General features: G+C 70.5%; 49 protein-coding genes. 29 read left to right on the forward strand and 20 right to left on the reverse strand.

Features of this window, described 5'->3' with window-relative positions:
* Positions 1–142: 142 nt before the first annotated feature.
* The 4 genes from ACIBHX_RS51345 to ACIBHX_RS51360 all read right to left on the reverse strand — a co-directional run bounded on the left by ACIBHX_RS51345 (position 143) and on the right by ACIBHX_RS51360 (position 9,651).
* Entirely contained in the window at positions 143–5,602 is a 5,460-nt protein-coding gene (locus ACIBHX_RS51345; RefSeq protein ID WP_397076233.1) for a carboxyl transferase domain-containing protein, read from the reverse strand.
* A 166-nt stretch (positions 5,603–5,768) separates the two neighbouring features.
* A complete protein-coding gene (locus ACIBHX_RS51350; protein WP_397076235.1) occupies positions 5,769–7,175 on the reverse strand; it encodes a serine/threonine-protein kinase in 1,407 nt (468 codons plus the stop codon).
* A 739-nt stretch (positions 7,176–7,914) separates the two neighbouring features.
* A complete protein-coding gene (locus tag ACIBHX_RS51355; RefSeq protein WP_397076237.1) occupies positions 7,915–8,895 on the reverse strand; it encodes an RNA polymerase subunit sigma-70 in 981 nt (326 codons plus the stop codon).
* Positions 8,896–8,910: 15 nt separating this feature from the next.
* Complete coding sequence (locus tag ACIBHX_RS51360; RefSeq protein ID WP_397076238.1) at positions 8,911–9,651, reverse strand: SDR family oxidoreductase; 741 nt, start codon at positions 9,649–9,651, stop codon at positions 8,911–8,913.
* 137 nt (positions 9,652–9,788) lie between these two features.
* Here ACIBHX_RS51360 and ACIBHX_RS51365 point away from each other — a divergent pair, with 137 nt between their 5' ends.
* Positions 9,789–10,454: a YdcF family protein gene (locus tag ACIBHX_RS51365; RefSeq protein WP_397076239.1), complete on the forward strand. Its 666-nt coding sequence runs from the start codon at positions 9,789–9,791 to the stop codon at positions 10,452–10,454.
* Here ACIBHX_RS51365 and ACIBHX_RS51370 read toward each other — a convergent pair.
* Together ACIBHX_RS51370 and ACIBHX_RS51375 are read right to left on the reverse strand one after the other, a co-directional pair.
* Positions 10,444–11,301: a haloalkane dehalogenase gene (locus ACIBHX_RS51370; protein WP_397076241.1), complete on the reverse strand. Its 858-nt coding sequence runs from the start codon at positions 11,299–11,301 to the stop codon at positions 10,444–10,446. The two genes, ACIBHX_RS51365 and ACIBHX_RS51370, sit on opposite strands and share 11 nt — an antisense overlap.
* A 34-nt stretch (positions 11,302–11,335) precedes the next feature.
* A complete protein-coding gene (locus ACIBHX_RS51375; protein WP_397076242.1) occupies positions 11,336–12,148 on the reverse strand; it encodes an SDR family oxidoreductase in 813 nt (270 codons plus the stop codon).
* Between the two features lie 76 nt (positions 12,149–12,224).
* Between ACIBHX_RS51375 and ACIBHX_RS51380 the strand changes: the two genes are divergently transcribed.
* Complete coding sequence (locus ACIBHX_RS51380; RefSeq protein WP_397076243.1) at positions 12,225–12,812, forward strand: TetR/AcrR family transcriptional regulator; 588 nt, start codon at positions 12,225–12,227, stop codon at positions 12,810–12,812.
* Positions 12,813–12,824: 12 nt separating this feature from the next.
* On the opposite strand, the gene ACIBHX_RS51385 is transcribed toward ACIBHX_RS51380, so the two are convergent.
* On the reverse strand, positions 12,825–14,138 hold the full coding sequence (locus tag ACIBHX_RS51385; protein ID WP_397076245.1) for an MATE family efflux transporter: 1,314 nt from the start codon (positions 14,136–14,138) through the stop codon (positions 12,825–12,827).
* Positions 14,139–14,202: 64 nt separating this feature from the next.
* A complete protein-coding gene (locus tag ACIBHX_RS51390; RefSeq protein ID WP_397076247.1) occupies positions 14,203–14,742 on the reverse strand; it encodes a GNAT family N-acetyltransferase in 540 nt (179 codons plus the stop codon).
* A 132-nt stretch (positions 14,743–14,874) separates the two neighbouring features.
* Here ACIBHX_RS51390 and ACIBHX_RS51395 point away from each other — a divergent pair, with 132 nt between their 5' ends.
* Positions 14,875–15,234 carry a DUF4440 domain-containing protein gene (locus ACIBHX_RS51395; RefSeq protein WP_397076249.1) on the forward strand — a complete coding sequence of 120 codons (360 nt, stop codon included), beginning with the start codon at positions 14,875–14,877 and terminating at the stop codon, positions 15,232–15,234.
* Positions 15,235–15,238: 4 nt separating this feature from the next.
* Here ACIBHX_RS51395 and ACIBHX_RS51400 read toward each other — a convergent pair whose 3' ends face one another.
* Positions 15,239–16,723 (reverse strand): PLP-dependent aminotransferase family protein, encoded by a 1,485-nt coding sequence (locus tag ACIBHX_RS51400; protein ID WP_397076250.1) that lies wholly within the window; start codon positions 16,721–16,723, stop codon positions 15,239–15,241.
* 51 nt (positions 16,724–16,774) lie between these two features.
* On the opposite strand from ACIBHX_RS51400, the gene ACIBHX_RS51405 reads away from it, so the two are divergent.
* Complete coding sequence (locus ACIBHX_RS51405) at positions 16,775–17,389, forward strand: LysE family translocator (protein ID WP_397076252.1); 615 nt, start codon at positions 16,775–16,777, stop codon at positions 17,387–17,389.
* Positions 17,390–17,407: 18 nt separating this feature from the next.
* Here ACIBHX_RS51405 and ACIBHX_RS51410 read toward each other — a convergent pair whose 3' ends face one another.
* Entirely contained in the window at positions 17,408–17,965 is a 558-nt protein-coding gene (locus ACIBHX_RS51410) for a dihydrofolate reductase family protein (protein WP_397076254.1), read from the reverse strand.
* 81 nt (positions 17,966–18,046) lie between these two features.
* Positions 18,047–18,715, reverse strand: a complete 669-nt coding sequence (locus ACIBHX_RS51415) for a hypothetical protein (protein ID WP_397076256.1) — start codon at positions 18,713–18,715, stop codon at positions 18,047–18,049.
* 153 nt (positions 18,716–18,868) lie between these two features.
* Here ACIBHX_RS51415 and ACIBHX_RS51420 point away from each other — a divergent pair, with 153 nt between their 5' ends.
* Both ACIBHX_RS51420 and ACIBHX_RS51425 read left to right on the forward strand, forming a co-directional pair.
* Entirely contained in the window at positions 18,869–19,885 is a 1,017-nt protein-coding gene (locus ACIBHX_RS51420; RefSeq protein ID WP_397076258.1) for a type III polyketide synthase, read from the forward strand.
* Entirely contained in the window at positions 19,882–20,409 is a 528-nt protein-coding gene (locus ACIBHX_RS51425; protein ID WP_397076260.1) for an isoprenylcysteine carboxyl methyltransferase family protein, read from the forward strand. Before ACIBHX_RS51420 ends, ACIBHX_RS51425 begins: the two co-directional genes overlap by 4 nt.
* Positions 20,410–20,450: 41 nt before the next feature.
* Here the strand turns inward: ACIBHX_RS51425 and ACIBHX_RS51430 are convergent, their stop codons facing one another.
* Positions 20,451–21,128: a response regulator gene (locus ACIBHX_RS51430; RefSeq protein WP_397076261.1), complete on the reverse strand. Its 678-nt coding sequence runs from the start codon at positions 21,126–21,128 to the stop codon at positions 20,451–20,453.
* A complete protein-coding gene (locus ACIBHX_RS51435) occupies positions 21,125–22,267 on the reverse strand; it encodes a sensor histidine kinase (protein WP_397076263.1) in 1,143 nt (380 codons plus the stop codon). Before ACIBHX_RS51435 ends, ACIBHX_RS51430 begins: the two co-directional genes overlap by 4 nt.
* 123 nt (positions 22,268–22,390) lie before the next feature.
* Between ACIBHX_RS51435 and ACIBHX_RS51440 the strand changes: the two genes are divergently transcribed.
* The 5 genes from ACIBHX_RS51440 (at position 22,391) to ACIBHX_RS51460 (ending at position 25,797) form a co-directional block, all read left to right on the forward strand.
* Positions 22,391–23,557 carry an alpha/beta hydrolase family protein gene (locus ACIBHX_RS51440; protein WP_397076265.1) on the forward strand — a complete coding sequence of 389 codons (1,167 nt, stop codon included), beginning with the start codon at positions 22,391–22,393 and terminating at the stop codon, positions 23,555–23,557.
* Positions 23,558–23,654: 97 nt separating this feature from the next.
* Positions 23,655–24,356: a hypothetical protein gene (locus ACIBHX_RS51445; RefSeq protein ID WP_397076267.1), complete on the forward strand. Its 702-nt coding sequence runs from the start codon at positions 23,655–23,657 to the stop codon at positions 24,354–24,356.
* A gap of 124 nt (positions 24,357–24,480) precedes the next feature.
* Positions 24,481–25,335, forward strand: coding sequence for a universal stress protein (locus tag ACIBHX_RS51450; protein ID WP_397076269.1), 855 nt, complete (start codon positions 24,481–24,483; stop codon positions 25,333–25,335).
* A 61-nt stretch (positions 25,336–25,396) separates the two neighbouring features.
* Positions 25,397–25,573 carry a CsbD family protein gene (locus ACIBHX_RS51455; RefSeq protein WP_397076270.1) on the forward strand — a complete coding sequence of 59 codons (177 nt, stop codon included), beginning with the start codon at positions 25,397–25,399 and terminating at the stop codon, positions 25,571–25,573.
* A gap of 11 nt (positions 25,574–25,584) precedes the next feature.
* Positions 25,585–25,797: an HAD family hydrolase gene (locus tag ACIBHX_RS51460; protein WP_397076271.1), complete on the forward strand. Its 213-nt coding sequence runs from the start codon at positions 25,585–25,587 to the stop codon at positions 25,795–25,797.
* A 340-nt stretch (positions 25,798–26,137) separates the two neighbouring features.
* Here the strand turns inward: ACIBHX_RS51460 and ACIBHX_RS51465 are convergent, their stop codons facing one another.
* The gene (locus tag ACIBHX_RS51465) at positions 26,138–27,433 is read right to left on the reverse strand and encodes an APC family permease (RefSeq protein WP_397076273.1); all 1,296 of its coding nucleotides are present in this window, start codon (positions 27,431–27,433) and stop codon (positions 26,138–26,140) included.
* A 236-nt stretch (positions 27,434–27,669) separates the two neighbouring features.
* On the opposite strand from ACIBHX_RS51465, the gene ACIBHX_RS51470 reads away from it, so the two are divergent.
* The 4 genes from ACIBHX_RS51470 (at position 27,670) to ACIBHX_RS51485 (ending at position 30,692) form a co-directional block, all read left to right on the forward strand.
* Positions 27,670–28,572, forward strand: coding sequence for an alpha/beta fold hydrolase (locus ACIBHX_RS51470; RefSeq protein ID WP_397076308.1), 903 nt, complete (start codon positions 27,670–27,672; stop codon positions 28,570–28,572).
* A gap of 108 nt (positions 28,573–28,680) precedes the next feature.
* Positions 28,681–29,133, forward strand: a complete 453-nt coding sequence (locus tag ACIBHX_RS51475) for a MarR family winged helix-turn-helix transcriptional regulator (RefSeq protein ID WP_397076274.1) — start codon at positions 28,681–28,683, stop codon at positions 29,131–29,133.
* Complete coding sequence (locus tag ACIBHX_RS51480) at positions 29,123–29,926, forward strand: ABC transporter ATP-binding protein (protein ID WP_397076275.1); 804 nt, start codon at positions 29,123–29,125, stop codon at positions 29,924–29,926. Before ACIBHX_RS51475 ends, ACIBHX_RS51480 begins: the two co-directional genes overlap by 11 nt.
* The gene (locus tag ACIBHX_RS51485; RefSeq protein WP_397076277.1) at positions 29,886–30,692 is read left to right on the forward strand and encodes an ABC transporter permease; all 807 of its coding nucleotides are present in this window, start codon (positions 29,886–29,888) and stop codon (positions 30,690–30,692) included. The genes ACIBHX_RS51480 and ACIBHX_RS51485 overlap by 41 nt, the downstream gene beginning before the upstream one ends.
* Here the strand turns inward: ACIBHX_RS51485 and ACIBHX_RS51490 are convergent.
* On the reverse strand, positions 30,652–31,311 hold the full coding sequence (locus tag ACIBHX_RS51490) for a TetR/AcrR family transcriptional regulator (protein ID WP_397076279.1): 660 nt from the start codon (positions 31,309–31,311) through the stop codon (positions 30,652–30,654). The two genes, ACIBHX_RS51485 and ACIBHX_RS51490, sit on opposite strands and share 41 nt — an antisense overlap.
* A gap of 49 nt (positions 31,312–31,360) precedes the next feature.
* On the opposite strand from ACIBHX_RS51490, the gene ACIBHX_RS51495 reads away from it, so the two are divergent.
* Positions 31,361–31,969: a VC0807 family protein gene (locus ACIBHX_RS51495; protein ID WP_397076280.1), complete on the forward strand. Its 609-nt coding sequence runs from the start codon at positions 31,361–31,363 to the stop codon at positions 31,967–31,969.
* A gap of 6 nt (positions 31,970–31,975) precedes the next feature.
* Here ACIBHX_RS51495 and ACIBHX_RS51500 read toward each other — a convergent pair whose 3' ends face one another.
* On the reverse strand, positions 31,976–32,908 hold the full coding sequence (locus ACIBHX_RS51500) for an MBL fold metallo-hydrolase (RefSeq protein WP_397076282.1): 933 nt from the start codon (positions 32,906–32,908) through the stop codon (positions 31,976–31,978).
* 250 nt (positions 32,909–33,158) lie between these two features.
* Here ACIBHX_RS51500 and ACIBHX_RS51505 point away from each other — a divergent pair, with 250 nt between their 5' ends.
* The 11 genes from ACIBHX_RS51505 (at position 33,159) to ACIBHX_RS51555 (ending at position 46,477) form a co-directional block, all read left to right on the forward strand.
* The gene (locus ACIBHX_RS51505) at positions 33,159–33,362 is read left to right on the forward strand and encodes an enolase C-terminal domain-like protein (protein ID WP_397076284.1); all 204 of its coding nucleotides are present in this window, start codon (positions 33,159–33,161) and stop codon (positions 33,360–33,362) included.
* An 82-nt stretch (positions 33,363–33,444) separates the two neighbouring features.
* The gene (locus ACIBHX_RS51510; protein WP_397076285.1) at positions 33,445–33,879 is read left to right on the forward strand and encodes a hypothetical protein; all 435 of its coding nucleotides are present in this window, start codon (positions 33,445–33,447) and stop codon (positions 33,877–33,879) included.
* A gap of 102 nt (positions 33,880–33,981) precedes the next feature.
* Positions 33,982–35,028, forward strand: a complete 1,047-nt coding sequence (locus tag ACIBHX_RS51515; RefSeq protein WP_397076287.1) for a hypothetical protein — start codon at positions 33,982–33,984, stop codon at positions 35,026–35,028.
* A gap of 18 nt (positions 35,029–35,046) precedes the next feature.
* Entirely contained in the window at positions 35,047–35,991 is a 945-nt protein-coding gene (locus ACIBHX_RS51520) for a sigma-70 family RNA polymerase sigma factor (protein ID WP_397076288.1), read from the forward strand.
* 76 nt (positions 35,992–36,067) lie between these two features.
* On the forward strand, positions 36,068–37,021 hold the full coding sequence (locus tag ACIBHX_RS51525) for an NAD-dependent epimerase/dehydratase family protein (protein ID WP_397076289.1): 954 nt from the start codon (positions 36,068–36,070) through the stop codon (positions 37,019–37,021).
* A gap of 150 nt (positions 37,022–37,171) precedes the next feature.
* On the forward strand, positions 37,172–38,185 hold the full coding sequence (locus ACIBHX_RS51530) for a LacI family DNA-binding transcriptional regulator (RefSeq protein WP_397076290.1): 1,014 nt from the start codon (positions 37,172–37,174) through the stop codon (positions 38,183–38,185).
* Positions 38,186–38,484: 299 nt separating this feature from the next.
* Entirely contained in the window at positions 38,485–39,906 is a 1,422-nt protein-coding gene (locus ACIBHX_RS51535; RefSeq protein ID WP_397076291.1) for an ABC transporter substrate-binding protein, read from the forward strand.
* Between the two features lie 26 nt (positions 39,907–39,932).
* Entirely contained in the window at positions 39,933–40,862 is a 930-nt protein-coding gene (locus ACIBHX_RS51540; protein ID WP_397076292.1) for a carbohydrate ABC transporter permease, read from the forward strand.
* The gene (locus ACIBHX_RS51545) at positions 40,862–41,692 is read left to right on the forward strand and encodes a carbohydrate ABC transporter permease (RefSeq protein ID WP_397076294.1); all 831 of its coding nucleotides are present in this window, start codon (positions 40,862–40,864) and stop codon (positions 41,690–41,692) included. Before ACIBHX_RS51540 ends, ACIBHX_RS51545 begins: the two co-directional genes overlap by 1 nt.
* The gene (locus ACIBHX_RS51550; protein WP_397076295.1) at positions 41,689–43,308 is read left to right on the forward strand and encodes a DUF5107 domain-containing protein; all 1,620 of its coding nucleotides are present in this window, start codon (positions 41,689–41,691) and stop codon (positions 43,306–43,308) included. Before ACIBHX_RS51545 ends, ACIBHX_RS51550 begins: the two co-directional genes overlap by 4 nt.
* Before the next feature lie 19 nt (positions 43,309–43,327).
* The gene (locus ACIBHX_RS51555) at positions 43,328–46,477 is read left to right on the forward strand and encodes a discoidin domain-containing protein (protein WP_397076296.1); all 3,150 of its coding nucleotides are present in this window, start codon (positions 43,328–43,330) and stop codon (positions 46,475–46,477) included.
* Between the two features lie 43 nt (positions 46,478–46,520).
* On the opposite strand, the gene ACIBHX_RS51560 is transcribed toward ACIBHX_RS51555, so the two are convergent.
* The gene (locus ACIBHX_RS51560; protein ID WP_397076298.1) at positions 46,521–47,846 is read right to left on the reverse strand and encodes an MFS transporter; all 1,326 of its coding nucleotides are present in this window, start codon (positions 47,844–47,846) and stop codon (positions 46,521–46,523) included.
* 47 nt (positions 47,847–47,893) lie between these two features.
* Between ACIBHX_RS51560 and ACIBHX_RS51565 the strand changes: the two genes are divergently transcribed.
* Positions 47,894–48,679, forward strand: coding sequence for an SAM-dependent methyltransferase (locus ACIBHX_RS51565; RefSeq protein WP_397076300.1), 786 nt, complete (start codon positions 47,894–47,896; stop codon positions 48,677–48,679).
* A 17-nt stretch (positions 48,680–48,696) separates the two neighbouring features.
* Here the strand turns inward: ACIBHX_RS51565 and ACIBHX_RS51570 are convergent, their stop codons facing one another.
* Complete coding sequence (locus tag ACIBHX_RS51570) at positions 48,697–49,452, reverse strand: hypothetical protein (protein ID WP_397076301.1); 756 nt, start codon at positions 49,450–49,452, stop codon at positions 48,697–48,699.
* Positions 49,453–49,594: 142 nt separating this feature from the next.
* Here ACIBHX_RS51570 and ACIBHX_RS51575 point away from each other — a divergent pair, with 142 nt between their 5' ends.
* The gene (locus tag ACIBHX_RS51575; RefSeq protein WP_397076303.1) at positions 49,595–50,134 is read left to right on the forward strand and encodes a TetR/AcrR family transcriptional regulator; all 540 of its coding nucleotides are present in this window, start codon (positions 49,595–49,597) and stop codon (positions 50,132–50,134) included.
* Here the strand turns inward: ACIBHX_RS51575 and ACIBHX_RS51580 are convergent, their stop codons facing one another.
* Positions 50,135–52,099: a phosphocholine-specific phospholipase C gene (locus ACIBHX_RS51580; RefSeq protein WP_397076304.1), complete on the reverse strand. Its 1,965-nt coding sequence runs from the start codon at positions 52,097–52,099 to the stop codon at positions 50,135–50,137.
* 66 nt (positions 52,100–52,165) lie between these two features.
* The gene (locus ACIBHX_RS51585) at positions 52,166–52,747 is read right to left on the reverse strand and encodes a GNAT family N-acetyltransferase (protein ID WP_397076306.1); all 582 of its coding nucleotides are present in this window, start codon (positions 52,745–52,747) and stop codon (positions 52,166–52,168) included.
* Between the last annotated feature and the right edge of the window lie 141 nt (positions 52,748–52,888).

A 52,888-nucleotide genomic window follows, 5' to 3' on the forward strand; every position in this document is an offset into this window, starting at 1 on the left:
GATCACCCGGCCCCCCTCCGCGCGTTGCGGTTCCCCCCCCTCCCCCCCGCCCCCCCCCGGGGTTGGGCACCGGGCCGGGCGCCCCGGGGGGGCCCGCGCGGGGGGGCGGCCTCCGGTGCTCCGGAGGCCGCCGGGGGTGTGATCAGCGCAGGCGGGACTCGATGGCCTCGATGATGCGCGGGCGGAGTTCGGCGGCGCGGATGACGGCGTCGACGGAGCCGACCTCGACCGCGCGCTGGATGTTGTGCACGCGGTCGAACTCCGCGGCCACCTCGCCGAGCTTCTCCGCGCGGACCGACGAGCGGAGCTCGTCCAGCTCCGCGGTCAACGCGGCCTTGTCGGCGCCGGGGGCGGCCGCGACGCGGGCCTCCAGGTCCCGTACGCGCGGGTCGGCCGCGGTGCGGGCGTTGACGTCGCCGGAGAACACCACCGCGGCGGCGGGGGCGCCGCCGAGCACCGAGGCGAACGAGCCTTCCAGCGCGAGCACGGTCATGTTGGGGTTCAGCGCCTTCGAGAACACCACGAACGCACCGCCGTGGTAGCGCGAGATGACGCAGAACACGATGGGCCCGCGGAAGTTCACGATCGCGCGGCCGATCTCGGCGCCGTACTCCAGCTGCAGCTTCCGCATCGACTCGGGCGAGCCGTCGAACCCCGACAGGTTCGCCAGCACCACCAGGGGGCGATTGCCGCTGGCGGCGTTGATCGCTCGCGCGGCCTTCTTCGACGACCGCGGGAACAGCGTGCCCGCGGTGTAGGTGTCAGGGCCGTCGGTGGGCGGGAAGCCACGCCGCGGCACCGCCCGCGACTCGATGCCGAGCAGGCACACCGGCATGCCGCCGAGATGAACGTCCTGCACCACCGCGGTCTCCGCGTCGGCCATGCCCGCCCAGCGTTCCAGCACCGGGTGGTCCTGGTCGGAGACCGCGCGCATCACGGTCCGGATGTCGAACGGCTTCTTGCGGTCCGGGTTGGCCTCGGCGGAGAAGATCTCGCCGACGCGGGTGAAGTCACTGCCCTCCACGGCATGCGGGAAGTCGGAGATGTCGCGGTCGACGGGGTCGGTCGTGGTCGCCCGCCGCGGCGCCTGCTCGCCGGGCGCGACGTAGGTGTGGTCGTAGTGCGACATCAGCACGTCGCGGGCGGCGGCCAGGTTCGGCGCCCAGTACTGCGCCTGCCCGTTCGGGCCCATCACCCGGTCGTAGCCGCCGATGCCGAAGTTGTCCTCGGCCGACACGCCGCCGGAGAAGTCGAGCGACTGCTTGCCGGTGAGCACCATCGCCGAGTCCGGCGTCATCACCAGGATGCCCTTGGTGTGCATGAGCATCGTCGCCTCGGCGTTCCAGTACGGCTGCGCGCCGACGTTGATGCCCGCGACCACGATGTTGATCTCGCCGCCGTCCTGGGTGAACTCGACGATCCGCTTGAGCGCCGCGGCCACCCAGTCCATGTTCTCGGTGCCCGACTTCATGGAGATCCGGGCGCCGGCCGACAGCGCGTACCACTCCAGCGGCACCCGCATCCGCTCGGCCAGGTCCAGCGCGGCGATCACGCGGCGGCACTCGGGCTCCGACAGCGCGCCGAGCGCCTTCGTCGGGTCGCCGAGCAGCACGACCCTGGTGATGCCCTGCGGGTGGCGCGGGGTCGAGGTGGTGACCACGCCCGCGACGATCGCCGCGCTGTTGCGCCCCTTCGGCCGGTCGACCGGCACCAGCGAGTGGTCGTCGTCGAGGTCGTGCTCGACGAAGTCACCGAGCATGCCGGTCAGCTCGTACGGGTACACCGTGTTGCGGCTGCTCGCGCGCAGCACCTTCTGCCGGTAGTCGTCGAGGGGCTCGATCGGCTCGTCAGACGGCTCGCCGATGGTGAGCTCGGTGGCGCCGGTGGCGTCGAGCGAGATCCGTACGGCGATCTTGGTCAGCTCGCCGGTCTCCGGGTCGCGCTGCCGCGCGATGAACAGCGTCTCCTCCAGCCCGGCGCCCGCGGTCGTCGGCAGCACGCGCCGGACGATCAGCTCCAGCTCCTCGCGGGTGATGCCGCTGGGCGGCCAGACGTAGATCACGATCCGGTTGGTGTTGAGGCGTTTGTTCGACGGCCGCCGCGACCTAGCGCGGCGGATCGCGTCGACGCAGGCGGCGACGGTGTCCTCGGCCGTGGGCAGCGCGACCAGCCTGCCGTCGTGCTCGCGTAGCTCGGTCAGGTCGCGCACCTGCGCGAAGGCGACGAGGCGCTCGTCAGACGGGTTCTCCTTCGCCACGCACTGGAAGAGGTAGACCTCCTCATCCGATGACGGCAGCCGGGTGAGGTCGAACTTGCTCAGCCGCTCCATCTGCATCCGCTGCGCGATGTACGGATGCAGGCCGCGGATCAGCCGCTCCTCGGTCATCCCGGTGTCCGACGGGCGGAAGGTGAAGTGGTGGTGCATCACCGCGCCGTGGCTGCCCGCGACGGTGGTGGTCAGCCTGCGGACCTGGCTCGGCAGCGGGTGCGCGCTGACGACCTCGTGCAGCGCGGCCGCCATCGCGCCGGAGTCCTCCGGCTGCTCCTCCCACACCAGGTAGATGTCGGCGTCGATGGCCTCCTCGCCGCTCGCCAGCTCCGCGAGCCCGCGCAGTGCGCTGCCCAGCGTCTCGAAGCTCACCGCGGAGGAGACCACGCTCGAGCCCACGCGCTCGGCGACCACGAACGTGCAGCCCGCGACCTCGCTGGTGCGGACGCCGGTGATCGCCTTGTTGCCGTAGTACCGCCGGGTCAGCACCTCCAGCATGATCGCGTTGTCCAGGTCGTCGCGGATCAGCCGCTGGCCGAGCAGCCGCACCAGCGGCTCGGTGCTGCGCACCAGCTCGGCGACGCGCTCGGCGCGGTCCGGCGCGTCCGGGTGCGCGTCCAGGTGGCGCAGGTGCTTGCGGACGTTGGCGTAGACGCGGGCGCGGTTGCGGCGCAGCAGCGGCCGGCCGAACCAGGCGAACACCACGCCACGCGCGAGGTCGGAGACCACGGGGAAGCGGACCTGCGTCGCGCCCAGCAGCCGTTCCAACGCGAGACCGGCGGGCTCGCGCAGCGTCTCGTCCGGCGGCGGCTCCCGCAGCCACGCGCGCAGCAACGTCGCGATGGCCGCGGCGTCGGCGGACGCGCGCTGCTGGGCGAGGAAGATCCGGAACACCGCGGCTTCGAGCTCGGGGGAGCGCTCGAGCTCGGTGACGCCGTAGTGCCCGAGCGCCTTGGCGAGCTTGACCTGGAACGCCTCAGGCAACCCGGCCCGCTCCACGTCGAGGCTCTGCAGGTAGGTGTGGAAGTACTCGCGGGCGCTGTGCACGTGCTCGTCACCGCCGCCTTCCTCGCCCGCCGGCCGGTTGCGGCTCAGCTCGGTCAGGTCGGCGAACACGTCGAGGAGCTCGAGCTCCTCGGCCAGCGGCCGGTGGCCGTCCTCGATGACCGTACGGCGCGCGGTGAGGTAGTCGTGGTGCACCCTGCGGACGTCGTGCGGGTCGAGGTCGAAGCCGAGCAGCAGGCTGCGCAGGTCCTCCAGACCGCGCGCGGTGCGCTCGCGCGCCAGGATCGTCCGGGGTACGGCGGGCAGATCCAGCTCGACGGTCCCGGCGGCCGAGGTGTCCTCGACCTCGACGTCGGCGAGCGGCTCCAGCCGCAGCAACGGTGCGCCGGTCTCGACCTGGCTGCCCACCGATACGACGCATTCCTTCAGGCGTGCCTTGAACGGCGCCCGCAGCACCGTCTCCATCTTCATGCTCTCCAGCACCAGCATCGGCGCGCCCGCCTCGACCTCGGCGCCGACCTCCAGCGGCGTGGCGACGACCAGCGCGGGCGCGGGCGAGCGGACGACGCCGCCCTCGTCGCGGCCGACCCGGTGCGTCACGCCGTCCACCTCGACCAGATGGATCGGCCCGTGCGTGGCGGTGAGCAGGTGGTACCGGGTGCCGTTGACGATGATCTGCCCGGTGTGCTGGTCGAAGCGGTCGAGCTCGACGTCGGCGGTGTGGACGTCGTCACCGGCCTCGACGCCGACGCGGAACCGGTGCGGGCCGACCCGCGCGACGCGCACGCGGTAGCCGGCGCCACGCAGCTTGAGGTCCAGGGGCCGGCCGCTCTTGTGCCGCACCTGCGGGCGTCCGCCGAACGCCGTCGAGAGCAGACGCTGCCGCTCGACGCGCTCCTCCTCCTCGTACGCTTCGATCGCGGCGGCCGCCAGCGCGACGCCGGAGTGCCGGTGCGAGACGAGCCTGCCCTCGCCGCGGACGCGGTCGATCCAGCCGGTGTCCGCGCTGGCGTCGATCACCTCGGGCTGGTCGAGCAGGTCGAGGACGAAGCTCTTGTTGGTCGCGCCGCCCTCGATGATCACCGTGGTCTGCGCCATCGCCCGGCGCAGCCTGCCGAGCGCCTCGTCGCGGTCGCGGCCGTAGGCGATGATCTTCGCGATCATCGAGTCGAAGTCGGCGGGGATGGTGTCGCCCTCGCTGACGCCGGTGTCCACGCGGATGCCCGGCCCGGCGGGCAGGTCCAGCCGCGCGATCCGGCCGGGGGAGGGCGCGAAGTCGCGGTCGGGGTCTTCGGCGTTCAGCCGGGCCTCGATGGCGTGCCCGCGCTCGACCGGCGGCTCGCCTTCGAGCCTGCCGCCGGATGCCACCCGCAGCTGTGCCTTGACCAGGTCGAACCCGGTGGTGGACTCGGTGATCGGGTGCTCGACCTGCAGGCGGGTGTTGACCTCGAGGAACGCGAACAGCTTGTCGCCGGGGTGGTAGAGGAACTCGACGGTGGCCGCGCCGCGGTAACCGACCGCGACGGCCAGCCGTTCGGCCGACGTCTTGAGCTCGGCTGCCTGGGCGGGGCTGAGCACCGGCGACGCCGACTCCTCGATGACCTTCTGGTTGCGCCGCTGCACCGAGCAGTCGCGGACGCCGAGCGCCCACGCGGTTCCCTCGCCGTCCGCGATCACCTGGACCTCGACGTGCCGGGCACCGGTGACCAGGCGCTCCAGGAACACGACGCCGCTGCCGAACGCCCGCGCGGCCTCCTGGCTGGTGCGCTCGTAGGCGTCGGCGAGCTCGTCACCGTTCGTGATCACGCGGATGCCGCGCCCGCCGCCGCCCGCGGTCGCCTTCAGCATCAGCGGGTAGCCGATCTCGGCCGCCGCCGCCAGCGCGGCGTCCAGGGTCTCGACCGCGCCACGGCTCCACGGCGCGACCGGCACGCCGACCTCCTCGGCGATCAGCTTCGCGCCGATCTTGTCGCCGAGCTTGCGCATGGCCTCCGGACTCGGTCCGACGAAGGTGACTCCGACCTTCTCGCACAGCTCCGCGAACGCCGGGTCCTCCGCGACGAACCCCCAGCCGACCCACGCGGCGTCGGCCCCGGTCTCCACCAGCGCGCGCTCCAGCACCTTCAGATCGAGGTACGGCCGCGCGGAAGCGGGACCGAGATCGTAGGCGATGTCGGCCTCGCGCACGAACGTGGCGGTGCGGTCCACGTCGGTGTACAGGGCGACGGTCTCGATCGGTGTCCCGGTCTCCGCGGCCAACTCCCTGACGGCATGGATGAGCCGCATCGCGGCCTCACCCCGGTTGACGATGGCGACACGACTGAACACCCGACCGAGCCTTCCTGTAGACAACGATGTGCGCGCCGCGACATTGCGGCCCCCCGCACTGTTCACCCTTCCGTCAACCGGCGGGCAGTGCCATGTCGCAGACAGCGCACGTTACCCGGCTCCAGTTGTGGGAAACCAACCAAAACCCGCCGGCCCCATGCCGTGATCAGTTCCCCTTCCACGGCAGGGGTGCAGCGGTGTACCCGGCAAGGTAAGGAGAATACTGGCAGCTCGCGGAGGCGAAGCGGCCACGGCTGGAGTGGTCCTGGACTACTTTGCCGTCGACGGTGATGCTGCAACGGATGGTCCCGTCCGCGAGTCCGGTATTCGCGCCGACGGTCAGGAAGTTGAACGACTTCGCCTTGAGCTTCAACGACCACGGCAGCTTCGTCGTCTGGGAGGACGAACCACCGTCCGGGTGCATGTAGAAGATCGTGCCGGTCGGCACGCTCCCGGTCACCTTGTAGACGATCTGGTGGATCGCCGGTTTGCTGGGTGAGGGCGTGGGCGTGGGCTGAGTGGATCTCGCACTCACACCTGACGGTGTCTGGGCCCGCCAGTTGTTGGCCACGACGAAAGCGGTGGCGGTGAGCACGACCGCCGCGACGGCCAGGGCCGTGCCCGCAACGGCCAGTCCCTTCCGGGATTTTCTGGGCAAAGGCGCTGTGGCTGACACCGTCAGTGGATTGACGTCCACTCGGGTGGGTGGCGGCGTCGAAGGGAGCAGCAGGGTACCCGCCGGAGCTGTCCTCCGGAGGAAGGACGCCACCGCGGCCGCGCCCGGCGGACGACCGTCCGTCGACTTGGCCAGGAGGTCGAAGACCAGCCGCTCGAGCTCCGGAGGGACATCCGGCCGCCGCTCCCGGACGGAGGGCGGAGCCTCGTTGAGGTGTGAGTAGAGCAGGCCGGGCAGCCCCGAGCCGGACTGAAACGGGGGAGAGCCCGTGAGGAGTTCCTGGAGGACACAGCCCAGGGCGTAGAGGTCGGATCGGGGGTCGGCCGGATCGCCGCGGAACTGCTCGGGCGCCATGTACAGGGGAGTGCCGATGGAGCCGCCGTCCTGAGTGATCCTGGTGGCGGCGTCGGCGAGGCCGGCTATGCCGAAATCGCAGAGCTTGAGGCGGCCGTCGCGGAGGACGAAGAGATTCGCGGGCTTGATGTCGCGGTGGACGATTCCCCGCGAATGGGCTGCGGCCAGCGCCTCAGCCAGCTGGACGGTCAAACTGACGGCCCGGTCCACAGGCAGGCCGTGCGGGTGGCGGTCGATGAGCTCGCGCAGGTCCTCGCCTTCGAGCAGCTCCATCACCAGGTACGTGAGGCCGCCGTCCTGACCGATGTCGAAGACGACGGTGATGCCGGGATGCTGGAGGGTAGCCGTGGCCTCCGCCTCACGGGTGAACCGCGCCACGCTCTCCTGATCGGCCGCCAGCTCCGCGGGCAGCACTTTCACCGCGACCGGCCGGCGCAGCCGCTGGTCGACGGCGCGCCACACCTCACCCATGCCGCCACGCCCGATCAGGACCTCCAAGCGGTATCTCCCGCCGAGCTCCATCCCGCCGACCAGCCTGGGCACACCTGTCACAAAAGCCACCCGCGCCACATAGACACCATCAAACAACAGAACGTAGTGATTCCATCAAAGGCGGTCTCCACGCGTCCACCGATCTTCGAAACTGCACCGCCCGCTGCTTCAGGGGGACGTGGCGAGGCCGTGCTCATAGGCGAAGATGACCAGCTGGGCCCGATCCGGCTGTCGTGCCCCCCCGGCTCATGATTGCCGAATTGTTCTTATAGAGGATCAAGGCGGACCGCCTGCGGCGGCCCGCGCGGGCGGCCAAACCGGCCGCAACCTGGGGGCTGGCAGCTCAACGACCAGCAAGGACAACCCGTCGCCGGTATCCGACACGCCACCAGTCCTGAGCACGCGCTAGAGCTGACCGGCTTGTGGCCCTAGCCCTCTTGCGGTCCTGCTGCAAGTGACGGGCGTTGTCGGATCGTTTCGGAGCCAATCTCACGGGACCCACCAAGATCACGCTCCGGGGGCCAGGAGGGTAGTTCTGGGGGCAGGGGCGATGCCCCTCCTCCATTGGCGGACCAGCGTAATGGCCCCCGGACCCTGATCTTGCCCACGAGATCAGCACCACCGCAACGATCCGTCAATGCCCTCACGAAGTAGCTCATTTACGCAGGTCAAACCCCAATGCGGTTCATATCAAAGGCGTCACAATCCAGTAGTGGACTTGCCCCGCCGTTGTGCCCGAGCAGGGCCACGGTCTCGCCCCGGCCGATCTCCAGGGACACCCAGCCGGAGGTCACTTCACGACGTTCTCACCGTGGTGCTGTGCCGCTGAAGGGGCCTTGGAGAAGGTCGGCACCAGGCTCGGGTCGTTGAAGGCCGCGATGCGGGCGATGCGGGCCCCGACCAGGGTCAGGACCTGCATGCCGTACGCCGCGAAACCGCCGTCACCCGCGCGCTGGTAGACGACGAACGCCGGCTGGCCGTTGGCGCGGGTGGGCACCAACCGCCACAGATCCCTGCGCAGCACCCGGCCGGCCAGGAACCCGACGACGGCCCGCTGGCCGGTGAACCAGGTCGGGATCGGCGGCATCTCCATCTCGACGTCGGCCCGCAGCAGCCTCACGAGCGCGTCGGGATCGGCCCTGGTGAACGCGTCGACATAGCCGTCGAGGAGGGTCCGGCGGACTTCCTCGTCCGGCTCGGCCAGGTCGTCCTCGACCGGTCCCGCCTCGGCCAGGCGGGCCCGGGCACGGCGGAGCGCGCTGTCGACGGCCGCGGTCGTCGTGTCCAGCATCTCGGCGACCTCCGCCGTACGGAACGCCAGCACGTCCCGCAGCGTCAGCACGGCCCGCTGCCGCGCGGGCAGGAGCTGGAGCGCGGCGATGAACGCGAGCCGCACCCCGGTCCTCCCGGCCACGACCGCCGCCGGATCGCCGGCGGCGAACAGCGCGTCGGGCGCCGGCTGGAGCCACGGCACCGACGGCTCCCGGGCGGCCACGGCCACCCGATGATCGTCCGAAGGCGCGCCCAGGCCCGACGGAAGCGGCCGCCGGGCCCGGGTCTCCAGCGCCGTCAGGCACGCCATCGTGGCGATCTTGTACAGCCATCGCCGCACCGACGAGCGGCCCTCGAACCGCTCGAACGCCCGCCAGGCCCGCAGATAGGTGTCCTGCACCAGGTCCTCGGCGTCATGGATCGAGCCGAGGATCCGGTAGCAGTGCGCGAGCAGCTCCGGCCGGTAGGGCTCGGCCAGGGCGGCGAACTCGGCGTCCATCGCGGCTCCCCCGTGTCAGTTGATCGGGCTCAGCCCGGCGCCGCTGACCAGGTACTCCGGACCGCTGCCCGGATTTCCGGCGACCTCCAGGACGGCCTTGGCGACCTGCTCCGCGGTGAGGATCGGCTGCAGGCTCGCGACGTAGGCGTCCAGGTCGACGCCTTGCCGCTCAGCGTAGCCCGCGGCCCCCGCCGAGCCGACGCCGGTGGCCGGGGTCAGCCGGGGGAGCAGCGTGACGAACCGGATGCCCAGGCCGGCGCGCTCCGACTCCTCGGCCGCGTACGCGCTGATGTTCCTGATGGCCGCCTTGGCCCCGGCGTATCCACCGCTGAGCGGGGATCCCCGCAGCGCGGCCCCGCTGGACATCGCGACGACCACGCTGCCCTGCGCCAGCGGCTCCCGCAGCGCCGCCCCGGTCCAGGTGAACACATGCCGGGTGTCGGCGTGCCAGTGGCGGCTGAAGCTCTCCCAGGTCTGCTCGTGCACGGGCGCCATGTGCGGCGTCGCCCCCGCGTTGAGCACGAGCAGCCCTGGACGGTGCTCGCGGATCACGCGCTGCGCGACCGCTTCGTCGGCGGCATCGGCCGCGACGGCGGTGAAGCGCTCGCCGAGCTCATCCCGTACGGCGAGCAGCTCCTGCTCGTGGCGGGCAATACCGACGACCCTGGCACCCCCGGCGACGAGCGCGCCGGCGATCGCCCGCCCAAAGCCACGACTGGCACCCGTCACGACGGCGGTTTCGAAAGAATCGGACATCAGACACTCCGAAGAAGTAGTCGAGTTTTCGTGTCCCCATCAAGACCACCCCCCGCACGAAAATCCGTCGCACCCGGAGAAGTGACGTGCGTCACAGCCGAGACCGGCGGTTCCGCGAGAGGGGTAGGACAGTTCCTGTGACCGACCAGGGGATTCTCGGCGAGGAGCAGCGGCGGCAGGCGCTTGTCGTCTGGGAGTACCACCGGCTGCACCACCCGGCCAGGCCCTGCGACGCGGCGATCGGGCTGGGCAGCCACGACCTCGGCGTGGCCGACCGCGCGGCGGAGTTGTATCACGCGGGGTTGTTCCCGGTGCTGGTGTTCTCCGGTGGCAACAGCCCGACCACGAAGGCCCGGTTCCCGCGCGGCGAGGCGGTCCACTATCGGGAGCGCGCCCTCGAGCTCGGGGTGCCCGACGAGGCGATCCTGCTGGAGCCGTACGCCACCAACACCGGGGCCAACATCACGCTGTCACGCGAGGTCCTGGCCGCCGCCGGGATCACGCCGGTCAGCGTGCTGCTGATCTCCAAGCCCTACATGGAGCGGCGAAGCTACGCCACCACCCGCAGGCTCTGGCCGGAGGTGGAGGTCGTGTGCGCCTCCCAGCCGGTGGACTTCGACCACTACCTCAAGGCGATCGGCGACGACAAACTGGTCGTGGACATGCTCGTGGGGGACCTGCAGCGGGTCATCGAATACCCCGCGCGCGGCTACGCCGTCGAGCAGGACGTCCCCGACGACGTGCTCGATGCCTACGAAGCTCTCGTCCGCGCGGGTTTCGACAGCCGCCTGCTCACCTCCTGAGGTGCTTTGACCAGGACTCGAGGGTGGCCGCGATTGTCCGCGGGTGGTCTTCGGGAGTGTGGTGGCCGGCCGGGATCTCGTGGTGGGCTATCTGGAGTGATGCCATGTTGTCCGCGCACCAGGTGATCATGTCCGGGGTCATCATCGCACCGGGGCCTGGCTGGAAGGTGATCAGGAGTTTGGGGACGCCGGGGCTGGCCGCCAGCCAGCGGTCGTAGGCCTCGACCCTGGCGACGACGTCGGCGGGGTCGCCGCCCAGCGGCATCGAGCGCGCCCACCGCAGCACGGGCAGACGGCTGTCCCTGGTGGGATAGGGGCGGGCGTACGCGGCCAGGTCCTCCTCGGCGATCGGGGTGGCGACCGTACCGGGGAGACCCTCGAGGAGGAAGGCGTTGTCGTCGAGGATCATGGCTTCGCCCACGCCCGGTGTTTTGATCGCCCGGAACAGGTCGCGGCCGCCTTCGGGGAACTCCTCCCAGGTCATCGGCTTGACGATGGTTTCTGTGAAGGCGATGGCGCGTACCCGGTCCGGATGGCGGGAGGCCCAGTCGAAGGCGAGCGCGCCGCCCCAGTCGTGGCCGACGAGGGTCACCTCGTCCAGTTCCAGGGCGTCGAACCAGGCGTCGAGATAGCGGGCGTGGTCGGCGAAGGTGTAGTCGATGGCGGGTTTGCCGGACTCGCCCATGCCGATCAGGTCCGGCGCCAGGCGGCGGCCCGAGGTGATCGCGGGCAGGATGTCGCGCCACAGGTGGGAGGAAGTCGGGTTGCCGTGGAGGAAGACCATCGGCTTCCCCGTCCCCAGCTCCCGGTGGAACATCGTGGAGTCGAGAATCTGGCTGATAGGCATGATAAATCCGTCCAAATCGGTATAAGAAAGGCTGTTAGCGGAAAGCGGGGATGTTGCGGTTGGCCCAGTCGGCGAAGGGGCGCGGGGCCCGGCCCAGGACGCGTTCGACGTCAGGGCTGATGGTCTGCTCTTGCGCGACGGGTTCGCCGAGGATCGCCAGCGTTCCCTCCACGACAGGCAGCGGCATGAACTGGGCCATCTGGTCATACGCCTCCTGCCGGGTCTGCTCCGCGAAACGGACGGGCTCCCCGAGCGCCGCGGCGATCGCCGCCGCACGCTCGCGCGGGCTCGTCCCTGCGGGCCCGGTCAGGACGTAGGTCGCGCCGCCGTGCCCGTCTTCACGCAGGACGGCGGCGCCGACCGCCGCGACGTCGTCGGGGTCGACGAACGGCAGGCGGACGTCACCGAAGGGCGCGGCGGCGGCGCGGTGGAGGCGGATCGGCTCGGCCCAGGCGAAGGCGTTGGACGCCATGCCGCCGGACCGCAGGATCGTCCAGTCCAGCCCTGACTCGCGCACGGCCGCCTCGAACGACGCGGCGTGCCGGTAGCCCTGCGGCCGGGTCCCGACTCCCTGGGTGGAGAGCAGGACGACCTTGCGCAGGCCTGCCGTACCGAGAAGCCCTCGCGGGTCCTCGCCGGCGACCAGCAGGAACAGCGCGTCCGCCCCCTCCAGGGCGGGGCGCATGCTCTCGGCGTCACCCAGGTCGGCGGCGACCGCGCGCACGCCCTCCGGCACGTCCTGAGAGGTGATACGGCGGGCCACGGCGGTGACCTGCTCGCCGGCCTCGGCCATCAGCCGGACCAGCGTGCTGCCGACGTTCCCCGTGGCACCCGTAACGACGATCATCGTGAACTCCTCATTAGTGAGTTAGTTGGCTGACTGAGAAGGACCGTAGCACACTTCGACGGCTATAGTTAGTCGGGTGACTGACTCACAGAGGGTGAAGGCCGCCGGAGCGAAGCGGCGGCGCCTGATGTCCGCCGCCGCCCGCGTCGTACACGAGCAGGGCGCCGAGCGCACCACCATCGCCGATATCGCGCGTGCGGCCGATGTCCCGGTGGGCAACGTGTACTACTACTTCAAGACCAAGGACGAGCTGGTCGCGGCCGCGCTGGCCGAGCACGCGCGCCAGCTCGAGGTCATCACCGGCGAGCTGGACCGCCTGCCGTCCCCGCGGGAGCGCCTGAAGGGCCTGGTGCGGGGCTGGATCGACCAGCGCGACATGGCGGCCCGCTTCGGCTGCCCGACGGGGACGCTCGCCGCGGAGCTGGACAAACGTGCGGAAGGCGGCCTGGACGTGGAGGCGGGGCGGGTCATCCGCCTGCTGCTCGACTGGGTGGAGCGCCAGTTCCGCGAGATGGGCCTGCCGGATCCAGAAGGGCTCGCGCTGACGCTGGTGGGGGCCTACCAGGGGATGTCGTTGCTGGCCAACGCGCTGCGGGATCCGCAGATCATGACGCGCGAGGGAACCCGGCTGATGAACTGGCTGGATTCGCTCTCAGACCGGTGAGGAGCGCTCAGGTCAGCGGACGGCGCCGAGGACCGCCCAGCGGCCCGAGCGGAGCCTGGCCAGCACGGTGATCATCCGGATCAGCAGGAAGAGCGACAGGCCTGACCAGATCCCCACCAGGCCCCAGCCGAAGCTCAGCGACGCCCACACCACGGGCAGGAAGCCCAGCACCGCCCCGCCAGACGTCGCGGTGCGCAGGTAGGCCGCGTCGCCCGCGCCGATCAGCACTCCGTCCAGGGCGAACACCACGCCGCAGATCGGTTGCAGCGCGACGAAGAACCACCACGCCTTGGGCATCTCGGCCAGCACCGCCGCGTCGCCGGTGAACGCGTGGGGCAGCAGGCCGGCCAGCGCCGCGAACACCACGCTGAGCAGCATCCCGAAGACCAGCCCGCAGCCGACCACCTGCCAGGCCAACCGGCGCGCCCGCTCGCCGTCGCCTGCCCCCAGCGCTGCCCCGACCAGCGTCTGGGCGGCGATGGCCAGCGCGTCGAGCACGAACGCCAGGAACATCCACAGCTGGAAGACCACCTGGTGGGCGCCGCCCGCCGCGGGCGAGGTGTGCGCGGCCACCGCGGTCGCGGACACCCAGCACGCCTGGAAGGCCACGCCGAGCAGCACCAGGTCGCGGGCGAGGCCGAGCTGGGCGCGCATCGCGGCCGGGAGCGGGGCCAGGGGCACGTCCTCGGCCAGCAGCGCACGCACGAACAGGCCCGCGGAGACCAGTTGCCCGGCCACGTTGGCGACGGCCGAGCCGTTCAGCCCCCAGCCGAGCCCGTGCACCAGCAGCGGGCACAGCACGGCGGACAGCCCGTTGCCGACGAGGACGTAGCGCAACGGGCGCCGCAGGTCCTGCACGCCGCGCATCCAGCCGTTGCCGGCCATGGTGATCAAGATCATCGGCGCGCCGAGCACGGCGATCCGGAGCCAGCCCGCCGCGGCCTGGGCGACCTGCTCGTCGCCGGAGAGCAGCCGGGCGATCGGTAAGGCGAGCAGCTCCCCGGCCACGACCAGCGCCACCCCCACGGCGGCGCCGAGCCAGGTCGCCTGCACGCCCTCGGCCACGGCATCGGCCCGGCAGCCTGCGCCGTGCAGCCGGGCCGCGCGTGCGGTCGTGCCGAAGGACAGGAACGTCATCTGGGTGGCGATCTGCGCCAGCACGATCCCGCCGACCGAGAGCCCCGCGAGCGGCACCGCGCCGAGGTGCCCCACCACGGCCGTGTTGATGAGCAGGTAGAGCGGCTCGGCGGTCAGCACGCCGAGCGCCGGTAAGGCGAGCGCGAGCAACTGGCGCAGCGTGGAACCGGCCCGGTCGACGTGCTCCACCTGTGCTCCTCTGCTCTCGCGTCGCCCGAGCCTAACTGTAAGGAGCGCGAATGGCCAGTGCCTCTTACTCCTCGGTGGCCGCGTGATCGGCCCTGGTGATCGCGGTGACCTGGACCGGTCGGCCGGTGCCCGGGACCGTGGTGCGGCGGGTGGGGCGCATGCCGAGCTTGGCCATCACGCGCAGGGACGCCTGGTTGTCCACGTGGGCGATGCTGACGATCTCCGCCAGCCCCAGCTTCCCGAACCCGAAGGCCAGCACCTCGCGTGCCGCCTCGGTGGCGTAACCGCGGCCCCAGTGCTCCCGCCCCAGTCGCCAGCCGATCTCCACGGCGGGCATCACCTCCGGCAGGAACTCCGGGACCGCCAGGCCCGCCCACCCGGCGAGCCGCCCTGTCTCGCGCACCTCGACCGCGAACAGGCCGAATCCGCGCTCCTCCCAGCCCTGGCGCAGCCTCACCAGGGTGGCGGCGGTCTGCTCGCGGGTGCGGGTCGACCCGTCACTGATGTACCGCATCACCTCGGGGTCGCCATCCATCGCGGCCAGCGGGTCGAGGTCGCTCTCTCGCCACATCCGCAGCCGCAACCGCTCCGTCAACGCCTCCACAGTGGATCCTCCTCAGCCGCCGATATGTCGTCCATGAGATCACCTCACCGAAGCCCGTGCCGGATACCTGTCGGGAGATGTCAGGTACGGCGGGCAGGATGCTCCCGTCACCGATCGAAGGGAGCTCACATCATGAGTGAGCCGGAGGAGACGCTGCTCAACCTCGAGCAGCGGATGCTGGACGCGGACGCGGCCTACGACGAGGCGTTCTTCGAGGAGCACTGCGCCGAGGACTTCGTGGCGATGGGCAGCTACGGCGTCGTCCCCAGGCAGCAGGTGATCGAGATGTACGCCAAGGGGACAGGAAACCCGGACCGGCACAGCCGGGTCAACGATCCGGTGGTGAAGCCGCTGGGAGACGGCGGTGCGGTGGTCGCCTACCGGTTGACCAGCACGACGGGCGAGGAGACGTCCTCGTGGCACGCGTCGACCGTGTACCGCCACACCCCGGAGGGCTGGCGCGTCGTCCTCCTGCACCAGACCCCGGCCTGACGCTTCATCGGGATCGGCGCAGTTGACGTAGGGCGTCACCGAGGACCGCCACGCCTTCGCCGATCCTGGTCAGCGTGTTCGCGGCATAACCCAGGACCAGCCCGGGCGGCTGCGGGCGCTGGGCGTGCCATGACAGCGGTTGCACCTTGACCCCGCGGGCGAGCGCCGTCGCGGCGAGGTCGGTGTCGGCGAAGGCGCCGTCGAAGGTGATCATCAGGTGCAGGCCGGCCGCCGCGCCGTGCACGGTCGCGCCGGGCAGGTGCCGCCTGATCGCGTCGATCATGGCGTCCCTGCGGCGCCGATGCCGCCTGCGCAGCACGCGCAGGTGGCGTTCGAGCTCGCCCGACTCCATCAGCCGGGCCAGCACCAGCTGCGGCAGCGCGGCGTTGCCGAGGTCGGCGAACCGCTTGGCCTCGACCAGCGCCTCCTGATACCCGGGCGGCGCGAGCACCCAGCCCACCCGCAGTGCCGGGGCCAGCAGCTTGGACACGCTCCCGCCGTAGCAGACCCGCTCAGGGAGCATGGCCCGCAGGGCGGGGGCCGGAGGCCGGTCGTAGCGGTGCTCGGCGTCGTAGTCGTCCTCGATGATCAGGCCGCCCTCCTCGGCCCAGCGCAGCAGCTCGCGACGGCGCGGGCCGTCCAGCACCACGCCGCTGGGGAACTGGTGGGCGGGCGTCACCAGAACGGCCGCGGCGCCGTGCGCGCGCAGCTCGTCGACGCGCAGCCCCTGGGCGTCCACCGGGATCGGCGGCGTGTCCAGCCGCCAGTTGTGCAGGTGCTGGCGTGCCCCCAGCGATCCAGGATCCTCCACCGCCACCTCGCGCACGCCGTCATGGCCGAGCACCTGGGCGAGCAGGCTCAGCATCTGGGCGATCCCGGCGACGATCAGCACCTGGCCCGGGTCCGCGCTGATGCCACGGTTGCGGGCCAGCCAGTTCGCCACCGCCACCCGCAGCTCCTGCGCCCCGCGGGGATCGCCGTATCCGAAGCCGGTCGCCGGCAGCTCCCCGAACATCGCGCGCTCCCCGCGCAGCCACGCCGTACGCGGAAAAGCGCTCAGATCGGGTAGCCCGGGCGACAGGTCGATGCGCGCCGGCACCGCCCGCAGCGCGTCGAAGACGTCCACGCCCGGCCGGCCGGCGAACAACTCATCAGGTACGGCGGGCGAGGCCGCGACGGAGCGCGCGGCCACCGGTGCGGCGACCACCACGGTCCCGGCCCGTCCGCGCCCGGCGACCTGCCCGCCTTCCCGGAGCCGCTGGTAGGCCTCGGTGACGACGCCGCGGGACACCCCCAGCTCGGCGGCCAGCACCCGCGTTGCCGGGAGCCTGCTGCCCACCGGCAGGCGGCCGTCCGCCATCGCCGACCGGAGCTGCCACGTCAGCCAGTCCGACAGCCCGCCCGCGGGCGCGCGCTCGACGTCGAGCTGCAGGAAGTCCGAGCCCGGCGTTATGGACCTGTGGACCGCATCGTCTTTGGACCTGTCCATCGGGCCATTGTGGCGGCAGGGTTCATCCATGACCAAACCAGGAACGCGGCAGTGAGCCTCGCATTTCTCGTGACCACGCTGATCGTGGTCGCCACCCCGGGCACCGGAGTCGTCTACACCCTGTCAGCCGGGCTCTCCCACGGTCGCCGGGCGAGCCTCGTCGCCGCGGTCGGCTGCACGCTGGGCATCGTCCCGCACATGGTGGCGACGATCACCGGGCTGGCCGCGCTGCTGCACGCCAGCGCCGTGGCCTTCCAGGTGCTGAAGTACCTCGGCGTGGCCTATCTGCTGTACATGGCGTGGACCATGCTGAGGAGCGACGCCGCGATCATCGTGGAGACTCGGACCACGGCCCGCCCGCCCGCCGGACGGGTGATCATGAGCGGGGTCCTGATCAACCTCCTCAATCCCAAGCTGACCATGTTCTTCGTCGCGTTCCTGCCCCAGTTCGTGAGCGCCGGGGAGCCGGACTCGCTGCCCAGGATGCTGGAACTCAGCGCGATCTTCATGCTCCTCACCCTCGTGGTCTTCGCCGCCTACGGCACCTTCGCCGCCGGCGTGCGCAACCACGTGATCTCACGTCCTCGGGTGATGACCTGGATCGGCCGGGTCTTCGCCGGCTCCTTCGTCGCACTCGGCGCGAAACTCGCCCTCACCCAGCAGTAGGACGGACGTAGCCGCGTCTTATCGGGTGGCTCTGCCGTACCGGGCGTAGACGGCGGCGCCGGCCTGGTCGGCCGACAGGCACTGCAGGTAGGCGGGGGAGCCTTCGGAGGGGAAGAGGCGCTCGCCGGTGCCCAGGACGGTGGGGAAGGTCAGCAGGCGGTACTCGTCGACCAGGTCGGCGGCCGTCAGCGTGCGCACGACGCTCAGGCTGCCGGTGATGATCACGTCGCGCTGCTCGCGCTTGACGGCCTCGACCAGGTCGCCGTCGATGACCTGGGAGTTCGCCCACGCCGAGGTGTCGGTCAGCGTCCGGGTGGCCACCAGCTTGGGCAGGGCGTTCATCCGCGCGGAGAACGGGTCGTCGCGGCCGGGCCACAGCCTGGAGAACAGCTCCCAGGTCGTCCGGCCGAGCAGCATGACACCCTCGTCCAGCATCCTGCCGAGCCGGAACTTGTCGCCGGCGACCGTCTCCAGACCGTGGCGGAACGCCCAGCCGCCCGCCGGGGTGCCCGCGGAGCCGTCGGGGTCGGTGACGATGCCGTCCAGGGTGATGAACTGGATCACGATGACGCTCATGATGAGGTTCCCTTCGATAGGTGCTCACGCGTACATACCGACGGCATCCTCTGGACTCATCGCTCCCGCGGAAGAAATCTCTCAGGGCATGCGCCAGTACTGACGCTTGTCCTTGTCGCGGACGAAGACCCCGAATCTGGACAGCTCCTTGCGCAGCTCCCTGATGTCGTCCTTCTTGCCCGCCTTCAGCGCCTGCTCGCGGGCCGCGAAGACGGCGTTGGACCCCTCGGGGAGGCCGGAGGCGTCGGGGACCCAGAGCCGGTAGTCGCCGGCGTGCGGGTCCTCGGCGGCCCAGCCGTACCCGTGGCCGGTGAAGGCCCTGGACAGGCGTTTGGGGCTCAGGTCGGTCTCCTCCCTGGCGATCTCCCTGCCGTGGCGGCCGAGCAGGACGAGCTGCTTGCCCTCCTTGAAAGCGAGGGTGAGCTCGTCGCGCTCGACGACCTGGGTCTCGTCCCTGGTGGTGATCGTCACCTGGGTGTCGGAGACGGCGACGGTGATGGCCTCGTGCAGCGCCGTCAGGGCGAGCAGCACGCCCGCGACGCCGCCGGCGGCCACCAGACCGAGGGTGACCCACGGTTCGGGGAAGGAGTTGAGCAGCCTGGCCGGGCCCTGGAACGGCGCCCACGGAAGCGTCACGAACCAGTGTGCCAACAGCCGCACCAGCCAGCCCACCACGACGCCGCCGCCGACGCACACCACCAGCACGACCGTGGCCGACTCGCCGACGACGGAACGCTCACCTGCCTCCATGTCCTACGTATCTATCGCGATCCGCATCCTGACCGCCCTGCTCTGCGGCGAATCGAAGACCAAAGTATGAATTTCCCTACCTAAGTGCCCCTCGCCGAAGACCAACGGTCTGGCCGCAGGTTAGGCGGGCGCCCCAGGTGGCAAGGGATATGTATGCATATTTCGGGGGTCAAGAGCGTTCTGCCGGATCATCATTACCGCCAGGAGGAGATCACCGAGGCGGTGGCCGGCTGGGTGGACGTGGACGTGGATCTGCTGCGCCGCTTCCACCACGCCACCGGGGTGCAGGGCAGGAATCTGGCACTGTCTCTCGACGAGTACGCCGGTCTCGATTTCACCGCCGCCAACGCGGTCTACATGGACGTCGCCCTGGACCTGGCCGGCCGCGCTCTGTCCAGCGCCCTGGAGGCGGCGGGACGGCGGCCGGGCGAGGTGGACTTCCTGCTCTTCTGCTCCACCACCGGCCTGGCCACGCCTTCGCTGGACGCCCGCCTCGCCCAGCAGGCCGGGCTCCGTGAGGACGTCAAGCGCCTCCCGGTCTTCGGCCTGGGGTGCGCCGCCGGCGCGGCCGGACTGTCGCGGCTGCACGACTACCTGCGCGGCAATCCCGATCACGTGGCGGCACTGGTGTGCGTCGAGCTCTGCTCGCTCACGGCCCAGCCTGACGACCTCTCGGTGGCGAACCTGGTGGCGAGCGGGCTGTTCGGCGACGGAGCGGGGGCCGTGGTCGCCACCGGCCACGGTCCCGGCCCCGAGGTGCTCGACTCCCGCAGCCACCTCTATCCCGGCACCGAGCATCTGATGGGCTGGCAGATCGGCACGCACGGCTTCCGCATCGTGCTCGACCCCGGACTCACCGGCTTCGTGGAGAAGACACTCGGAGCCGACATCGAAGCGTTCCTGGCCGACCACGACCTCACCCCGGAGCAGGTCGGCACGTGGATCTGCCACCCCGGCGGCCCCAAGATCATCGAGAAGATCGCCGAAGCCCTCCGCCTGCCTCGCCAGGCGCTCGCGGTCACCTGGCGGTCGCTGCGCGAGCACGGCAACCTCTCCTCCGTCTCGGTCCTGGACGTCCTGGAGCACACCACCGGCCGACCCGGGGCGCCGGCCGTACTGCTCGCCCTGGGGCCTGGCTTCTCGGCCGAGCTGGTGCTGATGCGCTGGTGATCGGATACCTGGTCCTGATCGGGCTGGTCGGCTGCGAGCGGCTCGCCGAGCTCGTGGTCGCCCGCCGCCATCTGGCCTGGGCCAGGTCCAGGGGCGGCATCGAGTACGGCAGGAGCCACTACCCGTGGCTCGTCCTGGTGCACGCCGGCCTGCTCGTGGCCGCGCCGCTCGAGGTCTGGGCGTACGGCAGGCCGTTCCTGCCGTGGCTGGGATGGCCCGCGCTCGCCCTCGTCCTCGGGGCACAGACACTGCGGTGGTGGTGCGTGGCCACGCTGGGCCGGCAGTGGAACACGCGCATCGTCGTGGTCCCCGGGATGCCGCTGGTGGACCGCGGACCGTACCGGTGGCTGCGGCACCCCAACTACGTGGCCGTCGTCGTGGAGGGGATCGCGTTGCCGCTCGTGCACACCGCCTGGGTCACCGCGCTGGTCTTCACCGCGGTCAACGGGGTTCTGCTCCGGGTCCGCATCCGTACCGAGGATGCCGCGCTGCGGGGGAGGACGAGCGACCTGCCCGCCGGATGACGGGGCGGCACTCCAGGCCCGCTGCCCGGCGGCACGATCCGCTACGCGGCGCCGTTCGGGATCGATCCCGAGGGGGACACCAGCCCGGCGTCGTAGGCGAGGATGACCAGGTGGACGCGGTCGCGGGCACCGAGCTTGGTCAGCAGCCGGGCCACGTGCGTCTTGGCCGTGGCCGCGCCGATGAACAGCCGGTCGGCGATCTCGCTGTTGGACAGGCCACGCGCCACCAGGGCCAGCACCTCGCGCTCGCGCTCGGTGACGCCGTCCAGGGACCGCACCGGGCGCGGGGGTTCGGCGCTCGCGGCGAAGTTCGCGATGAGGCGCCGGGTGACACTCGGCGCGATCAGCGCGTCCCCCGCTGCCACCACGCGGATCGCCGTGACGATGTCCACCAGCGCCATGTCCTTGACCAGGAAACCGCTCGCCCCGGCACGCAGCGCCGCGTAGACGTTGTGGTCGTCGTCGAACGTGGTGAGCATGAGCACCCGCGGCAGCTCCCCGGAGACGGTGATCGACCGGGTGGCCTGGATGCCGTCCATCCCGGGCATGCGGATGTCCATCAGCACCACGTCGGGCCGCAGCGTCCCGGCGAGCTCGACTGCCTGCGCGCCGGTGCCCGCCTCGCCCACGATCTCGATGTCGGGCATGGTGGAGATGGCCATGCTGAGCCCGGCGCGCACCAGCTCCTGGTCGTCGGCCAGCACCACGCGGATCGTCATGCCGGCAGCCTCGCCGTCACCCGGAAGCCGCCGCCGGGCTCGGATCCGGCGCTGAACAGGCCGTCGAGCAGGGCGACCCGCTCCCGCATCCCGGAGATCCCGAACCCGCTCCCGCGCGCCGAGCCGCGCCCGTCGTCGGCGATGTCGACCGTCAGCTCCTCCTGCCCGTAGTCCACGGACACCCGGCAGTGGCGGGCGCCGGAGTGCTTCACGACGTTGGTGACCGCCTCCTGGACGATGCGGAAGGCCGCCAGGTCGATCTCCGGCGGAATCGGGCGCCGCTCTCCCCGCCACTCCACCTCCACGTCGAGGTCGGTGCCCGCGGTCGTCGTCTCGGCCAGCCGTTCGACCGCCTCCAGCCCGACGGTGTGCGCCGGATCCTCCCCGGCCTCGCGCAGCGAGACGAGCATGCGCCGCAGCCCGGCCAGCGTCTCGCGGCTGGTCGTCTCGATGGTGTTCAGCGCCTTGCGGGCGCCGGCCGGCTGGGTGTCGAGCACCAGGCCCGCCGCTCCGGCCTGGATCGCGATGACCCCGATGCTGTGCGCGACCATGTCGTGCAGCTCGCGGGCGATCCGCAGGCGTTCCGTCGTGACCGCCTGGGCGGCGGCGTGCTCGCGCAGCGCCCGGCCGTAGCGTCGCTGCTGGCGGATCGCGTTGCCGATCATCGCGGGGATGGCGATGCCCGCCGCCACCGCCGCCAGCTCGCTGAGGAAGTCGCTGAAGCCCTGGTCGATCATGGCCGACTCGCCCGACCACACCGCCAGTTCGACACCGGCGACCGCCAGGACCGTCCGCGGTGACCGCACCGTCGCGATGTAGCCGACCAGGACGTCCATCGCCAGGAAGAGCGGCCACGTCTTCTCCCCGAGCAGCGGCACCGCCACCGACTCGGCGACGAGCAACCCGAACGCGATCAGCGGCCGCCTGCCGCCCCACGCCAGCACGGCGGCCAGCACGACGGCCAGACCCGCCCGCAGCGCCAGTCCGGCGAGCGGCGGCAGCTGGTGGATCGAGATCCGGAACGTGGTCGAGACGAACAGCAGCAGCGCGAACGCCGCGATGAGGCACCACGTCAGCGCCGTCCACACCCCCGACGGCAGCCGTCGCAGCCAGGGCGGACGTGGCAGGTCTCGAGTCACACGGCGATCGTAGTCAGGCAGGAAACGGACAGACGTCCGCCCTCCGGCGTACGCCCACGAGCGGACGATGATCCCCCCGCGGCCAGATGACCAGCGGGTACGGCGGGCGGGAGCGTTGTCCCCATGCTTCGTGAAAGAAATCCGGCCCTGCTGGTCGCGGCGCTCACCTTGGTCTCCGCCGCATATGTCCCGGCGGCATCGGCGGTCGCGGCCGCCGCCCCGGCCGCCAAGGCTCCGGCGTCCGTCTCCTCGGTTTCCGCGGGGGAGCTGCCCCGCCCGACAGGCTCTCATGGCGTGGGCAGGAGCACCCTGCACCTGGTGGACAAGCACCGCAGGGACCCCTGGGTCCCCAAGTCGGGCGACCGCCAGCTGATGGTCTCGATGTACTACCCCGCCAAGCCGGGCACCGGCGAGCCCGCCCGCTACATGACCGTCGAGGAGGCCCGCCTGATGCTCCAGAGGCGGTCGCCCGGCGCGAAGATCCCGCCCGAGGCCCTCAGCGACACCCGCACCTACGCCCGCGAAGGCGCGCGCCCGTCCGGCGGGCACTACCCGCTCGTGGTGCTCTCGCCGGGCTTCACCTTCCCCCGCGCCAGCCTGACCGCCGTGGCCGAGGACCTGGCCAGCAGGGGGTACGTGGTCGCGCTCGTCGACCACACCTACGAGTCCTCCGGCGTCACGTTCCCCGACGGGCGGACCCTGCCGTGCGCCGACGTGTGCGACCATCCCCCCGCGGGAGGGCTGGCGGCGATCTCCCGCAGCCGGGCCGCGGACATCCACTTCGTGCTCGACCAGCTCACCGGCCGCCGCCCCGGCTGGCCGTACGCCCGCATGATCGACCGCAAGCGGATCGGCATGGCCGGCCACTCCATCGGCGGGGACGCCGCCGCCTCGACCATGGCCGCCGACGACCGGGTGCGCGCCGGGGTGAACATGGACGGCACCTTCTTCGACCCGATGCCCGCCGCCGGCCTGCACGGCCGCCCCTTCCTGCTGCTGGGCACCCGGTCGGAGCACGCGCCCGGCAAGGACGACAGCTGGGACAGCGGGTGGAAGCACCTGGACGGCTGGAAGCGCTGGCTCACCATCGCCGGATCCGACCACGGCACCTTCACCGACGTACCCACCCTGGCCGCGCAGGCCGGGCTGCCCAGCCCCGCCGGGGCGATCCCGCCGCTGCGCGGGCTTGAGCTCACCCGCACCTACGTCGCCGCCTTCTTCGACATGTCCCTCAAGGGCGGGAAGCAGCCGCTGCCGGAGAACCCCGAGGTCGCCTTCCACAATCCCTAGCCCTGCCAGGAGCCGGCAACATTTCGGCAGCTCAGGGGCCCCCGCCTCTATGGGTGGGAGGCGATTGGGCGGATGATGGACTACGGGGGTGATTCATGTGAAGGAGAATCACGACTTTCGCTGGGCCGGCATAGCCGGTGTCGCTTCCCTGGTGGTGGCCCTCATCGGCCGGATAGTGATGGGGAACGTACCCCGGATCACCGACTCGGCGATGACCATCGGCACCTACCTGACGCAGGCTCGTGGCCAGGTGTTGATGGCGTCGCTGCTGTACGCCATCGCCCTGTGCCTGTTCCTGTGGTTCGGAGTCGCGCTGGCCACCGCCTTCCGGCGCGCCGACCCGGCCAGCGACCTGCCCGCGCTGGTCATGGCCGGGTACATCCTGGTCACGGCGATCGGGTTCATGGGGATCTCCGTGCTCGCGGGGCTGACGTACGCGCTGACCGCGCACCGGCCACTGATCGCCATAGCGGCCGGGCCGTACACGGCGCTGGTGGTCGTGGGGGCGATCACGGGCGTCGCGGTGGCGGCGACCTTCGGGGTGACCGCCTGGGCCATCATGCGCACCCACGTCCTGCCCACGTGGATGGGCTGGTGCGCCGTGGTGGTGGCCGCGGTCAGGCTCCTGGCCGCGTTCGCGGTGGGGAGCACGGGGGGCGTGCTGGCACCTGACAGCCCGTTCATCGCGATCGTCGCGGGCGTGCTGACCGCGCTGTGGGTCCTGGCGGCCAGCTATCTGCTCATCCGCGAGCAGCTCGCGATCCCCGCTTCCGGGGCGCGGCCGGCGATGGGTACTTGACACGGCTCGCCGTACCAGAGATCTCTGCGGATCGCTCGCGCGACAGACCCGTCGCGCGGGCGATCGGAGGATGTGATGTGAAAGACACCCTGCTGTCCGGGGGGAAGTATCGGGGTGAGCACACATGAGGGTTGTAGTGGGTTATGACGGCTCGGAGAGCTCCCTGCGAGCGCTGGAATGGGCGCTGGACGAGGCGACGCTGAGGAGGCTTCCGCTGACCGTCGTGCACGCCTGGCAATGGCCCTGCGGCACGGCCGATGAGCAGGTCAGGGAGCACCTGCGCAGCGCGGCCGAGCACGTGCTGTGGCACGGCGCCAAGCGGGTGATGGCGCAGGCCGCCACCGGGGACGTCGAGATGGACCTGTACGAGGGGCACGCGGCCGGACGCCTGGTCGAGCTGTCGGCCGGTGCGGAACTCGTGGTGGTGGGCTCGCTAGGCCTGGGCGGACTTCGCCGGGTCGCGGTGGGCTCCGTCGCGGCCCACGTCGTCGGCCACGCCCGCTGCCCGGTGATCGTCGTTCGCGGCTGCTCGCCCGCTCCGTCCTGGCCCTGCCCGGTCATCGCCGTGGCCACCAGGTGGCCGTGGGAGGCCGTCCTCGACTTCGCCTTCCAGGAGGCGGCCCTGAGGCAGTTGCCGCTGCTGGCGATCGAGCCGTGCACCGGCCGGTCGCGTGCCGAAGACCAGGAGGGGCCGCCTTCCGACGGGATCAGCACGGCCGAACTCCGCCGCCTGGTGATCGCCAGGCAGGGCAGATACCCCGGCGTGCTCGTCGAGATGGAGCCGGCCCCTGACACACCCCAGGAGGCGGTCGAGATCCTGTCGCGCGAGGCGCGCCTGCTGGTCGTGAGCGAGGGGCACGCCGCCCGCGTCGCGGTGGAGCACGCGACATGTCCGGTCGCCGTGATCAGGCCCCTGCGCGTTCCCAGAAGCGGCCCGGCTACCTGTCCGGACGGAGCCCTGCGGGGCGACCGAGGTTAATGAGTGGGCGTCTCGGATAGGGGATAGGCCCGGGCCGTTACACCGGACAGGGGAGGACGCCATGGGAGCCGAGGACAAGGTCTCCAACAAGGCCAAGGAGCTGAAGGGCAAGGCCAAGAAGGCTGTGGCCCGCGTGACCGGCGACGAGTCGCTGATGGCCGAGGGCCGCCTCGACGAGGCTGAAGCCAAGGTGAGGAAGGTAGCCGAAAAGGCCAAGGACGCCATCAAGCGTCGCTGACCGCCGACGAGTTGCTGGCCGCCGACGGGCTGAGTCCGCGGCAGTGCGTGTACGTCGGAGACTCGCCCGGTGACGCGCGGGCGGCCAACGGCGCCGGCCTGGGCTTCATCGCCTGTATGCAGAGCGGCCTCAGGCGGCCCGCCGACTTCCACCCGCACCGCGTCGACGCGTTCGCCGACACCTTCCCCGACGTGGTGGAGGCCGTGAGCCGCCTGGACACGTGAGGGCCTCGTCTCGCCCCCACGGGGACGGGGGTCGCAGACTCGCCGCTCCGAGACGAGGCCCGTCGCCTCCGGCCTTTCGACCGGAGGTCGTGCCCCGGGATCTCGCGTCGCGGCTGAGCGGGCCCACCAGCATGACTTCGGCGATCTCAGAGGTCCGACCCGGGGGGAGTCGGGCTGGTCCGCGGTGCGATCCGGGTACCGTGACGGTAAGTCTCCAGGCGGGTACCGTCACGTGTTTCTCGCGGTAACATTTGTACCGTTTTGGCAACTTTGTGAGGTTTGCTCACCTTCAGGAACACAGCCTTACCAGATTCCGGGATCGCGCCGGGTCGTGACGTGGCTAGTGTGCCCCCGGCAGGGGGCCGGCCCGGTGGGTGTACCTGTACTTCCACGCGAGATCCAGGGCGATGCTCACCACAAGGATGACGAGCAACGCCAGGATCGCCACGGGCTCATGGATCAGCGTCGTGAAGACGAAGGTCAGCAGAACGGCACCGGCCGATGCGACGGCCAGTCCGAGGACGACGACGTTGGCGCGGGTCTCGGTCCGTACCCGGAAATGCGCGACCGTGATGAAGATGAAGACCAGGAGGGCGACGGCGCTTCCGATGGAGGCGATCGCGTCGAGATTGAACGCGAGGGCGAGAACCAGGCATACCGCCGCCGCTATCAGAAGCCCCGCCGATGCGCGTCCGCCGAGCTTGCGTGCCATCAACGGCGGGAACTGCCCCGTCTGCGCCAGGCGCTCACACAGGCCGGGTGCCGGATACAGGCCCGCGTTGGTGGCTCCGGAGGTGGCGAACAGCGCGGTCACACTCATCATCCAGTAGCCGGCCATGCCCAGCGACGGCTCGGCGGCGACGGCGAGCGCGGTCCCGCCGGAGGAGATGACCTGCTCCGCCGTGAGCGTGCCGAACACGCCCACCGCGATGGCGATATAGATGACCGTGGCGATCCCGAGAGCGAGGAACATGGCTCTCGGAAGCTGTCGCCCCGGATCGGGGAGATCCTTCGCCGTGAACGTGATGATGCCGAACCCCAGGAACGCGAAGAACGTCAGCGCGACGCTGGAGACGATGTCGCGGAACGGCGGGTATCCGGACGGCGCCAGCAGCGACAGCTGCATGTTGGCGATCGTCACCACCGCGAAGATGACCAGGATTCCCAGCACGACGTACACGATCACGGTCTGTGCCTTGGCGACCAGCGTCGATCCGACGATGTTCACGGCCGTCATCGCGATGATGATGAACGCGGCGAACACCTTGGCCCAGGCCGCGTTCCCGCCGGCGAACATGGCGCTCGCGTAGCTTCCGAACGAGACCGCCACCATCGCGGTGACGATGGCGTTGGCCACGTAGACGAGCCAGGCCGTGATACCGGTGACGTGGCCCTCACCGAAGCCTTTGGCCACGTACTCGAGCAGGCCTCCGGCGGAGGGGTACCGGGCGCCGAGCTTGGCGAACGAGTAGCCCTGCAGGATCGCGACGATGCCGGCGATGACGAACGACAGCCACACGGCCGAGCCCGCCACCTCGCCGGCCGCGCCCAGGAGCGCGAAGATCCCGGCCCCCACCATGGCGCCGACGCCGATGAAGGCGGCCTGCCGTACGGTGAACTTCGCCTGTGATGGCATGAGGGGTCCCCCCATTTTCTACGGCGCAGCCGGGGTCCTCGTCGTGGCGAAAACGGCGGGCTGCTTACCACAGGTCCAGGATTTGTTCCTCGATGGATAGTGTTCCCGCAGGCCAAAGGGCATACACCCGGGACGGCCGGGCCGAGGGGTCACCTGGCAAGCCGTTTGTTCTGCCGTGGGAGCAGAAATAACCGTGCGTGGGAACCACTCCCTGGCGGTGAGGAGATGGCGTGCGCATGGGTGAGGAGATGGCCCGGAATGTCGGGCCTGCGGGTATCGAGGTGGCCTACGAGCGGTTCGGCGACCCGGGGGCTCCGCCCGTTCTGCTGATCATGGGCGGTGGCGGGCAGATGATCAACTGGCCCGACGGGTTCTGCGCCGAACTGGTCGACCGCGGACTGCACGTGATCCGGTTCGACAACCGCGATGCCGGCCGGTCGTCCCACTTCACGGACGCGCCCGTACCGGACATTCAGGCGGCCATGACCGGTGACGTGTCGTCGGCGTCCTACACGCTGTCGGACATGGCGGCCGACGCCGTGGGGCTGCTCGAGGTGCTCGGTCTCGACGGCGCCCACCTGGTCGGACTCTCCCTCGGCGGGATGATCGCCCAGACGATGGCGATCGAGCATCCCGGCCGGGTCCGGTCGCTGACGTCGATGAGTTCCACCACCGGCGACCCCGCGGTGGGCCGGCCGGACTTCGCCGCAATCGGACCGCTGGGAGCGCCGCCCGAGGACCGGCAGGGCTACGTGGCATGGCAGGTGCGCGTCCTGCGGGCGGTCGGCTCCCCGGGGTTCGCGTTCGACGAGGACGCGGTGGCCGCCCGGGCGGGGCAGGCCTACGACCGCGGGCTCGCCCCACTGGGCATGATGCGCCAGAGCGTCGCGGTCCTGGCCTCCGGAGATCGCACGGCTCGGTTGCGGCACCTGCGAGTCCCCACCCTGGTGATCCATGGCACCGCCGACCTCATGATCGACGTCAGCGGCGGCCGGGCCACGGCGGCGGCCATCCCCGGCGCGAACCTGGTGATCATCGATGGGCTGGGCCACAGCCTTCCTCTGGAACTCTGGCCCGAGTTCGCCACCCACATCGCCGAACTCGTCCACCGCGCGGAAGCGGCAACGTCCACTACCTGACGTGGTCGGGTATGCAGTGGAGCCGACCAGGTGATCGGCTGGCTGCGCGGCTAGCTGTCTGACGAGGCGACCTTCCATTAGCTCTGTTGCAGAGCTAATGTCGTTGGTATGGGGACCGACGACCTTCCCGAGACTCTCGCGGGGCTCCTGTCCGGCATCCACCGCCTGGTGCGGCGGAATCTGCGGACGACGGTCGAACAGCCGTACCTGCGCGGCGCCGAGGTCGAGCTGCTGCGCCTGGTGCGCGCCAGCCCGGGCATCGGTGTCTCGGCGGCGGCGCGCGAGCTGCACCTGGCGGGAAACTCGGTCTCCACCCTGGTCAACCAGCTCACCAGGCGCGGCCTGCTGCGCAGGGAGACCGGCAAGGACCGCAGATCCGCCCACCTGATGCTCACCCCGGAGGCCGAGACCCGGCTGAACCTGTGGCAGGAGCGGCGGATCGTGCTGGTCAAGGAGCAGCTGGACCGCCTTGCCGGACAGGACAGGGACGCTCTGGAGGCCGCGATCCCCGCGCTGCGCAGGCTAGCCGAGGGTTTGGAGGCGACTCTCGTTGAGCGATGACGCGCTGACCTGCACCGGCCTGCGGTACTCCTTCGGCAGGACCGAGGCCGTCGCGGGCCTGGACCTGACCGTGAGCCGCGGCGAGATCTTCGGCCTGCTCGGGCCGAACGGCGCGGGCAAGACCACCGCGATCCGCTGCGTCACCACCCTGCTGCCCGTGCCCGCGGGCATGGTCAGCGTCTTCGGGCACGACGCCGCGCGGGAGAAGATGCAGGTGCGCCGGTTGCTGGGATACGTGCCCCAGCAGCTGTCGGCCGACGCCGGGCTGACGGGCAGGGAGAACGTCGCCCTGTTCGCCCGGGTCTTCGACGTGCCGAGAAGGGATCGCGCGGAGCGGGTGGCTCGGGTGCTGGAGTCGGTGGGGCTGGCCGAGGCGGCCGACCGGATGGCGGCGACGTACTCAGGCGGCATGATCAGGCGGCTCGAACTGGCGCAGGCGCTGGTCAGCGCGCCGAAGCTGCTCATGCTCGACGAGCCGACGATCGGCCTCGACCCGATCGCGCGGACCGGGGTGTGGGAGCACATCAACGCCGTGCGCGCGGAGACGGACATGACCGTCCTGGTCACCACGCACTACATGGACGAGGCCGACCAGTACTGCGACCGGGTCGCGCTCATGCACAAGGGCACGATCAGGGCCATGGACACGCCCGCGCGGCTCAAGGCACAACTCGGTGAGAAGGCGACGCTGGAGGACGTGTTCCGCGCGGTCGCCGGAAGCGACCTGAACGAAGCGGGAGGAGATTTCCGCGATGTCCGTAATACTCGCAGGACGGCTTCCCGCGTCGGTTGAACCGCTGCGCACGGGATGGTCGCGCACCATCGCCATGTGCGTGGTGGAGCTGCAGAAACTCCGTCACGACCGCACCGAGCTGTACACCAGGGCCATCCAGCCCGCGCTGTGGTTGCTGATCTTCGGCGAGACGTTCACCAGGATCCGCCTCATCCCCACGGAGGGCATCCCGTACCTGGACTACCTGGCGCCGGGCATCATCGCGCAGTCGGCGATGTTCATCTCGATCTTCTACGGCATCCAGATCATCTGGGACCGTGACGCGGGCATCCTCACCAAGCTCCTGGTCACGCCGACCCCGCGGGCGGCGTTGGTGGCGGGCAAGGCGTTCGCCGCCGGGGTCAAGGCGGTGATCCAGGCGGTCGTGGTGCTGCTGATCGCCGCGCTCCTGGGCGTCGGCATGACCTGGAACCCGGTGCGCCTGCTCGGCATGGCCGCGGCCGTCGTGCTCGGCGCGGCGTTCTTCTCCTGCCTGTCGGTGACGATCGCCGGCATCGTGCTCACGCGCGACCGGCTCATGGGGATCGGGCAGGCCATCACGATGCCGCTGTTCTTCGCCTCCAACGCCCTGTACCCGATCGCGGTGATGCCGGGATGGCTGCAGGCGATCAGCGCCGTCAACCCGCTGACCTACCAGGTCGACGCGTTGCGCGCGCTGCTGCTCGGCACACCCGGCCACCTGGGCCTGGACTTCCTCGTGCTGGTCATCGCCGCGGCGACCGGGATCACCGCGGCGTCCCTGCTCCTGCCTCGCCTGGCGCGCTGAGCTTGCCGTAGGCGCGGAGAAAGACGACGCACGCCTCGACCGTGCGGTAGTGCTCGGGCGGGTGCGAGATTCCGTGGAGGGCGTCCAGGCTCGCGCGGTGGGTGGTCAGCGCCAGGAATTGCTCTGCCGCGAGGTCCGGGTCGGGGACATCCAGCTCGGGACGGTGGGCGAGGTCACGGGCCAGCGCCGCGCGGAGAACGTCGGGCCCTTCGAGCGCCCAGACGGTGCGCCAGCCGACCGGGAGGTCCTCGCTGATGAGCAGCCGGCGTAGCGCCGCGAGTTCCGGATCGGTGATGAGCTCCACCAGATAGGCCGCGAGGCCTGCGAGGGCAACCAGGATGTCGGGGTTCGCCAGGACAGTCCCGGCGGGGGGACTCCCTTCCCCCATGGCTGCCGTCCGATCCCGGCGGACCCGGGCGATCACCTCCGCGAAGAGGGCCTCCTTGTCGGCGAAATGCGAGTACAGGGTCGGGCGGGCCACGCCGGCCCGCTCGGCGATCCTGGTCATCGACGTGGCGGTGATGCCTTCGCGGACGAACAGCTCGCGGGCCGCCGCCACGATCCTTTCCCGCTTCGACTCGGACTTGGGGCGGCCGGGGCCGCGCCGTGTCGTTGACATGGTAGGAAATACTAGACTCCAGAGTTCAGTAATCAACAGAGGGGCGAGCATGCGAAAGTTCGGCGTGCTGGTGGACATGGCGGTGCCGGTGGCGCTGTACTACGCGTTCACGGGGTTAGGCGGCTCCCAGCGGGCGGGCCTGCTGGCTGCCGCCGCGGGGTCGGCAGCGCTGGCGGTGGTCGCCGCCGTGCGTTCGCGGCGCCTGGTCGCCTTGCCGGTGGTCATGGCTCTCGGGGCGCTGCTGAGCCTGGCGGCCGGGTTGGTGAGCGGATCGGATCGGCTCCTGCTGGTGCGCGAGGCGCTGGTGGGGATCCCGCTCGGGCTGGTGTTCGTGGCCACGGCGTTCACCGGCGATCCTGTGCTGGCGGCGGTCTACCGGGCGGTGCTGGTCAAGAACGCCGAACAGGACACTCTCTGGACGAACGGCCTGGCCAAGGGGGCGTGGCTCCGCGGGCGGCTTCGGACGATGACCATCACGTGGGGCCTGGTCGGCGTCGCCGGATCCCTGGCGCAGGTCGTCGCCGCCTACCGGTTGCCGGTGTCGACGGCTGTTTGGGTGACCAATCTGATCGTCCCGGCGATCATTGTGACGGCCTGCGTGCTCTGCGGTCCCTCTGTGAGCCGCATCCGCGCCTCTCTGCAGGACTGCCGGCCCTGATCGGCTTCAGGAATCGCGATGCTGGTGTTGCTCAGGGAGGTGGCTTTCCTGGTGGGCCCACGGGACGAGGTTGTCCAGTGAGACCTGTCGGAAGAAGTCGACGATCTCGCGGTCCGAGTGGCGCAGGCTGAAGTGGGTCAGGACGAACAGTGTTTCCGGGTGGGCCTCCACCACGGGTCTGAGGCGGCTCCACACCGTGTGCCCGACCCGGTCCGCGCGGTCCAGTTCGGCGTCGTCCAGGTAGGTGCACTCGGTGATGATGACCGGGTAGTCGAAAAGCCACGGATTCCGCTCGAAGACGTTGACGTGCGTGTCTCCGAGAAAGGCGAACAGCGGCCTGCGGACCTCGTGGTCGACCTGGACGCCCTCCCTGCGCCGCTGCGCCATGATCCGGCCGAACTCCCCGCCCAGGGATCGCCGCAGTTCCTCGAACTCCGGCCGCAGCGCCTTGCGCCGTTCCGAGAAGGCGTATCCCACGCAGGGCACCTTGTGCTCGCATTCCACCACGCGCACGTGGTGTCCTCGCCGCCCGAAAACGAACTCGTCGTCCTGCCGCACGCCGTGCAGGCGACATCCCTTCGCCAGCTCCGGGTCGTACCCTGCGCCATGATTCAGCTCAGCGGATGCACGCAGATAGGACTCCACGTACGGCACCGCCGCGGCGGGCAGGTAGATGTCCGTGCCGGAGGCCCTGGCCGCCAGATAATCGAGATCCTTGGCGTGGTCGTGGTGGGTGTGGGTCAGGAAGACCGTGTCCACCTGCCGCCCCTCGCACAATCCCGCGTCGAGGCTGCACCGCAGCTCGGGGAGGTGGAAGAAGGTCTTGTCGTTGGCGCGCGAGTAGCCGGTGATGGTCAGCTCCGCCCCGGGTATCCGCCACGTCTTCCACTGCCGGAACGGATGCCCCTGCTCCAGCAGCTCGACCTTTCGCCTCGCCATGGTCCGCACCTTTCGATGATCAAGTGCCAGCCGATCGTAGTGACCGGTCCCGGGCGGGGCACCTGATTTCTCGCTTGAGCCCGGTGCGGAAGGAGCACAGGGTCGGATCATGAATGTGATCCCTGCCCGGAGATCGACCTGCCGGGCCACTCGCAGGCGGGCATCGCTGCCTACCCCGAGCTGGGGAACGCGGACGTCATCGACACCGCCGCGCTGGAGGTGTGGACCGACTGGGGCTGCTCTGAGGCGGATGTGTTCGGCCAAGGGCGCCTACACCGCCAAGCAGGCGATCCGGCTGGCGCGGGAGGTCGACGACTGCGACATCGGCTGGTTCGAGGAGCCGGTCTCCTCCGGCGAGCCGGAGGACGGGGTCCTGCGCCCCGACCTGTCGCGCCCCGGACTGGGCCTTGAGCTACGGACGGCCGATGCCGGCAGGTACCAGGTCGCGCCGTAGGCTTCGGAGGCTTGGACCCCTACCGTACGGCGCGCCATAGCGGCAGGCTGGAGGGGTCGAGGCTTGAGGGAGTGACGGCGGCGTGGACCAGACAACCCAGCCGAGTCACCGGGTGCGGATCGAGGAGGGGCACCTGGTGCTTGACGCCTGGGCGCCTGGGAGGGCCGCCTGCGTCGCCGAGGCGCTGCACGCGCTGACCGCGGGCGTCCGATGGCCCGGAGCGGCCGTCCCCGGCGAGCAGATCACCGAGAGCCTTCAGGCAGAGCCGGACGCCGATCTCCTGGCCCAGGCCATGGACCTGGCGATCAGGCGGATGACCACGTTCGGGCAGGTGCCTGTGGACGTCGAGGTCGCCGAGCACCCTGACGGGACCACGACGCTCGTCATGCTCATGGTCGCGCACGCCGAGCTGCGATACCTGCCCACACAGAGCCCGGCGGCCGAGGACGTCGTCCTGGCCCGCGCGGGTGGTGGGTGGTGCTGCCACGCCGTGGTGGACGTCCAGCCGACGGCCTGAGCCCAGGGAACAGTCCACGTTCCGGGGTGCCCGCGGCGCATCACGGACTCTGCCTGGGAGCACACTGGAGAGGTCAGGGGGCATCTCGGCCAAGGAGTCGTGATGACAGGCAGCGAGCTCGCCAGACGGCTGCTGAGCGAAGAGTCGATCACATCGCCGATCGTCTCGCTCTACTTCACCGTCCCCGCCGATCCGGCGCATCTGGTGGGGCTGGTACGGCGTGCCTGCCCAGATCTGGATCACGCCACCGTCGACGGCGTGCGTGGCGTGGTCGAGGACCTGCGGGGAACGCGAGGCGGCGTCGCCCTGTTCGTCTCCCCGCCCCCGGGGCTGCCAAGGCGGCTGTCCCTGCCTTGCGAGCTCGCGGAGTCGGCGCATGTGGGCATGCGTCCCTACGTCCGGCCCCTGCTCGCGGCACTGCAGCGCTGCGTGCCGTACTGCGTGGCGGTCTTCGACAACGCCCGGGCCTGGATCGGCGTGCGCAGGGAGGGCCTGCTCGTCGAGACGGCCGTGATCAGGGACGACGCGATGCCGTACGGCCCGGCCGAGCGTGGCGTCATGGCGGGCGGGTCGCGCGACGGCTACCTGCGCCGCATCGCCGACCGCGTCGCGGAGACGGTCAGGAAGGAAGGCGTCGACGCGGTGGTGCTCGGCGGGCAGGCGCAGGAGGTCCCCCGGCTGATCGCGCTGCTGCCCGCCGTGGCCCATGAGGTGTTCGCCGGTCACATCATCGCCGAACCCAGCGCGGTGACCCCCGCGAAGCTGCGGCGGCTCGCCGACGAGGTCGTGGCCCGCTGGCGGGCCGCGACGGAGGAGAGGCTGGCCGCCGCGGTGCTGGACGAGGCCGCCGGGGGCACGCACGCGGTGGAGGGGCTGGCTTGCTGTCTGGCCGCCGCGGGCGCGGGAGCCGTTCGCCAACTGCTCGTCGAGGACGGTCCGGAGGTGCCCGGCGTCGCGTGCGAGAGCTGTGCCGCCCTGCTCCCTGACATGTGGCCCGCCTGCCCGGCCTGTGGCGGCCGGGTGCGTCCCGTGGAGGACGTGCTGGAGGAGGCCGTGGTGGCGGTCCTGCGTGGCGGTGGCCAGGTCGTGCCGCTCCCGCCGTACCTCCTGGAGGGCGTGCAGGCGGCGGCCAGGCTACGGCGACATTGAGCCGGGGAAGTGGTGGACATGTCGGATTCGGAACTCGTGCGGGCAGAACCGCGAGAGCCCGAGAGCGAGCGTGATCTGCTGCGCCAGTACCTCGACGAGATCGGGGAGACGCCGCTGCTCACGGCCGAGCAGGAAGTGGAGCTGGCCAAGCGGATCGAGGCGGGCCTGTACGCGCGCAGACTGCTCGACGAGAACGGCGGGTTGCCCGCGTCGCGGCAGGCCGATCTGCTGGCGATGGCCGACGACGGGGAGACGGCCAAGGATCACATGATCCGCGCGAACCTGCGGCTGGTCGTGGCCATCGCGCGCAGGTTCCCGCAGCGAGGCATGTCGCTGCTCGACATGATCCAGGAGGGCAACCTGGGGCTGATCAAGGCCGTGGAGAAGTTCGACTACGCCAAGGGGTTCAAGTTCTCCACCTACGCCACCTGGTGGATCCGCCAGGCCATCCAGCGCGGGCTGGCCGACAGGGGCCGGACGGTGCGCCTGCCCATTCACGTCGTGGAGGACCTCGGCCGCCACGCCAGGATCGAACGCGAGCTCACCGTGCGGCTGGGGCGCGAACCCACGGTGGAGGAGACGGCGGCGGAGACGGGCTGGCCGGTGGCCAAGGTGCTCAAGTTGCGGACTCTCGCCCGGCGCGAGGTCAGCCTGGACATGCCGGTGGGTGAGGATCGCGACCGCATGCTGGCCGACCTGATCGAGGACCCCGCCGGCCTGTCGGCCGAGGACGTGGCGGTGACCCGCAGGCTCGCCGAACACCTCAGGTCGCTGGTGGACACCCTGTCGCCGGACGAGGCTCTGGTCATCACGCTGCGCTTCGGGCTGCACAACGGTCACCAGCACACCTTTCCGGAGATCGCCCGCCGGACCGGCCTGTCCCTGCAGCGCGTGCGCCGCCTGGAGAAGCAGGCACTGACCCGCCTGCGGCGACGCGAACCCATGGAGCCCTGGGCCGGCTGACCGCAGCGCCGGACCGGTTTTGCGCTGGGAGTGAAGGGACGGAGAGCATTCAGGACAGGCGGGTCAGGATGGGGAGATGCGGACACTTGTTCTGGGTGGTACGAGGTTCCTGTCCAGGGAGATCGCGCGGCAGGCGCGCGACCGCGGGCATGAGGTGGTGTGCGCGGCGCGGGGTCTCGCGGGCGATCCGCCGCAGGGCGTGGAGTTCGTCCGGGTCGATCGGAGTGAGGACGGCGGGCTGGCGCCGCTGGAGGGGACGTTCGACCTCGTCATCGACGTCGCCAGTCAGCCGAGCCTGGTACGGCGGGCCGTCGCGGAGCTCGCGGGTCGCGCGGGTCACTGGACGTTCGTGTCGTCGCGCAGCGTCTACGCCGACTTCCGCGAGGCCAACCAGGTGCTGCACGAGCCGCTGGCCCCGGGCGCCGACGAGACAGACCCGCGGAACTTCGGTCCGGCCAAGGTGGCGTGCGAGCAGCTCGTCGGTGACGAGGCGCTGCTGGTGCGAGCCGGGCTGATCGTGGGTCCGGAGGACCAGTCCGACCGCTTCACCTACTGGGTCGACCGGCTGGCACGGGGCGGGCCCGTCCTGGCTCCGGGGACGCCGGACGATCTCGTCCAGCTCGTCGACGTGCGCGATCTGGCCGCCTGGACGCTCGATGCGGCGGGCGAAGGGCTCTCCGGGCCGTACGAGGCGATCTCCATGCCCTTCGGCCGCGGCAGGCTGCTGGCGGAGATCGCCGCGGGCCTGGGCGTGCGACCCGAGCTGGTCTGGGCCGGTCAGGAGTTCCTCGCCGAGCAGAAGGTGCAGCCGTGGATGGGGCCGCGGTCCCTGCCGATGTGGCTGCCGTTGCCGGAGTACACCGGCTTCACCCGCGACACCTCCGCCGCGCTGGCCGCCGGCCTGCACATCCGCCCGGTAGCCGACACGGCCCGTGACACGCTCGCCTGGCAGCGCGCCTCCGGCCACACCGTGAGCCGCTCCGGCCTGACGCCCGCCGAGGAAGCCGGCCTTCTCCGCCTGCTCGTCTGACAGAGTGGGATGCTCTCAGCTGCCCGGCGGTTGCATGTTGTGTGTGGACGAAACGTTTTAACAATCAGCTATGCGCAAAGTAGACCCGATGGGTGGTGAGGTCAAGGGCGGTGGTCCTATGGGTGCTTTGCACGTTTTAATGGGCACACTATGAGCACCGTCAGCATCAAGGACGTCGCGGAACGCGCGCGAGTGTCTCCCGGCACCGTGTCCAACACCCTGAACCGGCCCGAGCGCGTCGCCCCCGAAACCCGCGAGCGGGTCCAGCGGGCCATCCGCGAGCTCGGCTTCGTCCGGCACGGGTCGGCGTCCACCCTGCGGGCCGGGCGGAGCCGGTCGATCGGGCTGTGCGTGCTCGACATCGCCAACCCGTTCTTCACCGACGTCGCGGCCGGGGTCGAGGACGTGGCCAGCGACCGGGGATACGCGGTGATCCTGGGGAACTCGGCCGGCTCGCGAGCACGGGAGGACCGCAACCTGCTGGTCCTGGCCGAGCAGCGGGTCATGGGCGTGCTGATCACCCCGGCGGGGGAGGATCCCGCCCCGCTGGAGGCCCTGCGCGAGCGCGGCATCCACGCCGTGCTGCTCGACCACGCCGCCCACCGCCCCGACCAGTGCTCGGTGGCGGTCGACGACATCGCCGGGGGCCTGCTGGCGACCAGGCATCTGCTGGACACGGGAACGGAGCGGATCGCCTACGTGACGGGGCCGCTCGGGATCCGGCAGTGCCACGAGCGGCAGGAGGGCATGCGCCGGGCGCTGCGCGAACGCGGCATGCGGGGCAGGGTCGCCGAGATCGTGATGCCGGAGATGAACGCGCGCAACGGGCAGCGGGCGGCGGAGAAGCTGGTCTCCGGCCCGCTTCCCGACGCGGTGTTCTGCGCCAACGACCTGCTCGCCCTGGGCGTGCTGCGCGGCCTGCTGCAGGCGGGCGTGCGCGTGCCCGACGACGTGGCGCTGATCGGGTACGACGACATCGAGTTCGCCGCGGCCTCTGCCGTGACGTTGTCCTCCATCCGGCAGCCGACGTACCAGCTCGGCCGGATCGCCACCGAGCTGCTGCTGGACGAATGCGACAACCCCGGCGGCCACGCGCATCAGCAGATCATGTTCCAGCCTGAGCTCGTCATCAGGGAGTCATCGATGCGAACGTTTCACGTGTAAGTCCACCGATGTGGATATCGCCCGCGGATGAGGCGGGCATCGCGAGCGCCGGTGCCGGGACGCGACGCCACCGTGTGAAGGCGCCCACCCGCCTCCATGATCAGCTCGCTGGCCAGGCGCTTTGCCTACCAGGCCGGCAAGCGGGAGCGATCAGGACCGCCTGACCGTTTCCGCGACCGTGGCGCAGCCGGATTGTCAGTCACGACGGACCTCTTGACACTCTTCAACGCCCGGCCTACTGTCCAGGCCAGATCTTATTAAAACGTTTCTCTAGCAGAACCCCCCAGCAGGAGAAGCACATGTCCAACACCCGGATCCTCGCTGCCCTCGGACTGGCGACCAGCCTCGCCCTGACCGCCTGCGGTTCCAGCGGAACCCCGGCGAGCGAAACCAAGGGCAGCCCCGCTCAGCAGGCCGACAGCGGGGAGTTCACTCTCCCGACCGCGGCCGCCTACTTCAACACCACGTGCCCGGCGGTCGCGGCCAAGCCCGCGACCGACAAGGAGTTCACCTACTGGTCGATGTGGACCAAGGACGAACCGCAGGGCAAGGTCGTCCAGTACATCGCCGACTGCTTCACCAAGCAGACCGGCGTCAAGGTGAACATCCAGTGGCTGGGCCGCGCCTACTTACGCCAGAACCTGGTCCCCGCCCTGAACACCGACACCGTCCCCGACCTGTTCGACCAGGACCTCACCAACGTCAAGGCGGCCATCGTCCAGCCGGGCGGCACCCAGCCCGTCGACGACGTGCTCGACATGAAGACCGGCGACGGCACGGTCCGCGAGGTGCTGCCCGCGGCGTACTGGGACACCCCGGCCGCCAAGGACGATGCCGGCAAGCAGTTCTCGATCCCGTACATCGTCATGGGCGACGCCTGGTGGTACAACAAGAAGCAGGTCGCGGCCCTGCAGCCGCCCAAACGCATGGACGAGCTGTTCGCCCTGTTCGACTCCGCCAAGAAGGCGGGCCGCTCGGCGGTCGCGCTCGACGGCGACATCAGCTACTACGCCGCGTGGTTCTTCGAGCAGGCCGCGGCCCGGTACGTCGGGCCCGGCGGGCTGGCCAAGGCCGCGCAGGACAAGACCGGCCAGGCCTGGAAGTCCGACCCGGGCTTCCAGAAGGCGGCCGAGTACACCGCCAAGCTCGGCGGCTACCTGATCGACGGCTGGGACGCGGCCAAGTTCCCGCAGATCCAGCAGCGCTGGGCGGACGGCGACGCCGACTTCCTGTTCATGGGCAGCTGGGGTCCGACCGAGACCCGCGAGTACCTCAACAAGCAGGGCGGCGGCGACGCCATCGACTACGGTTCGTTCCAGTACCCGATGCCCGAGGGCGCGACGCACGACGTCATCGAGGTCCAGGAGATCGGCTTCAGCGTCACCAAGAAGGCCAAGCACGCCGAGGCCGCCAAGGCCTTCATCGCCTACTTCCTGAACAAGGCCATGCTCGCCGGCGTCCCCGCGGTCGCCGACAGCCTGACCCCGCGCAAGGACCTGCCGGTGCCCAGCGACATCGCCGACCTGAAGACCGCGCTGGACGACCCGGCCAAGACCCACATGCTGTTCATGGACGGCCTGGACGGCATCGCCGGCGGCAAGTTCGCCGAGCAGGTCTTCTTCCCCGCCGACAACGACCTGCTCAAGGGCAAGCTCACCGGCCAGCAGTTCGTGGACAAGCTCGCCGCCAAGACCGCCGAGTTCTGGAAGACCCAGCACTGATGGCGCAGGCCGTACAGGAGCGTGCGGTGGCGCGCGGGCGTGACCTGCCCGCCACCGGCACGCCCCACCTGGTCCGCAAACGGCGGCTGTTCTGGCCGTTCGTGCTCCCGGCGATCGTGCTGTACGTGCTGTTCCTGGTCGGCCCGGCGATCGTCACCGTGGTGCTCAGCTTCACCCGCTGGTCGGGCGCCGGCACGCCGAGGTTCGCCGGGTTCGACGAGTACGCCCAGATGCTGGGCAGCGAGTCGTTCCGTTACGCCTTCGGCAACACGCTGATGTACATCGCGGTCGGTGGGATCGGCACGTTCCTGTTCGCTTTCCTGTTCGCGATGGTGCTGCGGGACATGAAGGCGAGCAAGCTGATCCGGGCGATCCTGTTCTTCCCGAACATCGTCGCGCCGGTGGCCATCGGCATGTTCTTCGGCTTCGTCTTCCGCTACAACCCCTCCAAGCAGGGCCTGGCCAACTTCCTGCTCAACCTGGCCGGGGCGCCCGCAGCCAAGTTCCTGCAGCCGGAGACCGTCGTCTGGGTGGTGATCGGCGCGCTGATCTGGGCGAGCGCCGGGTTCTACATCACCATCCTGATGGCCGCGATCGACCGCATCCCGCCCTACCTCTACGAGGACGCCGACCTGTGCGGGGCGACGCCGTGGCAGAAGTTCCGGCACATCACGCTGCCCATGATCTGGGACGTGGTCGGGATCGCCGGGGTGCTGTGGACGATCGGCGCCGTCAAGATCTTCGAGATGGTCTTCGTCCTGGCCGGTCCCGGCACCTACCTGCCGCCCAACAAGACCTGGACGCTGGCGATCTACGTCTACGACCGCTCGTTCGGCACCCAGGGCACCCCGGAGTACGGCGTCGCCTGCGCCACGGCCGTCGTGATGATCGCGCTGGTGACCTTCCTGGTGCTGACGCTGCGCTGGGTGATGCGCAGGGAGAGGCTGGAATACTGATGCTGCGCCTCGCCGGCAGGACGATCATCTGGCTGTTCACCGCTGTCAACGTCCTGCTCCTCTACTGGCTGATCGCGGCGTCGTTCAAGACGCCGCTGGAGATCTTCCGCGACCCGTTCGGGCTGCCGCACACCTGGTTCGAGCGCGGCCGGCCGTTCCGCAACTTCCTCTACGCCTGGAACCAGGCGGAGTTCGGGCACGCGTTCCTGATCACCGTCGTCCTGACGGCCGTGGCGTCGGTCGCGATCGTGCTGATCTCGGCCCCCGCGGCGTACGCGCTGAGCCGGCTCGGCGTCCGCGGATCGGGGCCGCTGACCAGCTTCATCGCGATCGGGATGGGCGTGCCGATCCAGACGGTGATCATCCCGCTGTTCGTCGGGATGGCGCAGCTCAAGCTGACCAACAGCCTGCTCGGGCTGTTCCTGCTCTACGTCGCGCTCTCGCTGCCGTTCACGATCTTCCTGCTGACCGGGTTCTTCCGCACACTGCCGGAGGAGCTCGAGGAGGCGGCCGCGCTGGACGGCGCGTCGCCGCTGAGGACGTTCGTGCGGATCACGCTCCCGCTCGCCAAGGGCGGGATGATCACGGCGCTGATCCTCAACGCGATCGGGCTCTGGAACGAGGCCCTGCTGGCGATCGTGTTCATCCAGGACACCTCGGGCTTCACGCTGTCCCGCGCGCTGTTCACGCTGTACGGCGCCGCCACCTACCAGTCGGAGTACGGCGGGCTGATCGCCGGCGTGGCCATCGTGGTGCTGCCGATGCTCGTCCTCTACATCGTCCTGGCCAGGAGGATCATCTCCGGCCTCACCCTGGGAGCAGGCAAGTGACGCGGATCTCGGACCTCGGGCCGGTCAGCCCGCTGCCGATCCTCGAGCTGCTGCCGTACGGCATGCGCAGCCAGTACGCCCGCGACCCGCGCGAGCGGGACATCCCGGTGCTGGTGCTGGAGAACGACCACCTGCGCGCCGAGTTCCTGCCGTCGCTCGGCGGGCGGCTCTGGTCGCTGATCGACAAGTCCACCGGAAGGGAGCTGCTGTTCAGGAACCCGGTCATCCAGCCGGCCAACCTGGCGCTGCGCGACGCCTGGTTCGCCGGCGGGGTCGAGTGGAACCTCGGCACGACCGGGCACTGGCCGCTGACCTGCGAGCCGCTGCACGCGGTCAGGGTCGGCGACGGGATCAGGATGTTCGAGTACGAGCGGGCGTTCGGCCTGGTCATGCAGCTGGACGCGCGGCTCGACGGCGACCGGCTCCTGGTCGGCGTGACGCTGCGTAACCCGCGCCCGCACCCCGTCCAGGCCTACTGGTGGTCGAACATCGCCGTTCCTGAGACACCGGACACCCGGGTGCTTGTCCCGGCGGCCAAGGCCGACTACTACGGCTACGAGCAGGAGCTGACCACGGTCCCCGTCACGCCCGAGGTCCTGCGCCCCTCGGCCTGGCGACGGGCGGCCGACTACTTCTTCCACGTCGAGGGCCCGCCGTGGATCGCGGCGGTGGACTCCTCAGGGCACGGGCTCCTGCATGAGTCCACGGAACGGCTGCTCGGCAGGAAGCTGTTCGGCTGGGGCACCGGGCCCGGCGGCTCGCGCTGGCAGGAGTGGCTGTCCGAGCCCGGCCTGCGCTACCTGGAGATCCAGGGCGGGCTCTGCCGCACCCAGCTGGAGCACGTCCCGATCGGGCCGGGGGCGCGCTGGACCTGGACGGAGAGCTACGGCCCCTACGACCCCGCCCGTACGGCGGGCCTGGAGAACGCCGCCGAGCAGTGGTGGGACCTGCCCGCAGGCGAGATCCTGCACCTGGGATCCGGGTGGGGCGCGCTCGAGGCGCTGCCCGGCTTCCCGCCGGAGAGCCTGGGCCCCGAGCAGCAGCCCTGGCTGACGTTGTGCGAGACCGGCGTGCTGCCGGAGCCCGCCGCGTGCGTGGTCGGCCCGGAATGGCTGCGTCTGCTCGAGGACGCCACCGACTGGCACGGGCTCTACCATTTCGGGCTCAACCTCCTCGCGGCCGGAGACCTCCGCGGTGCCAGGTCCGCCTGGGAGGAGTCGCTGGGCCTCCACAGGTCCCCGCTGGTCCTGCGGGCACTGGCGCAGACGGGTGACGACGCGGCGAAAGCCGTACTCCTCCTCGAAGCGCACTCGCTCGCACCTTACCTGCACCCACTGACGGTCGAAACGCTCCGCGCCCTGATCGACGCCGATCGGGCCGGCGACGCACTGGAGGTGATCGACAACCTGGAAGACCGCCGTCATGGCCGGATCCGGCTCCTGGAAGCCCAGGCGGCCGTGAAGGCCGGTGACCTGGAGCGTGCCGGTCGCGTCCTGGACGGCGACCTGGTCGTTCCCGACCTGCGCGAGGGGGAGGACTCCCTCGACGCGCTGTGGTTCGCCCTGCACGGCGACGACGCCGAACTCCCCGCCCGCTACGACTTCCGCATGAGCTGACATCCCCCAGGAGATCTCCGTGCTCCGTACCCTGCTCGCGTTAGCCGCCTTACTCTTCCCGTTACTGCTCTCCGAGCCCGCCCAGGCCGCCGCGTTGTCGGTCTGGGTGCAGAACGAATCCGACCGCGCCTTCTCCTCCTCCAGCCCGCCGTCGAGCGCGCCGGGATCGATCGGGCTCTACGCCGCGCGCAACGAGTACCAGGCCGCGCAGATCCTGGTCCGATCCGGCAGCGCGCAGACCGGCGTCTCGGTCAGCGTCGGCGCGCTGTCCGGTCCGGGAACGTCCATCACCGACATCACCGCCCGCAAGGAGTACAACCACCCCAACATCGCCAAGGTGGGCTCGGACTATCAGAATCCGCCCGACGGCGGCAGTGCCTACTTCGACGCCCTGGTCGACAACACGCCGCAGAGCCTGGCGGCCAACACCACGCTGGCGTACTTCTACCAGGTCCACGTGCCGACGGGGCAGACGCCGGGCGTCTACACCGGCAGCGCGGTGGTGCACAGCGATTCGGGCAACGTGACCGTGCCGGTGTCGGTGACGGTCTACAACGTGGCGATTCCGCCGGCCAACCAGTCGTCGTTCAAGATGAACAACTGGTTCACCTCGGCCGGCTGGGACTACTCCGGCACGCAGATGTCGATCCCGGTCCAGTACGGCGTCAGCATGTACGACTCGAACTGGTGGAAGGTCATCGGCAACTTCGCCGTCAACCAGGCCAAGCACCGCAACAACGTGATCTACGCGGACTTCCAGGCCCTGCTGATCCCGGGAACCACGGTGGACTCGTCGGGGAACTACACCTGGGACTGGTCGAACTTCGATCGCTTCGTCCAGCTCTTCATGGACGCCGGAGCGATGCAGTACATCTACACGCCCACCCTGCTCGAGGGGAACCCGGACGGCAACAACCCCGGCCTGGAGATGCTCGTCGCGGCCAACGGGGTCAGCGGCCCGGTCAAGCGGGTCCTCGCCACGCCCAACACCGCGACGACCAACGGCTACCTGGACAAGGTCTTCCCCGCGCTCAAGGCGCACCTCGACGCCAAGGGCTGGACGGACAAGTTCTACATGAGCGCGCTCGACGAGCCGTCGGCGACCGCTCAGGTGAACGCGGCGAACTGGCTCTACACCAAGTACAAGGCCTACTTCCCGAACCCGCGGACGAACGAGGCGCACGCCTCGCTGTTCCCCGGAAACGAGGCCAACCTGACGACGCTCACGCCGTACACCGGCACCTACGACGCGAACGTCGCGCACTACCAGAGCCAGCGGCTGGCCGGGAAGGACCTGTGGCTCTACACCTGCGCCGTGCCGCAGGACTCGCACATGAACAGGTTCGTCTCCTACCCCCTCGACAGCACCCGGCTGCTCCCGTGGCTGGTCTGGAAGGTCGGCGGAGACGGTTACCTGCACTGGGGCTGGAACTACTGGGGCAACCTCGGCGACGGCTCCAACTTCGGCAACGTCAACACCTTCGACGACTGGCAGACCGGCGACAACTGGCTGGTCCGGCCGAACAAGCCGGCCTACGACGTGTACGACAGCCTGCGCAGCGAGGCCCAGCTCGACGGGCAGCAGGACTTCGAGCTGCTCAACCAGCTCAGCGCCGTCAAGCCGATCACAGCTCGGCAGATCACGGAAAGCCTGATCACCAACGGCTCCTCCTACGATCACGTCGGCGCAGACGTGGTGGAACGGCACAAGCAGATCCTGGACGAGCTGGTGTCGACGACGCCCGACATGGCCTTCCCCTTCACGGACGGCTTCGACGGGACCGAGCAGGCCTGGCGGCACACCAAGGGCACCTGGTCGGTCAGCTCAGGCGAGTACGTCCAGTCGGACACCAGCGACTGGGGCTTCGCCTCGGCCGTCGAGGGCCGCACCTACGGCGACGTCGCCGCGAGCGTGGACCTGAAGATCACCGGCGTGCAGGCGGGCAGCGGCAACTCCAACTGGGCCGGGCTGATGATCCACAGCCTGAACCCGACCGACATGGACAGCGGCTACCTGGTCGCGCAGCGCAACGACGGCCGGGTCTTCCTCTACCGCAACGGCACCACGCTGGCCCAGGCCTCCGCGCCCGGCTACGTGCCCGGGGCGTGGAACCACCTGCGGGTGATCTACCAGCAGGGCGCGATCAAGGTCTACTCGGGCGGTGACCAGGTCCTCTCGGTCACCGACAACGCCTTCCCGCTCGGCAGCGTCGCCGTGATCACCGGCGGTGCGAGCGCCCGCTTCGACAACGTCCACGTCAACCCGCTGGTCAACGCGGCCGAGCTCGGGACGGTGACCGCCTCCAGCTCCTACCAGGCCGACGGCTGGAGCACGGCTGCCGCCAACGACGGGCTGCGGACCTCGTGGAGCAACGCGCTGGGGTGGAGCAGCATCGACAACATGACCACCAACCACACCGAGTGGCTGAAGGTCGACCTCGGCAGCACCCGGTCCATCAGCCGGGTCGATCTCTATCCGCGCAACGACGGCGCGAACACCGGCCTCGGCTTCCCGATCGACTTCACCGTCCAGGTGTCGGCGAACGGAACCAGCTGGACCACGGTCGCCTCGCCGACCGGCTACGCCCGGCCGTCCGCCGATCCGCAGACCTTCCCGTTCGCGCCGGTCAACGCCCGCTACGTGAAGGTGACCGGCACCAACCTGCGGACCGACAACCTCGGGCACTACCACATGCAGCTCGCCGAGATCGAGACCGCGGGCGGCGACCTGGCCCTCGGCCGGACCGTCACCTCGTCGAGCTCGGTGGAGTATCCCGCGGAGAGCTGGCTGCGGGCCGACGCCACGGACGGGGTACGGCTGTCGCAGCTGTGGTACTCGATGGGCTTCAGCAGCGCGCTGGCGTCCTCGCAGCACACCGAGTGGGCCCAGGTCGACCTGGGCGGGCCCTCGCGGGTGAGCAAGGTCGTGCTGTGGCCGCGCAGCGACGGCGCGAACACCGGGAACGGCTTCCCCGTCGACTTCACCATCCAGGTGTCGGCTGACGGGACCACGTGGACGACGGTGGCCTCCCGCAACGGTTATCCGAAGCCGGGCGCGACCGGGCAGGAGTTCAGCTTCTCTCCGGTGACCGCCCGGTATGTCCGGACGACGGGGACGCAGCTCGACTCCAGCTACCTGCTGCAGCTCGCGGAGATCGAGGTCTTCTAGGGTTGGACGTCGCCGGTCTCCCGATGGGGGGACCGGCGACTGTTCACGTGCCCGCCTGCTGCGGGGCCGGGGCGGCCTCCTGGTGGGGCGTGACGCGCCGCCGTACAGCCAGCCCGAACAGCACGACCAGCAGGCCGCACACTCCGGACAGCGCGAAGGGAGCGGCAGGCCGCCACAGGTCGTAGAGCCACCCGCCGATCCCGGAGATCACGAAGATCCCGATCGCGCCGCAGAGCGTCTGCACCCCGAAGCTGGAACCCCGCAGGCGGCCGGGCACCTGCTGGGCCAGCAGCGGGCCCGCGGTGGTGATGACGCCGATCTCGCCCAGCCCGATGAGGGCCGCCACCAGCATCATCCCCGGCCCGAGCGGATCGCTGACCAGCAGGCTCGACAGGTACGCGACCGCGGCGACCGCCTGGGCCAGGATCACCACGTCCTGCCGCCGCATCCGGTCGCCGAGCCAGCCGAACAGCGGCGCGCCCACCACGATCACCAGGTACGCGATGCCGACGATCGCGCCGCTCTTGGCCAGCGCCTCGGTGGCGGGCATGCCCCGCACGCCCCTGGCGTAGTCCACGATCCACAGCGACAGGAAACTGGCCACCAGCGCCAGATCCGCCCTGGCCACGAAGGACGCCGCGTACGACAGCGCCACCCCGGGGTCGCGGGCCAGCCGTACCCCCTCACCGATCAGGCGCATCAGCCCCGGCCTCTGCTCGGCGGCCCCCGGCTGCTCTACGGCGGGCGCCGCCAGACCCGGCGCGAGCGTGCCGCGCAGCGCCAGCGCGCCCAGACCCACCAGCGCGGCGACGATCAGGAAGCCCACCCTGGCGGCCGTGGTCGGGTCCATGCCGCCCTTCTCCAGCATGCTCGGCAGCCGCACCAGCACCAGCACGGCGACCACCGCGCCGATGCCGCTGAACAGGCCGAGCCAGCCGTAGGCCTTGCCGCGTGCCCGATCGAGCACGTAGTCGGCGGTGATCGCGGACATGGTGACGTTCAGCGCCGCGATGCCGAGCGCGAAGACGATCCGCAGCGCGACCAGGACGACGACGTTGCCCGCGAACGGGTACAGCGCCGCGCCCAGCGCGCACAGCAGCAGCCCGGCGATCGCGACGGGACGCCGGCCGATCCGGTCGGCCAGCGCGCCGTACCAGGCCAGGCTCAGTATCAGCCCGACCTCTGCCGCGACCTGCAGGTATCCGGTCGCGCGGCCCAGCTCGTCGCCGGACAGGCGCAGCACCTCGCCCAGCACGTACGGCTGGCCGGCCGGCAGGAACGTGATGACGGCGGTGCCCAGGAGCCCGAGCCCCATGCACGCCCAGAGATTGGTCCTGCTGATGCCCGTCGAGGCATGGAGACCTAACATGGCAGCGATCATCGCAACGTTCGCCCGAGATCGTCTAGGTTTGCCCCATGATGAGTGACCGAGTCCCGCCGGGTATCAGAGCCTCGGTGCCCAACGTGGCACGGATGTACGACTACTACCTCGGCGGGAAGGACAACTTCGCGGCCGACAGGGATGCCGCCGAGAAGGTGCTGGCGATCATCCCCGAGATCAGAGGCGACGCCCGCAACAGCCGGGCCTTCCTGCAGCGTGCGGTGCGTCACCTCACGCAGGCGGGCGTGGACCAGTTCCTGGACATCGGATCCGGGCTGCCCACCGCCGGTCACGTGCACGAGGTGATCGACGGCGCGAAGGTCGTCTACGTGGACAACGACCCCGTCGTGCTGACCCACTCCCGCGCCCTGCTCGGCCGCTCGCCCGGTGTCACCGTCCAGGAGGGCGACCTCCGGCGGCCGGAGGATGTCATGGCGCATGCGGCGGACGTGCTCGACCTGTCCCGGCCGATCGCGCTGCTGGTGGTCTCGCTGCTGCACTTCGTCACCGACGGGGAGGACCCGGCCGGCATCGTGCACCGGTACCGGGACCTGCTGCCCGCGGGTAGCTACATCGTGCTGACGCACGTCGCCCCTGACACCATGCCGAACAAGGCCGACGACGTCAGCGCCGTCTACCGGAACGCCACCTCACCCTTCACGCCCCGCAGGCGGGCGGAGTTCGAGACGTTCCTGGACGGCTTCGAGATCCTCGAGCCCGGCATCGTCAACACCCGGGAGTGGCGCCCGGACCCGACCACCGACACCTCCCGGATCAGCGGCGACTACCACCTCTGCGCGGTGGGGCACAAACACCCCTGACCGCTGGATCGGCTGGGTCAGGCCGGCTGGACGAGGACCGGCTCGGCGGTTCTGCTCCTGGCCTGCTGCCGCAGCTGCCGCAGCGCGATCACGTGCAGGGCGATCGCCAGGGGGACGACCGTGGTGATGATCATTGACAACGGCAGCACCGAGATGGCCAGGCTGGACGGCTGCGTCGTGATCAGCCGCGTGGGGCCCAGGGCGGTGAGGACGCCGAGGGTGATGGCGACCACCAGGTCCAGCATGCCCAGGAGCTGGAACAGGATCGCCCCTCGGCCGGCGGTCCCGCGCGCGATCCGCTTGGCGATCGAGGGCGCGCGCAGGCCGACGGCGATGTCGCCGAGACCCGCGGGGATCGCGAACAGGGGCGGCAGGGCTCCCACGGCCATGGCGAGCAGGAAGGCCAGGCCGATGACGCGGAAGGTCTGCGGGAACGTCAGCCGGGCCGCGGTGGCGGGGTGGGCGAGGATCCTGGCGATCGCCGGGATCCGGCTCATCAGCAGGGGAACCGCCAACGCCCCGACCGCGGCCACGGGTACCCAGGGGTTGGCGGCCGCCGCGTCCTGGCGGAACGCGCCGGAAGCGGCCAGGAGCGCGCTCGCCGCCATCCAGCCGAGCCAGAGAGCCGAGAACCCGATGGCGATCGCGGCTGCTCTCGGGCGGCCGAAGCCAGTGGCGACGGCTCCACGGAACAGGGCCGCCGAGGTCGCCAGCGGCATCGCCGCCGCCTCCACGAACACGATCAGCCAGACGTAGACGGGCAGGTCAGTCATAACGAACACCTTGTCTGTTGCTGAACACCATGTTCGAGTATGGTCAGCGGGAGGAGGCAGTCGTCAACGTTCAATCAGGGCCGGCCGTACGGTTCCGGACACCGGCCGGCGATTGTCCCGGAACGCGAGGTGAGGTGGAGCCGTGACCGAGGACCGGAGAGTGCGCCGTACCCGGCGGATCCTGCGCGACGCGTTCACCGCGCTGGTGCTGGAGAAGGGCTACGACCGCATCACCGTGCAGGACATCCTCGACCGGGCCGACGTGGGCCGCTCGACGTTCTATGCGCACTTCCGCGACAAGGACGCGCTGCTCATGGCCTGCTTCGACGGTGTCCGCGAGGACCTGCAGAACGAGTTCGCCTCGGCGGAGACCGGCCCGGAGGGGCCCGCGGCGACGCTGTTCCGCCACGCCGGCCGGCACAGGCAGATCTACCGGGCGCTGTGCGGCCACAGGGGAGGCGAGCTCGTCCACCGCCACCTCAAGCGCCTCATCGCCGACGCCGTGCGCGACCACCTCGCGCCGGGCGACCCGGACCTGCCCGCCGACGCGGTGGCGGCGTTCTACGCCAGCGCCACGGTGGGTCTGCTGCAGTGGTGGGTCGACCACGACTTCGCCGGCGGGGCGACCCGGATGGCCGCCGCCCACCACCGCCTCACGTCCACGGCGTTCACCGGGATTTGATCAGCCGGAGACGCTGTGGAGGCCGTTCTCGATGTGGCCGGCCAGCACCCGGCGGAAGCCCTTGTCGGCCGGGCTGGTGATGCGGAGCTCGTACCAGCCGTGGGTGTTCTCGCACGACACCGGGACCTCACGCGAGGAGCCGGGCGCGAGCTGGACGGTGAGGCCGCCCACCTGGAGGGTGACCGCCGAGGCACCGGGGTTGGCGATGCCGACCACGATCCGCCGGGGCTCGGTCTCGACGCGGTGCGTGATCTCGATGGCAGGTCCGGCGGCGGAGCCGGCGAACTCACGGCGGAAGCCGTTCGGTCCCGTGAGCACGAGCTCATAGCGGCCGCGGATTTCGACCGTGCGGCAGGCGGTGCCCAGCACGTCGGCGTGCCAGGGCCGGGCGAACTCCCCGGCGTAGGGGTACAGGGCCAGGTGGGCGCTCTCGATGCCGCCGTTGACCACGGTCACGGTCAGCGTGCCGTCCCGCGCCACGGCCCAGCCGTCCAGCTGGTACGGCAGCGCCCTGGCCGGCCGTATGCCCTCCTCGACCAGCGGCAGGCCGGGAGAGGCGAGAGCGGTCGGGAGCCAGCGGCCGGTGAAGGCCGGCACGGGGCCCGGCGGGGTCAGCGCCCGCGGTGGCGCGCTGGAGGAGAAGTCGAAGGCGCTGGTCAGGTCGCCGGAGACCGCCCGCCGCCACGGGCTGATGTCGGGGAAGCGGACGCCCAGCCAGGTCTCCAGGAAGCGGGTGGTGGAGGTGTGGTCGAAGGTCTGCGAGCAGACGTAGCCGCCCGCGCTCCACGGCGAGACCACGATCATCGGGACCCGCATGCCCAGCCCGATCGGGTGCCCGTCGTAGAACTCCTCCGGCCTGTCCTCGGGCGGCAGGGGCGGCGGGACGTGGTCGAACTGGCCGTCGTTCTCGTCGTAGGTGAGGAACAGCACGGTCGAGTCCCACACCTCGGGGCTGGCGGCGAGGGCGTCGAGGATGTCGTAGACGAGGCGCGCGCTCTGGGCGGGGGAGGACTCGCTGGGGTGGTCGCAGTCGGCCGCGGCGGCGACGACGTAGCTCACCCGCGGCAGGGTCCCTGCCTCGACGTCGGCGCGGAAGGCGGCGGCCAGGGTGCCCGCCGGTACGCGGTGCAGCGCCCGGTCGTAGAGCTGCCGGTCCTCGGGAGTCAGCGCGGCCACGTTCTCGGCCAGTTCGGACAGCAGGTCGGGACCGGCGGCGGCGTAGAAGGACTCCATGCTGGTGAAGCCGCCGGGCAGGACCTTCGCGGCCAGCTCGCGGAAGCGGGCGAAGAACTCCAGGTTGTTGTCGGTGAAGTTGTCCCGCTCCTGGTAGACGCGCCAGGAGTGGCCGGCCGCCTGGAGGATCTCGCCCGCGTTGGACCAGGTGTAGCCGGGGTGGTCGTCCTCGTAGGCGTCGTTGTCCACGGCCCGCCTGGCGCTGCCGGGCTCGAACCCGGAGTGGCCGCTGAAGTGGTAGTTGCGGTTCGGGCTGGTGGAGCCGATCACCGAGCAGAAGTACTGGTCGCAGATGGTGAAGGTGTCGGCAAGCTCGTACTGCAGCGGCACATCCCGCCGGTCGAGGTAGGTCATCGTGGCCGGGCCCTTGGCCGTGATCCAACCGTCGTGCCAGCCGCCCGCGACCGCCACCTGGCCGTCCGTCCAGCTGTGCGGCAGGGAGTCGAGCCACTGCGGGTCACGCCCGGCCAGCCTGGCCGCCTCCCGCAGCGGGAAGGGCCGCACCGCGCCGCCGCCCGACGGCTGCTCGAAGACCGACCCGCCGTGGCGCAGCGCGATCGCGTTGCGGTCGGCGAAGCCGCGCACGCCGCGCAGCGTGCCGAAGTAGTGGTCGAAAGAGCGGTTCTCCTGCATGAGGAAGACCACGTGCTTGATCGCCCCCAGCCCGCCTTCCGGCATCGGCTTGGCGAGCGCTTCGTGCACGGATGGGGGCAGAGCCGATGCCTGACGCATGACGCGGACATTACCGCTCAAAATCGCTCACGCATAGATGTCATTTCCGCTCAAACTCCGGCAAAACTACCACAGTCTGTCGATCTGACCCGGGTAGAGCTCGATGCGGGCGTGGTGGAACGACAGCCGGTGCTGCTTGGCCGCCGGGGAGAAGAAATCGGCCATGGTGACCTTGTCGAAGCCGGGCCGGTCGCTGGGGAAGGGCTCTTCGGGGGTCCCGCCGATCAGGAACGTGCCCGGCAGCAGTTGCCAGCCCGCGCTCTCGTAGAAGGTCTGGAGGGGCCGGTCGCAGGTGAACAGGCCGATGTCGTACCTGGCTTCGGCCATCTGTGCGCGAGCGGCGGCCACCAGGTGGCGGCCGTGCCCATGGCCACGGGCCGCCTTCCTGGTCACCACGGTGCTCAGTCCGGCGGCGTGGTAGCGGCGACCGGCGTGCGTGAGCTCCTTGGACAGGATGTCCAGGGCGGCCAGCACGGTGCCGCCGTCCACCAGCACCATGGACAGCGGCCGCAGGGCGGGATCGTGGTTCGGCTCCCCGCTGTCCGGAGCCGGGAAGGAGAACGACGGCCACGCCTCCTGCTGCAGGTCACGGATCTGCGCCAGCAGCTCAGGCGGGGTGGCCGACTCGGGAAACGACACGATGTGCATGCCCCCGAGTGTGCTGACCACGACAGATCCGGTGCAAACGGGTTTCAGCACTCGATGACGTTGACGGCCAGGCCGCCGCGTGAGGTCTCCTTGTACTTGTCGAGCATGTCGCGGCCGGTGTCGCGCATGGTCTTGATGGCC

The organism is Nonomuraea sp. NPDC050536 (assembly GCF_044457685.1).
In the GTDB taxonomy this organism is placed as follows: Bacteria; Actinomycetota; Actinomycetes; order Streptosporangiales; family Streptosporangiaceae; genus Nonomuraea.

What these genes read in the sequence shown, in the direction of transcription:
- ACIBHX_RS51355 (WP_397076237.1), bottom strand. Translation starts at nt 8,895, where the DNA reads ATGGACGCCGAGTTCGCCGCCCTGGCCGAGCCCTACCGGCCGGAGCTG.
- ACIBHX_RS51360 (WP_397076238.1), bottom strand. Translation starts at nt 9,651, where the DNA reads ATGTCCGATTCTTTCGAAACCGCCGTCGTGACGGGTGCCAGTCGTGGC.
- ACIBHX_RS51370 (WP_397076241.1), bottom strand. Translation starts at nt 11,301, where the DNA reads ATGCCTATCAGCCAGATTCTCGACTCCACGATGTTCCACCGGGAGCTG.
- ACIBHX_RS51375 (WP_397076242.1), bottom strand. Translation starts at nt 12,148, where the DNA reads ATGATCGTCGTTACGGGTGCCACGGGGAACGTCGGCAGCACGCTGGTC.
- ACIBHX_RS51395 (WP_397076249.1), top strand. Translation starts at nt 14,875, where the DNA reads ATGAGTGAGCCGGAGGAGACGCTGCTCAACCTCGAGCAGCGGATGCTG.
- ACIBHX_RS51400 (WP_397076250.1), bottom strand. Translation starts at nt 16,723, where the DNA reads ATGGACAGGTCCAAAGACGATGCGGTCCACAGGTCCATAACGCCGGGC.
- ACIBHX_RS51410 (WP_397076254.1), bottom strand. Translation starts at nt 17,965, where the DNA reads ATGAGCGTCATCGTGATCCAGTTCATCACCCTGGACGGCATCGTCACC.
- ACIBHX_RS51415 (WP_397076256.1), bottom strand. Translation starts at nt 18,715, where the DNA reads ATGGAGGCAGGTGAGCGTTCCGTCGTCGGCGAGTCGGCCACGGTCGTG.
- ACIBHX_RS51420 (WP_397076258.1), top strand. Translation starts at nt 18,869, where the DNA reads ATGCATATTTCGGGGGTCAAGAGCGTTCTGCCGGATCATCATTACCGC.
- ACIBHX_RS51430 (WP_397076261.1), bottom strand. Translation starts at nt 21,128, where the DNA reads ATGACGATCCGCGTGGTGCTGGCCGACGACCAGGAGCTGGTGCGCGCC.
- ACIBHX_RS51440 (WP_397076265.1), top strand. Translation starts at nt 22,391, where the DNA reads ATGCTTCGTGAAAGAAATCCGGCCCTGCTGGTCGCGGCGCTCACCTTG.
- ACIBHX_RS51450 (WP_397076269.1), top strand. Translation starts at nt 24,481, where the DNA reads ATGAGGGTTGTAGTGGGTTATGACGGCTCGGAGAGCTCCCTGCGAGCG.
- ACIBHX_RS51455 (WP_397076270.1), top strand. Translation starts at nt 25,397, where the DNA reads ATGGGAGCCGAGGACAAGGTCTCCAACAAGGCCAAGGAGCTGAAGGGC.
- ACIBHX_RS51465 (WP_397076273.1), bottom strand. Translation starts at nt 27,433, where the DNA reads ATGCCATCACAGGCGAAGTTCACCGTACGGCAGGCCGCCTTCATCGGC.
- ACIBHX_RS51470 (WP_397076308.1), top strand. Translation starts at nt 27,670, where the DNA reads ATGGGTGAGGAGATGGCCCGGAATGTCGGGCCTGCGGGTATCGAGGTG.
- ACIBHX_RS51475 (WP_397076274.1), top strand. Translation starts at nt 28,681, where the DNA reads ATGGGGACCGACGACCTTCCCGAGACTCTCGCGGGGCTCCTGTCCGGC.
- ACIBHX_RS51485 (WP_397076277.1), top strand. Translation starts at nt 29,886, where the DNA reads ATGTCCGTAATACTCGCAGGACGGCTTCCCGCGTCGGTTGAACCGCTG.
- ACIBHX_RS51490 (WP_397076279.1), bottom strand. Translation starts at nt 31,311, where the DNA reads ATGTCAACGACACGGCGCGGCCCCGGCCGCCCCAAGTCCGAGTCGAAG.
- ACIBHX_RS51495 (WP_397076280.1), top strand. Translation starts at nt 31,361, where the DNA reads ATGCGAAAGTTCGGCGTGCTGGTGGACATGGCGGTGCCGGTGGCGCTG.
- ACIBHX_RS51500 (WP_397076282.1), bottom strand. Translation starts at nt 32,908, where the DNA reads ATGGCGAGGCGAAAGGTCGAGCTGCTGGAGCAGGGGCATCCGTTCCGG.
- ACIBHX_RS51505 (WP_397076284.1), top strand. Translation starts at nt 33,159, where the DNA reads ATGTGTTCGGCCAAGGGCGCCTACACCGCCAAGCAGGCGATCCGGCTG.
- ACIBHX_RS51515 (WP_397076287.1), top strand. Translation starts at nt 33,982, where the DNA reads ATGACAGGCAGCGAGCTCGCCAGACGGCTGCTGAGCGAAGAGTCGATC.
- ACIBHX_RS51520 (WP_397076288.1), top strand. Translation starts at nt 35,047, where the DNA reads ATGTCGGATTCGGAACTCGTGCGGGCAGAACCGCGAGAGCCCGAGAGC.
- ACIBHX_RS51525 (WP_397076289.1), top strand. Translation starts at nt 36,068, where the DNA reads ATGCGGACACTTGTTCTGGGTGGTACGAGGTTCCTGTCCAGGGAGATC.
- ACIBHX_RS51530 (WP_397076290.1), top strand. Translation starts at nt 37,172, where the DNA reads ATGAGCACCGTCAGCATCAAGGACGTCGCGGAACGCGCGCGAGTGTCT.
- ACIBHX_RS51535 (WP_397076291.1), top strand. Translation starts at nt 38,485, where the DNA reads ATGTCCAACACCCGGATCCTCGCTGCCCTCGGACTGGCGACCAGCCTC.
- ACIBHX_RS51545 (WP_397076294.1), top strand. Translation starts at nt 40,862, where the DNA reads ATGCTGCGCCTCGCCGGCAGGACGATCATCTGGCTGTTCACCGCTGTC.
- ACIBHX_RS51560 (WP_397076298.1), bottom strand. Translation starts at nt 47,846, where the DNA reads ATGTTAGGTCTCCATGCCTCGACGGGCATCAGCAGGACCAATCTCTGG.
- ACIBHX_RS51565 (WP_397076300.1), top strand. Translation starts at nt 47,894, where the DNA reads ATGATGAGTGACCGAGTCCCGCCGGGTATCAGAGCCTCGGTGCCCAAC.
- ACIBHX_RS51570 (WP_397076301.1), bottom strand. Translation starts at nt 49,452, where the DNA reads ATGACTGACCTGCCCGTCTACGTCTGGCTGATCGTGTTCGTGGAGGCG.
- ACIBHX_RS51580 (WP_397076304.1), bottom strand. Translation starts at nt 52,099, where the DNA reads ATGCGTCAGGCATCGGCTCTGCCCCCATCCGTGCACGAAGCGCTCGCC.
- ACIBHX_RS51585 (WP_397076306.1), bottom strand. Translation starts at nt 52,747, where the DNA reads ATGCACATCGTGTCGTTTCCCGAGTCGGCCACCCCGCCTGAGCTGCTG.